Source organism: Pseudonocardia sp. ICBG1293 (genome assembly GCF_020131355.1).
GTDB lineage: Bacteria > Actinomycetota > Actinomycetes > Mycobacteriales > Pseudonocardiaceae > Pseudonocardia.
Genome location: NZ_JAHLEL010000038.1, coordinates 281,138 through 338,137 on the forward strand (window position 1 = coordinate 281,138; position 57,000 = coordinate 338,137).

Below are 57,000 nucleotides of genomic sequence, written 5' to 3' on the forward strand. Positions count from 1 at the left end.
GTCGAGGTGCTCGGTGAGGCGGGCCGCGACCTGCTCGGGGGTGCCGTGGGCGACGAGCGCGTCGATCAGGGCGTCGCTGCCGCCGTCGTCGAGATCGGACTCCGCCCAGCCGAGCCGCTTCAGGGTGTTCCGGTAGTTGACCAGGCTCAGGTAGGGCTTCTCGACGGCCGGGCGACCGAGGGTGCGCGCAGCGGCCGGGTCGTCGTCGAGCACGACCTTGTGTTCCGGCGCGATCAGCGCCCCGGCGCCGTAGCGTTCGCGCGTGGAGCGGGTGTGCTCGGGCGTGGTCAGGTACGGGTGGGTCCCGGCGGACCGCTCGCGGGCCAGGTCGAGCATCTTCGGGCCCAGTGCGGCGACCGCGCGGCCGTCGGTGGGGACCTCGAGCTCGTCGAGCCGGTCGAGGTAGGCGACGAGTGCGGCGTACGGCCGGGTGTAGTCGCTGGTGGCCTCCGGGTGCCCGACGCCGATCCCCAGCAGGAAGCGTCCCGGGTGCCGCGCCTCGATGCGGTGGAACGACTCCGCGACCTCGTCGGCGGGGGTGGCCCAGATGTTCACGATGCCGGTCGCCACCGCCAGCGAGGTCGTCGCGTCGAGCAGCGACTCGGCCAGCGCGAGGTCGCCGGGCGGTGAGCCGCCGACCCACACCGCACCGAACCCGAGCTTCTCGATCTCCGCGGCGAGATCGGGGGACAGCCCCGTCTCGTGCCGCCAGACGCCGTACCGGCCGAGGGAAACACTCATGGTGGTGACTACCACCGCGCGGGTCCGATCATTCCCGGTCCTACGATGGCCCCTCCACTACGCGAGAGGCTGGAACAGCAGTGATCGACCTCAAGGCGGCCCGACAGGACCCGGACACCTTCCGCACGGCGCTGTCCCGTCGCGGCGCGTCCGCGGACTTCGACGCCCTGCTGGAGGTCGACGCCCGCTGGCGAGAGGCCACCGACCGCGTCGGCAGCCTGCGCGCCGCGGCCAAGCAGCGGCCCAAGGGCAGGCCCACCCCGGAGCAGGTGGAGCAGTTCAAGCAGGAGAAGGAGGAGCTGCGCGCGGCCGAGGACGCCCTCGCGGTGGCCGACACCGAACGGTCCGAGATCCTCGCCCGCATCCCGAACCTGCCCGACCCGACCGCCGCCGACGGCATGGCGGAGGAGGACGCGGTCACCGTCCGCACCTGGGGCACCCCGCCTGCCTTCGACTTCCCCCCGCGCGACCACCTTGACCTGGCGTCGTCGACGGGCCGGGTCGACATGGCCCGGGGTGCGCGGCTGTCCGGGTCGCGGTTCGCCTACCGCTTCGGCGACGTCGCGCGGCTGGAGATGGCGCTGTTCCGCTACGTCATGGACAAGCTCGCCGGCGAGGGCTTCGTCCCGGTGCTCGGCCCGGTCCTGGCGAACGAGCGGGCGATGTACGGCACCGGCTTCCTGCCGACCGAGGCGTCGAACCTCTACGAGCTGGAGAAGGACGGCCTCTACCTCACCGGCACCTCCGAGGTCGCGCTCGCCGGGATCCACATGGACGAGATCGTCGACCTCGACGCGCTGCCCGCGCGCTACGTCGCGTTCTCGACGAACTTCCGGCGCGAGGCCGGTGCGGCGGGCAAGGACACCAAGGGCATGTTCCGGGTGCACCAGTTCGACAAGGTCGAGATGTTCGTCTATTGCCTGCCGGAGAACTCCCGGGACGTGCACGAGGAGCTGCTCGCCCACGAGGAGTCGATCGTGCAGGAGCTGGGGCTGCCCTACCGCGTGCAGAACATCGCCGTCGGCGACCTCGGCAACCCGGCCGCGAAGAAGTACGACATCGAGGCCTGGTTCCCGATGCAGGAGCGCTACCGGGAGATCACCTCGTGCTCCAACACCACCGACTACCAGGCGCGCCGCCTCAACGTCCGGTTCCGCCGCGAGGCCGGGGCGCCCACCGAGAACGTGCACACGCTCAACGGGACCGGAGCCACCGCCCGCGCGATGCTCGCGATCATGGAGAACTTCCAGGACGCGCACGGGACGGTCACGGTGCCGGAGGTGCTGCGGTCCTACGGCGCACCCGCGACCGTCGGGGCCCCGCCGGCCTGAGCCGCGGGGGCCGGTGGACGGGGTGGTGACGTGCGCGACCCCGGGCCTGGGCAACCGGGCGCGCCCCCGGACGTCCACGCTTGCGTGGAGAAACCGGTGAGCGGCGAGTCGCGGCGTGGGGAGCGCCCCGACACGTCGCGGCACGCCGCCGTGGGTGGTGCGCGCCCCGACGACCGCCGTCCCGGCTCCTCCCGCTCCGGGGCGGTCCGGCCGGACGCCGCGGACCCCGGTCGGCACCGCTCGCCCGGAACGGCCGTCGGCGGTCGGCAGCCCGCACCGTGGCCGACCGGACGGCGGGCCCCGCACCCCGCACCCCGGACCGCCCCGGCCGCCCGGTCCGAACCCGTCCGGCCCGAACCCGTCCGGCCTGAGCCCGTCCGGTCCGAGCCCGCACGGTCCGAACCCGCTCCGCCCGGGCGCGCCGGGTCCGAGCCTGTCCGGCCCGCCGCCCGCGGACCTGTGGCCCGTCCCGAGGACATCGTGGCGTCGACCGTGGCCCTGCCCGGCGCGGACCGCGCCGTCGCACGCCGTGCTGCCGTGGATCGCGCTGCCGTGGATCGCGCTGCCGTGGAGCCGGTCCCGGCCCCGGCACCCTCCGTCCGCGGACGGGTGGCTCCCGTGCCCCCGCACTCCGCCCCGGACCCCGTCCGCGGCCCGCGCAGACCCCCGGTTCCAGGTGGCCGACCTGCGGGCGGCGGTGCTGGTCCCGGTGGCGGCGGTCGCGGTGCTGGAGCTGTTCCCCACCCCCCGGCGCTCCAGCCCCCCCGCCATGCCGTCACCCGTCGCGTCGACCTCGGTCGCGTCGACGCCTGCTGCGCCGGCCCCCGCAGCGCCGCCCCTCGCAGCGCCGCCCCCCGTGGCGCCGGTCCGCGCGGGGCGTCCTCCCGCGGCGCCGGTACCGGTCGCCACGACCGCGCGCGTCGGCCCCGGCGCACCCGGAGCCCGGGACACCGTCGTCCGTGCCGAGCGCCCGGACCGTGCCGTCACCGGCCTGCGGCGCCGCGTCGCGCACGGCGCCGGGGTGCTGGCGCTGGTGCTCGTCGCCGTCGCCGGGCTGACCTGGACCGTGCTGGTCCCGCCGGACGGCACGGCCGTCGCCGCCGACCCGTCGACGTCCGCACTGGACAACCAGCTGCCGCCCCCGCCGCCACCGCCCCCGCCGCAGCAGTGGCGCCAGGTCGGCGGCGACGAGTTCGACGGCTCCCGTGTCGACCGCTCCACCTGGACCGTCTACGACTCACCCGGCGGTTTCGGCAACGGTCTGCGCCGCCCGTCGGCGGTCGGTGTCGGTGACGGCCTGCTCACCGTCGCCGCCCGTCCGCGGGCTGCGGGCGGCGGCGTCTCGGGCGGCGTCGCGATGCACGACGGGCAGCTCTACGGCCGCTGGGAGTTCCGCGCCCGCACCGACGTCGGCACCGGCTACAGCCCGGCGATCCTGCTCTGGCCGGACTCCGAGCGTTTCCCCGACGACGGGGAGCTGGACATGATGGAGATCCCGTTCGGCGACCGGCACGCGGCCACCGCATTCGTCCACTACGGCGCGCAGAACCACATCCTGTCCACCGCCGCGCCCGGCGACTTCACCCGCTGGCACACCTTCGCCCTGGACTGGCTGCCCGACCGGATCACCTGGTACGTCGACGGGGCGAAGAGGTGGGAGACCACCGACCGCCGCGCGATCCCGACCTCCCCGATGCACCTGGCGGTCCAGCTCGACCAGGGGCCGGCCGCCGGCTGGATCCCGGCCCCGGACGCGGGCACCCCGGACGAGGTGCGGCTGCAGGTCGACTGGGCCCGCGTGTTCGCACCGGTCGACGACGCCGGGTAGCGACGCCGGGTGCCGGCAGCGCTGTCGGTGGTGCCGGGTAGAACGGTCCGCGTGGACCCCACTCCCGCCGAGCTGGCACACGCGCTCGGCCTGCACCCGCCGACCGAGGAGCAGGCCGCGGTCATCGCCGCGCCCGCCGGGCCCGCGCTCGTCGTCGCCGGTGCGGGGGCCGGGAAGACCGAGACGATGGCGGCGCGCGTCGTGTGGCTCGTCGCGACGGGCCGGGTGCTGCCCGAACAGGTCCTCGGGCTCACCTTCACCCGCAAGGCCGCCCAGCAGCTGGGGACCCGCGTCCGGTCCCGGTTGCGCCGGCTCGCCGGGGCCCGGCTGCTCGACGACCTGGACCCGTCCGGGGCCCGGCGCGCCGCACTGCTGGCGGGCGAGCCCACCGTCGCGACGTACCACGCCTACGCCGGGCGCCTGGTCGGCGAGCACGCGTTGCGGCTGCCCGCCGAACCCGCCGCGCGGCTGCTCGGCCCGACCGCGGCCTGGCAGCTGGCCCACCGCGTCGTGTCGACCTGGGCGGCGGACCTGGAGATCGACCGGGTCCCCGCGACCGTCACCGGCTACCTGCTGTCGCTGGCCGGGGAGCTGGGCGAACACCTCGTCGACCCGGAGCAGGTGCGGCGCCTCGCCGAGCGGATGCTGCCGGTGCTGGAACACGCCCCGCCGGGCAAGCGGCAGCGCGCGGAGCCCTCGGCCGGGTACAAGGCCCGGATCGCCGGTCAGCGGATGCGCTGCGAGCTGCTGCCGCTGGTCGAGGAGTTCGCCCGCCGCAAGCAGGCCGAGCAGGCCATGGACTTCGCCGACCAGATGGCCCTCGCGGCCCGGGTCGCCGAGGCCGATCCGGAGGTGGGGCGGATCGAGCGCACGCAGTACCGGGCCGTGCTGCTCGACGAGTACCAGGACACCGGGCACGCCCAGCGGGTCCTGCTCCGCGCGCTGTTCGGCGTGCCGCCGGGGCTCGCCCCGGAGCCGGAGGACGGCCCGGAGTACCGGTCGGTCACCGCGGTGGGCGACCCCTGCCAGTCGATCTACGGCTGGCGCGGTGCGAGCGCCGGGAACCTGGCGCGGTTCCGCACCGACTTCCCCGCCGCAGGCGGTGACCCCGCCCCGGTCCACGGCCTGCTCACCAGCTTCCGCAACCCCGCGGAGGTGCTGGTCCTGGCCAACCGGGTCTCCGAACCGTTGCGGACCGCGCCCGGCACCGTCCGGGTGGGCGAGCTGCGCCCGCTCGACGGCGCCGGCCCCGGCGACGTCCGGGCCGCCCTGCTGCCCGACGTGGCGACGGAGGTGGGCTGGGTCGCCGACGGCATCGCGGGACGCTGGCACGCCGGTTTCGACGAGGGCCGCCCGCCCACGGCGGCCGTCCTGGTCCGGCGCCGCTCCGACATGGACGCGCTCGCCGCCGCCCTGCGCGACCGGCGGGTCCCGGTCGAGGTCGTGGGGCTCGGCGGGCTGCTGTCCACCCCCGAGGTCCGCGACCTCGTGTCCGCCCTGCGGGTGGTGTCCGACCCGCTCGCCGGGCCGGCGGCCGTGCGGCTGCTGACCGGCCCGCGGTGGCGGCTCGGCATCGCCGACCTCGCTGCGCTGTGGGAACGCGCCCGCGAGCTCGTCCCGCGCCGACCCGCCCGTCCCGGGCCGCTCTCGGCCGCCGACCTGGCCCTCGGCGCGCTCCCCGGCGAGCAGGCCGAGCAGGCCGGGCTCGTCGACGCCCTCGACGACCCGGGCGGCCCGGAGCGCTACTCCCCGGCCGGTTTCGACCGGATCCGCCGGATCGGTCGCGAGCTCGCCCAGCTGCGTGCCCGCACCGCGGCCCCGCTGACCGACCTGGTCGCCGACGTCGAGCGGACCCTGCTGCTCGACGTCGAGACCACGGCCCGCCCCGGCCCCACCGGGCGGGCGCACCTCGATGCGTTCGCCGACGTCGTCGCCGACTTCGCCGCCGGTGCGGACGTGCCGTCGCTGCCGGGCCTGCTCGACTACCTGGAGACCGCCGAGCAGGCGGAGGAGGGCCTGACCCCCGGCGAGGTGGAGGTCGCCCCGGACCGGGTGCAGATCCTGACCGTGCACGCGGCGAAGGGCCTGGAGTGGGAGGTGGTCGCCGTCCCGCACCTGGTCGCGCAGGTCTTCCCCGGCCGCAAGATGTCCGGCTCCTGGCTGAAGGACCCGGCTGCGCTGCCCGTCCCGCTGCGCGGTGACGCCGACGACCTCCCCGGCCTGCACCTTCCCCCGCCCGGCGCCGACCGCAAGCAGGTCGAGACCGCGCTCGACGACCACGACGACGCCCTCGACGAGCGTCGTCTCGCCGAGGAACGCCGGCTGTTCTACGTCGCGCTCACCCGGTCCGAGCGGGTGCTGCTGGTGTCGGGGCACCGCTGGCCCGCCACGGGGGAGCGGCCGAAGGAGCCGTCGGTGTTCCTCACCGAGCTCGCCGAGATCCTGGAGGGGCCCGGCGGCTCCGAGGTCGGTGTGCTGGAACGGTGGGCGCCGCCGCCCGAGGTGGACACCGGCAACCCGGCGCTCGGCGTCGAACGGACCGCGCAGTGGCCGCCGGACCCGTTCGGTGACCGCACCGACGACGTCCGCGCCGGGGCCGACCTGGTCCGCGTCGCACTGCGGGCCCGGCGCCCGAGACGCCCGCGCCGCGCCGCGCCGCCCGACCAGCTCTCCCTCGAGCTCCCCGCGGCCCCGGAGCCCGTGCCCGACGTGGCCGAGGCCGAGGGCGACCCGGAGGGCTGGGCCGCGGACGTCGACGTGCTGCTCGCCGAGCGCGCGGCCGCCGCGCAGCGGCCCACCGTGGCACTGCCGGGGAGGCTGTCGGTGAGCCGGCTCGTGGAGCTCGCCGACGACCCGGACGCGCTCGCCGTCCGGCTGCGCCGCCCGGTCCCGATGCCGCCCAACCCGCACGCCCGCCGCGGCACCGCGTTCCACGCCTGGCTGGAGCAGCGCTTCGGCGCGGAGCGCCTGCTGGACATCGACGAGCTGCCCGGCGCCGCCGACGAGTCGGTGTCCTCGGAGGCCGACGCGACCGAGCTCGCCGAGCTGCAGGCCGCGTTCGAGGCGTCGGAGTGGGCGGACCGCATGCCGGTCGACGTCGAGGTGTCCTTCGAGACGGTCCTGGCCGGGGTGGCGGTCCGCGGACGGATGGACGCCGTGTTCGCCGACCCGGACGGCGGCTGGACCGTCGTCGACTGGAAGACCGGCGGTCTGCCCGCGCAGGAGCGCAGGCACGCGGTCGGGGTGCAGCTCGCCGCCTACCGGCTGGCGTGGGCGGCGCTGCAGGAGGTGGCGCCGGAGCGGGTGCGCGCGGCGTTCCACTACGTCCGCGAGGGCGTCACGTTGCGCCCCGCGGACCTGCTCGACGCCCGTGCCCTGCACGACCTGGTCGCCGGGGTGCCCTCGGTCACCGCCCAGGCCTGAGCGTTGCCGCAGCCCCTCGATCCGTCGAGGGCGACACCTGCGACGCACGGAGCCCGCGCCCCCGGTGACGGGGACGCGGGCTCCACGCATGCGGACGGCCGGGGGTCAGTGCGCCTCGGCCTTGGCGATGCCGGCACCGGTCAGGGACCGGACCTCCATCTCGGCGTACTTGATGCCGTCGTGGCGCTTCTGCCCGACGTAGGTACCGATCACGCCCAGCAGGAACGACAGCGGGATCGACACCAGGCCCGGGTTGGCCAGCGGGAACCAGGCGAAGTCCGCGTTCGCGAAGATCGAGGTCTCGGCACCCGACACGACCGGCGAGAAGATGATCAGCACCAGGGTGCTGGCCAGACCGCCGTAGATCGAGAACAGACCGCCGGTGGTGTTGAACCGCTTCCAGAACAGCGAGTACAGGATGGTCGGCAGGTTCGCCGACGCCGCCACCGCGAAGGCCAGCGCCACGAGGAACGCGACGTTCTGGTCCTTGGCCAGGATGCCGCCGACGATCGCGACCACACCGATCACGATCGCGGTCCGCCGGGCCACCCGGACCTGGGTTGCCTCGGTGTCGGCGACCTCGCCCCGCTTGATCACGTTGATGTAGACGTCGTGCGCGAACGACGCCGACGCGGTGATCGTCAGGCCGGCGACGACCGCCAGGATCGTCGCGAACGCGATCGCGGCGATGATGCCGAGCAGCACCGGTCCGCCGAGCGCGGCGGCGAGCAACGGCGCCGCGGAGTTCACCTTGCCCGGCGCGGCCTGGATGGCCTCCGGCCCGACGATCGCACCGGCCGCGAAGCCGATGACCAGGGTGAACAGGTAGAACAGGCCGATCAGCCAGATCGCGACCTCGACCGACTTCCGGGCCTCCTTGGCCGTCGGCACCGTGTAGAAGCGCATCAGCACGTGCGGCAGACCCGCGGTGCCCAGCACCAGCGCGATGCCGAGGGAGATGAAGTCGATCTGCGAGGTGAACGACGCGCCGTACTGCTGGCCGGGGGCGAACAGCCCCTCGCCCTTCGGCGAGCCGTCGGCCGCGGCCTGCATGATCGCCGAGAAGTTGAAGCCGAACAGCGCCAGCGCCCAGATCGTCATGACCAGCGCGCCCGCGATGAGCAGCACAGCCTTGATCATCTGGACCCAGGTCGTGCCGCGCATGCCGCCGATGAGGACGTAGGCGATCATCACGACGCCGACGACCGCGATCACGACGCCCTGGGCGAAGCCGCCCGAGATGCCGAGCAGCAGCGACACCAGCGCACCGGCACCGGCCATCTGCGCGAGCAGGTAGAAGAACGACACCGCCAGCGTGGAGGTGGCCGCAGCGGCGCGGATCGGGCGCTGCTTCATCCGGAACGCCAGGACGTCGCCCATGGTGAAGCGGCCGGTGTTGCGCAGCAGCTCCGCCACCAGCAGCAGCGCGACCAGCCACGCGACCAGGAAGCCGATCGAGTAGAGGAAGCCGTCGTAGCCGTTGATCGCGATGGCGCCGGCGATGCCCAGGAACGAGGCCGCCGAGAGGTAGTCGCCCGCGATCGCGAAGCCGTTCTGGGTGCCGGAGAACCCGCCACCCGCGGTGTAGAAGTCCGCGGCGGTCTTCTTCGCGTGCCGGCTGTTGACGTAGAACACGATCCCCAGCGTCACGATGACGAACGCCAGGAAGATCGAGATGTTGAGCGCCGGGTTGCTGTCCGCGGTCGCCGCCAGGACGGTGGTGCTCATCGGGTGCCCTCGATCTCTCCGCGGAGCTTCGACGACAGCGGGTCGAGCACACGGTCGGCGTAGCGGATGTAGACCACGGTGATCGCGAAGGTCGACACGAACTGCAGCAGCCCGAGGATCAGACCCAGGTTGATGTTGCCGAGCACCGGGGTGGCCATGAAGTCCGTCGCGAAGGTCGCGAGCAGCACGTACAGCAGGTACCAGGCCAGGAACCCGGCGGTCACCGGGAACACGAACCCGCGCAGCCGCCTGCGCAGCTCCTGGAAGTCGGGGCTCGCCTGTGCGGCGGCCCAGTCGGGAGTGCCCGGCGTCGAACCGCCGGGCTGCTCGTCGGACTCGGTCGTACTCACGTATGCCTCCTTGCACAAGCCACGCACGGCCACGGAACCGGACCCAGGAAAGGGCCTTCGGGCCGTGTGCGGAACCCCACACGCTCGCTCCGGGCGACCCAAGATGCGAGCGGCCGACGACCGGACGATCGAGCGCGTCGCGGAACGACGAGCGGTCTTGACGCTGACGCCGCCGCTACGCTATTGCGCTCACTCCCGATCGGCCAGATGGAGCCGCAGCATCGTAGCTTCCGCGTCCGACGGAACGTGATCGCCCAGTGACACAGCGATCATGACGACGAAGGCGCACGGCACCGACCACAGTGCGGGCTGGGCGAGCAGCATGCCTGCCGTCCCGCCGAGCCCGAGGCCGGCGCCCAGCGCCATCGCCCCGACCGTCGTGAGCAGCCCGGTGGCCATCCCGGCGTAGGCGCCGCGCGCGGTCAGCCCCTTCCACCACAGCCCCAGCACCAGCAGCGGGCAGAACGTCGATGCCGCGACGGTGAACGCCGAGGTCACGGCCGCGCTGACGTCCACACGCACCATCAGCAACGCGGCCGGTACGACGGCGGCGGGCGCGGCCAGCGCGGTCCACCGCAGCCGGCGCAGCCCCGAGGGCATGAGGTCGTGCGCGAGCGCTCCGGACAGCGCCAGCAGCAGCCCGAGCGAGGTGGCCAGGAACGCGGCGAACGCCCCCGCGGTGAGCATCGCGGTCAACACCGCCGCGGTGCCGCCGCCGGTGACCCGCCCCGGCAGCGTGACGATCGCGGTGTCGGGGCCCTGGGACAGGTAGAGCTCGGGGGTGAGCACCGTCCCGAGCAGCCCGTAGACGATCGGGAACAGGTAGAAGGCGCCGAGCATCGCCACCGTGATCGCCGCGGTGCGCCGGGCACCGCGCCCGTCCGGGCTGGTGTGGAACCGCACGATGATGTGCGGCAGTCCCATCGTCCCCAGAGCCGTCGCGACCAGTACCGACCAGGTCGTCAGCAGCGGCGAGGTGTCGGCGGTGCCGAGCAGCGGCAGCGCCCACTCGGCGCTGCCGGGTACCGGCAGCCCGGTCCGGTCACCCCCCCAGCTCGGGCACCGCGGCGCCGTCGGGGAAGACCCAGACGGCGTCGGCGGTGGCGTGGTGCGGACCGGGGGCGAGCGCGACCGGCGCGCCGTCGACGACCACGACGGTCGGCTCGGTCAGCACCAGGTCGGTGCCGAGCCGGAAGTCGACCGGGGTCTCGGCGGCGAACCGGGTGAACTGCGGGGGCGCGGCCATGTCGGCACGCAGCTGCGGCCCGGCGAGCAGCAGCAGCCAGATCGCGGGCCCGGCGAACAGCAGCAGCTTGAGCGCGAACTGGAAGGCCTGCACGTAGGTCGCGGCGCGCATCCCGCCCAGGGCCAGCGTGAGCCCGACGGCGAGCCCGGACACCACCACCCCGACCCAGTAGTCGACACCCGACACCAGCGTGAGCAGCTGCCCGGCCGCGACGATCTGCGGCACCAGGTAGAGCACCGCGATCACCACGACGACCACCGCGCAGAACCGGCGCAGCGACCGCGACCCGAGGCGGGCCTCGGCGAACCCGGGCACGGTCAGCGCACCGGACCGGCGCATCGGGGCGGCGACCAGCGCGAGCATCAGCAGGTAGCCGGCGGCGAACCCGACCGGGTACCAGAGCGCCCCGGTGCCCTCCTTGATCACGAGCCCGGCGACACCGAGGAACGACGCCGCCGACAGGTACTCCCCGGAGACCGCTGCCGCGTTGAGCATCGGCGAGGTCCGCCGGGAGGCGACGAGGAAGTCCGAGGTGGTGCGCATCGCCGCCACGCCGCGCGCTCCGATCAGCACCGTGACCAGCAGCAGGGCGACGACCGCGGCGGCCGTCACGGGCGTTCCGCACCCTCCGCGCGGCGCAGGTGCCACCACGCCAGCACGCCGAGCAGCGGGTAGGGCAGCCAGGCGACCGCGATCCAGCCCAGCGGCAGCCCGCCGACCCTCCACTGGGCCAGCCCCGGCGCGACCCGCAACAGCACCGGGAGCCCGAACAGCAGCACCGCGGCGTAGGTCAGGGTGATCACCGCGCGGCGCAGCTGTGCCCGGCGCAGCCCGCGGGCGCGCCCGGCCAGCTGCGGGTCGAGCACCGCGGCGGGCTGCGGGCGTGCGGCGGCGCCGCCCCGCTCGGGGGGTGCGGTGACCGCGACCCGGCGCGGGCGGGGGGGTGTCTCTATGGGTTCGTCAAGCGGCGGCGAGTTCTGGATCGGGGTTGTTGACCGTGGGCGGGTTGTAGGGGCGGCGGTCGCGGAGCATGGCGTAGATGACGTCGGTGCGGCGTCGGGCGAGGCAGATCAGGGCGGCGTTGTGTCGTTTGCCGGCGGCTCGTTTGCGGTCGTAGTAGGCGCGGCTGGCGGGGTCGGCCAGGGCGGCGAATGCGGACAGGAACAGCGCGGATTTCAGGGCGTGGTTGCCGCGCTGGGATCGGGTTTCGCCTTTGATCGAGGTGCCGGAGCGGCGGGTGACTGGGGCGAGGCCGGCGTAAGCGGCGAGGTGCCCGGCGGTGGGGAACCCGGAGCCGTCGCCGACGATGGTGAGGATCTTGATGGCGGTCCTGACCCCGAGTCCGGGCATCGAGGTCAGGACCGGTCCAAGAGGGTGGGCCTCCAGGCGGGCTTCGAGCTCGTCGGCGAGCTGGTCGCGTTCGGTGTGGACCTGGCGCAGCTGCCCGGCGACGCCGGTGATGACACGGGCGAACGCGGCCGTGCCGGGAACGGTCAGGCTCTGGGCGTCGAGCGAGGTCAGGATCTGGGCGGGAAGGGTGCGGGCCAGTCGAGGCGACCGGGCCCGCATCGTCTCGGCGATCCCGTCAGCGCCGAGCTCTCGCAGGGCTTGCGGGGTGGGCGCGGCCGCGAGCAGGTCGAGCACGCCACCGCGGTCCAGGCGTGGCCCGAGCAGGCGTTCCAGGGCGGGATGAACATGCAGCAGGGCGTCGCGCAGCCGGTTCGTCAGCCGGGTGCTCTGCCCAGCCAGGTCATCGTCGTAACCGGCGAGCACAGTGAGTTCGGCGAGGGTCTCGTCGTCGGTGCCGACCCGGCGCAGGGTGTGCGGCATCGTCCGGGCGGCCTCGGCGATCACGTGGGCGTCGCGGGCGTCGGTCTTGGCCTGCCCGGGATGCAGGTCGGCGATGCGGCGCATCGCCAGCCCGGGCAGGTAGGCCACCGTGATCCCCAGATCACGAGCGACGGCGATGGCCAGCGCTCCGATCGAGGCGGGCTGGTCGATGACCATCAGCACCGCGCCGTGCTCGGCCAGCCCGGACAGCACGGTGCGCAGCGCCGATTCGTCGTTGGGCAGGGCCTTGTCGTGCACCCGCTTCCCGTTGGTGTCGACCGCGCAGGCGTGGTGTTCGGACTTGCCCACGTCCAGGCCGCAGAACACCGCGAACCCGGTCGGGTGCTGGTCAGGATCGGGCAACCGCCGCTCCCTTCTCGTCGCGGCAGGCCGACCACGAGCACCCGCGCCGGCAGCCACGTTGCGAGCAGACCACACGGGTCAGGTCTCTATCAGCGGTCGTTGGCGCCCTCCGGCCACGGCGACAACACCCCCCAGATCATCGGGCGACAGGGGCAGTCAGTCATACCGCGGCCGGCGGCCTGCAAGCCCTCAGCGGGCTTGATCAAGAAGGTAACGGGGGCACGCCCGCCCCCGGCCGCTTCCCGGCCCGGCGCCGTCCGGTGCGCGGTGGCCGTCGAGTGCGCCGGCGGTGGCCGCGGCGAGCAGCTGGTCGCGCAGGTCCCGGGCGTGCCGACGGCTGACCGGTACGTCACCGGCGTCGGTGTGGGCGAGCAGGCCGCCGCCGGCGTCGCTGCGCAGCTCGCGGACCGCGGGCAGGTGCAGCAGGAAGCTGCGGTGCACCCGGACGAAGCGGTGCGGGTCCCAGTGCTCCTCCAGCCGGGACAGCGGGATGCGCACCAGGTGCGAGCCGCCGGGCAGGTGCAGCCGCACGTAGTCGCCGTGGGCTTCGACGAAGCGGACGTCCTCGCGGCGGACGTAGCGGGTGCGCCCGGCGGCCTCGACCGGCAGCACGGCGAGTTCGTCGACCCGGGGGAGCGCGGGCCCGGCCGGCTCCGGCGCGGTCACGCCGCGGGTGTCCGGCCCGGCGGCGGACCGGCCCGCCCGGGCCCGGTGCACCCGGCCCAGCGCGTCGGCGAGCCGGTCCGCACCGACCGGTTTGAGCAGGTAGTCGACGGCGCCGAGGCCGTACGCCGCGACGGCGTGCTCCTCGAACGCCGTCACGAAGACGATCTCCGGCGGGGCGGCCATCGCGGCCAGCACGCCCCCGAGCTCCAGGCCGTCCATCCCGGGCATGGTGATGTCGAGGAAGACGGCGTCGAACCGGCCGGTGGGGATCGCGCGCAGCGCCTCGACCGCGCCGCCGGCCCTGGCGACCTCGCCGACGTCGGGCGCGTCGGCCAGCAGCGCGCAGATCTCGTCGAGGGCGGGGGCGACGTCGTCGACGGCCAGCACCCGCAACGGCTCCGCGGAGGCGGCCATCTCAGATCACCACCCCGGGCTGGAACCGCGGGATCCGCAGCACGATCCGGGTGCCCGCACCGGGCGCGGTCTCGATGACCAGGCCGTGGCCCGGGCCGTAGACCGCCCGCAGCCTGCGGTCCACGTTGACCAGCGCCAGCCCGGCGCCCTCGGCGGTGCCGGCCAGCACGGCACGGGCGTGCTCGGGGCTCATCCCCGGCCCGTCGTCGTCGACGGTGATCACGCAGACGTCCCCCTCGGCCTCGCCGCTGACCTGCACCAGCCCGCCGTCGGGGGAGCGCTCGACCCCGTGCTGCACCGCGTTCTCCACCAGCGGCTGCAGGGCCAGCACCGGGACCGGCACCGGCAGGACCTCGGGCGCCACGCGCACCTGCACCCGGAGCCGGTCGCCCAGCACCGCGCGGGCGAGGGTCAGGTAGGCCTCGACCGAGCGGAACTCCCCGGCCAGCGGCACGTAGTCGCCGCGTGCGGCGAGCGAGTGCCGGATGAACTCGGCGAAGGTCTCCAGCAGGTCGCGGGCGCGGGCCGGGTCCGAGCGGACGAACGACGCGATCGTGGTGAGCGCGTTGTAGACGAAGTGCGGGGAGATCTGTGCGCGCAGAGCGCGTAGGCGGGCGGCCTCGGCCTCGGTCTCGCCGTCGGCCAGGCGGGCGCGTTCGAGGGCGTCGGCGACGAACGCGGCGGCCCGGCGCGCGGCCGCCGACCCGACCCCACCGGCGAGGACCAGCACCGGGCCGTCGCCGAGGGGCAACGCGGTGCGGCCGCCCTCGGTGAGCCGCCGCCCGCGGGCCCGCCCGGCGAGTGCGAGGCCGTCGGCGCGGCCGGGACCCCACCAGGAGTCGGGCAGGCCGGGCCGGACCAGCCCCGCCGCCTCGGCGCCGCAGAGCACGGCGAGCCGGCGCAACGCCTCGGTCACGGCCGCGGACCCGGCGGGTTCGCGCAGCCCCGCGGCCACGGCGACCCCGGTCTCCAGCGCCTCGGTCGGGTCCGGGCCGGGCGCGGAGGCGCCCCGGAACCGACGCGTGCCCAACCGGGGCCGCAGCGAGGTGCGCGCAGCCCGCGTCGCACGTTCGTGGTCCCCCTCGGCCGACACCTGAGTCAGGATAGGGCCCGCGCGGTCGGTGCGGCGCCACCTGGGCGCTAGCCTGCGCAGGTGATCGGCTCCACCCGGCTCAGCGCACTCGATCCCCAGGTCGAGGGTGCGCTGCGGATGCCGGACACGCGGTCGGGCCCGGTGCGCTCGCTGATGACCCGTCTGGTGATCGCGGTGTTCGCGCTCGGCGCGACGACGCTGATCGTGTTCTTCGGCCGGGACGGCTACCTCGACAACAACGGCGCGGGCGACATCTCGCTGCTCGACGCGCTCTACTACGCGACGGTGTCGTTGTCGACGACCGGCTACGGCGACATCGTCCCGGTCAGCCCGATGGCCCGCGGCATCAACATCGCGGTGATCACCCCGCTGCGGGTGCTGTTCCTGATCGTCCTCGTCGGTACGACCGTCGAGCTGCTCACCGAGCGCTCGCGGCAGTCGTTCCGGATCCAGCGCTGGAGGTCGCGCGTGCGCGAGCACATCGTCGTCGTCGGCTACGGCACCAAGGGGCGGGCGGCGGTGGAGACGCTACTGGGCGACGACGTCGACCCCGGCAAGATCGTCGTCGTGGACACCGACCGGGCGCGTCTGGACGTGGCCTCGGGGCTGGGCCTGGTCACCGTGTCCGGCAACGCGACCCGCTCGGCGGTGCTGCGCATCGCCGGCGTGCAGCTGGCGACGACGCTGGTCGTCGCCCTGGACCGCGACGACACCGCGGTGCTGGTCACCCTCACCGCCCGCGAGCTGTCCAAGTCGATCTCGATCGTCGCCGCGGTGCGCGAGGCGGAGAACGTGCACCTGCTCCGCCAGTCCGGTGCCAGCTCGGTCATCGTCTCCGACGAGACGGCCGGTCGGCTGCTGGGTGTCGCGACCCGCTCGCCCGCCGTCGTCGAGGTGGTGGAGGACCTGCTCACCCCGGACGCCGGCTTCGCGATCTCCCAGCGCCAGGTCGAGCCGACCGAGGTCGGCGGCTCCCCGCGGCACCTGCCCGACATCGTGCTCGGCGTGGTCCGCGGCGAGCAGCTCCACCGGGTGGACTCCGCCGCCGTCGACGCGCTGGAGCGGGGTGACCAGCTGCTCTACGTCCGGAAGGCGAGTCCGCCGGACGAGGAGTAGTCCGCCCTTGACCTGAACCGGACTCCAGGTCGCACGGTGGTGACCATGCGATCACCGACCGGCTACGCCGACCTCGCCGGGCTGATGACCCGGATGACCGGCGACGAGAAGCACGAGCCCGCCGCGACCTCCACCCTCGACGTCCTGTGGGTCCTCTACGACCGCATCCTGCGCGTCGACCCGACGCGTCCCGACGACCCCGAACGGGACCGGTTCCTGGTCTCCAAGGGGCACGGCCCGATGGCGCTCTACGCCGTCCTCGTCGCCCGCGGGTTCCTCGACGAGCAGCTGCTCGACGGGTTCGCCGGGTACGGCTCGACGCTGGGACACCACCCCGACCGCACGCTCGTGCCCGGCGTGGAGATCTCCTCCGGCTCGCTCGGGCACGGTCTCGGTCTGGCCGTCGGCACCGCGTCGGGACTGCGGCTGCAGGGCCGCGGCGCGCGCACCGTCGTCCTCCTCGGCGACGCCGAGCTCGACGAGGGCTCCAACTTCGAGGCGATCCAGTACGCGGGCCGCGCCGGGCTGTCCGGGCTGTCCGCCGTCGTCGTCGACAACAGCTCGGCCTCGCACGGCTGGCCCGGCGGGATCGCCGGCCGCTTCGCCGCGGAGGGCTGGGCCGCCGTCGACGCCGACGGGCGTGACCACGACGCGCTGGAGCGCGCGTTCCGCACCGACCACACCGACCGGCCGCTCGCCGTCGTCGCGCACGTCGAACCGAAGGGGAACCACCGATGACCGGCTCCGCTCTGCTCACCGATACGCAGCAGCCCGCTCCTTCCGACCCCGTGAACGCTCCCGACCTGCGGGAACGCTTCTACGCCCTGCTGCCGGAGCTGATCGCGTCCGACCCGCGGGCCGTCGCGCTGCTGGCCGACATCGGTGCCGGCTACGTCGAGGTCCCGCCCGGGATCGCCGACCGCGTGATCAACGTCGGTATCCGGGAGCAGCTGCTCGTCTCCGCCGCGGGTGGGCTCGCGCTGACCGGGATGCGCCCCGTCGTCCACACGTTCGCGCCGTTCCTCGTCGAGCGCCCCTACGAGCAGCTCAAGCTCGACCTGGGACACCAGGGGGCCGGGGCGCTGCTGGTCTCGGCCGGTGGGTCCTACGACATGGCGGGCGCCGGCGAGACCCACTTCGGCCCGCGGGACGTGCCGCTGCTCGACACCCTCGAGGGCTGGACCGTGCACGTACCCGGACACGCCGACGAGGCCGAGGCGCAGCTGCGGGCCGCCCTGCCCGGCGACGACCGGGTCTACGTCCGGCTGTCGGCCGCGTCCAACGCGCGGCCGTACGGCACCGGGCCCTCGATGACCGTGCTGCGCCGCGGGGGCCGGGGGACGGTCGTCGCGGTCGGGCCGCTGGCGGACCGGACGCTCGCCGCGGTGGAGGGCCTCGACGTCACCGTGCTCTACGCGCCGACGGTCCGCCCGTTCGACGGGGCCACACTGCGCGCGACGCTGTCCGAGCCGGACGTCGTGCTCGTCGAGCCCTACCTCGCCGGGACCTCGGTCCGGCCGGCCGGCGACGCGCTCGCCGACGTCCGGCACCGGGTCCTCGGGCTCGGCGTCGGCGTGGCCGAACTGCGCCGCTACGGCAGTGCGGCCGACCACGACGCGGCGCACGGCCTGGACGTCGCGGGGATCCGGCGATCGGTGACGCGGTTCCTCTCGTAGGGTCGGGCCCGTGCGCCTGGCCACCTGGAACGTGAACTCCGCGAAGTCCCGGCTGCCCCGGCTGCTGCCGTGGCTCGACGAACGCGCGCCTGACGTCGTCTGCCTGCAGGAGACCAAGCTCTCCGACGACGACTTCGCGGCGACCTTCGACGAGGCGCTGGCCGAGCGCGGCTACGCGAGCGCGCACCACGGGCAGGGCCGGTGGAACGGCGTCGCCGTGCTGTCGCGGGTGGGGCTCGACGACGTCGTCCGCGGTCTGCCCGACGAGCCGGTCTTCTCCGAGGGCGGGCTGGCCGAGCCGGACGCGCGTGCGGTGACCGCCACCTGCGGGGGCCTGCGGGTCACCTCGGTGTACGTGCCGAACGGCCGCAGCCCGGAGGACCCGCACTACGCCTACAAGCTCCGGTGGCTCGCCGCGCTGCGCGACCAGGTCGCGGCGGGGGACCCGGGGTCGACGGTGGTGGCCGGGGACGTGAACATCGCCCCCACCGACGACGACGTCTGGGACCGGTCCCTGTTCGACGGGGCGACCCACGTCACCCCCGACGAGCGCGCCGCGCTCGCCGCGCTGCTCGGCACCGGGCTGCGCGACGTGCTGCGCGAACGCTGGCCCGACGAGCGGGTGTTCAGCTACTGGGACTACCGGGCGGGCCGGTTCCACCAGGACCAGGGGATGCGGATCGACCTCGTGCTGGCGGGGGCGGGACCGGCCGACCGCCGCGCGGCGGTGTGGGTGGACCGCAAGGCCCGCAAGGGGAAGTCGCCCAGCGACCACGCCCCGGTCGTGCTGGACCTCGACGAGGCTCCCGACGGCGACGTCGGTCCGGTCGTCCCGCCGCCGTCCGCTCCCGCACCGCTCAGCCGTCGGCGATAACCACTCGACGACGACCGCGAGACCCGTCGTGTGGTTCGAGTTGCAACGTTCGGGGTAGGGCGATAGCCCATCAGGCGTACACCGCTACCCCCGGGGGATGACTCGCATGACGCGTACGACCACGAACAGCCCGCGCCGGATCAGCCGGACCGTCGGCGCCGCCGTCGCCGCAACCGCCCTCGTCGGGCTGACCGCCTGCGGCGGCGAGACGCCGCAGGTCCCGAACCTGCCCGACAACCTGCCCCAGGTCCCGGGCGTCGGCGACCCGCGCCAGGCCTTCGGCGACGCGCACCAGAAGGCGCTCGGTCTCGCCGCGCTCGGCGGGATCGGCCTGGAGCAGGGTGTCGGCGACAAGGTCAAGGAGCTCGCGCCGCAGGTGCAGGGCGAGGGCCAGCAGCTCAACGACAGGCTGCGGGGACTGGCGTCCTCGGTCGGCGTCTCGCTGCCCGACCAGGTGTCGCCGGAGATCCAGTCCCAGGTCGACGACCTCAAGGCCCGTACCGGTGAGCAGTTCGACCAGGGCTGGCTGCAGGCCGCGCAGGAGCAGGTCGGGCAGCTGAACGACCAGGCCCAGCAGCTGCTGAACGTGCCCGGTCTGCCGCCGGAGCAGCTCGACCAGGCGCGTGCGCAGCTGACGAACCTGGGTGAGCTGAAGAACCAGCTGGACCAGGCGGCGGCCGAGGCCGGCGCCGCGACCCCGGGTGCGGACACCCCCGGCGCCGCCGACGGCACCGCCGGCGCCGGTGACGGGACCGCCCCCGGCGCGGGCGACGGCAACGGCACGGGCAATGGCGCGGGCAATGGCAACGGCGCAGGCAACGGCGCGGGCAATGGCAACGGCGCGGGTGGCGCCGCGGGCCAGGGCGGCTCCGGCGCGCCCGCCGTCGACGCCGGCACCGGCGGACAGGCCGCGTCGGCGTCCGACGCCGCACTGCCCGTCGCGCTCGGCGGTGCCGGGCTGGCGCTCCTGGTCGCCGGCGCGGTCCGGCTGCGCCGCGCCCGCGCGTGACCCCGCGGCGCCGGCGCCCGGCCGGGGGCGTCCGGGGAGCGGCCGCGCTGCTGCTCCTCGGCGCCGTCCTGCTGGGCACCGGCGCCGGTCTCGCGCTCGGTGACGACGCCCGCGTCGAGGCGAGCGACCTGGGTTCCGTGCCCGCGGGACCCGCCGCGACGCGTGCGGTGCCGGTGGCCCGGGCGCTCCCGGTCCTGGCGCCGCCCGACCCGGTTATGCCGCAGGGGATGCCGGACGCCGCGTCACTGCCGGGGGACCTCGCGCCCGGCCCGCCCCAGCCCGGCCTGCTCGCGCGCCCGCCCGCGCCCGGTGCGGGCGTCGTTCCGGCGGCACCGCCCGCGCCCGAGGGGGTGTCGGCCGGGCCTCCGGGAGCGCCGCCCGGGCCTCCGGGGCTGCCCGCCGGGCCTCCGGGGGTGTCCGCCGTGTCCCCGGGTGCGCCCGCCGCGTCGTCGCCCCTGCCGCCCGTCCCGCCGGCGTCGCCTCCCGTACCTCCGGCGGGTTCCCTGCCCGGTCCCGGCGACCGCACCGGCCCGGTGGCCCGCTCCACCGGCCCGGCGCCGATCGCGCCGCGGGAGCCGTGGACCGTCTCGGCGGTCTACCCGCTCCCCGCGACCGGCCCCACCGCCGCCCCGCAACCGGTCGTCCCGGCCACCCTCGAGCTCCCCGCCCGCGGCCTGTCCGCCCCCGTCGACGCGGTCGTCACCGCCCCGGACGGCGGGATGGTCGTCCCGGACCAGGTGCGCACGGTCGGCTGGTGGGCACCCGGTGTGCTGCCGGGTGGCGGGGCCGGGAGCGCGGTCATCGCCGGCCACGTCGACTCCCGCACCCAGGGCATCGGGTTCCTGTCGGTGCTGCCGCAGCTCGTGGCGGGCGAGCCGGTCGTCGTCCGCGGCGCCGACGGTCGCGCCGCGGAGTACCGGGTCGTCGCCCGCCGCGAGTACGGCAAGCACGACCTGCCGCGCGAGGTGTTCCGCCGGGACGGTGACCCGCAGCTGGTCCTGGTCACCTGCGGCGGGGTGTTCGACCCGGCCGCGGGGAGCTACGAGTCGAACATCGTCGTCTACGCCGTGCCGGCGGACCGGCCCTGAGCGCCGTCCCCGCGGGCCCCGGTCGCGGGCGTCGTCCGCCGCCGGATCACGCGGGGCGACCCGCCGGGACGCGGCCCGGCGGGCGGTGGGGACCGACGACGCCGGCTGAGCGGCCACGGCCGGGCCGCCCCCGCCGGGAGGCGGCGCGGGGTCCCCACGACGCCCGGCGACGGCCCCGGGCCGCGTCCCGGCGCACGGGCAGGTCCGGTGTCCGGACGAGCGGCCGGTCCCTGCTGCGCAGCGGTGAGCAGAGCGGAGCAGGGCCTCCCCGGGCACCCACTCGGGGCCGCGACGGCGACCGCCTACCCTGACCTGCGTGAGCAGCACCGTGACGACCCCGCCGGAGACGACCGAGGCACCGGAGTTCGCCGCCGTCCGTGAGGCCGGGCAGCGCGCCCGGGCCGCCGCCCCGGCCGTCCGCGCCGCGGGCGAGGGCCGGATCGACGACGCCCTGCGCGCCGCCGCCTCGCTGATCCGGGACCGCGCGCACGAGCTGCTCGAGGTCAACGCCGCCGACGTCGCCGCCGCCGAGCGGAACGGCACGGCCGCGGGCCTGCTGGACCGGCTCCGGCTGGACCCCGAGCGGCTGGCCGGGATCGCGACCCAGCTCGAGGTGCTCGCCGCGACCCCCGAGCCGCCCACCGAGTGGCCGGTCCGCACCCTGGAGACCGGCGAGCGGGTGTTCGAGCGCCGCATCCCCGTCGGGGTCATCGGCGCCGTGTTCGAGGCCCGTCCCAACGTGACCGTCGACGTCGCCTCCCAGGTGCTCAAGGCCCGCAGCGCCGCCGTCCTGCGGACCGGCTCGGCGGCCCTGGGCAGCGCGACCGCGCTCGTCGACCAGGTGCTGCGCCCCGCGCTGGCCGATGCCGGCCTGCCCGAGGCCGCCGTGCAGCTCGTCCCACTGCCCGGGCACGCCGGCGCCGAGGCCCTCGTCGGGCTGCCCGACCTGGTGCCGCTGGTCGTCGTCCGCGGATCCGGGGAGGTCACCCGCAAGCTGTCGGTGCTCGGTGCGACCGCGGGCACCCGGGTGCTCGCCCACGCCGACGGCGGCGGGGTGCTCTACCTCGACGCCAGCGCCACCGAGGCCGACGTCACCCGGCTGGTCACCGACTCGACCGACCGGCTCGGCGTCTGCAACCGGCTCAACCTGCTGCTCGTCGACCGGCCCGTCTACGACACCCTGCTGCCGGTCGCGAAGGCCGCCCTCGACGCCCGCGGCATCGCGCTGTCGCTGCCCCCGCATGCTCACCCGCTCGGTCACGAGTGGGCACTGGACTCCGGCGCCGAGGCGCACGTGACGGTCGCCGTCGTCGACGGCCCGGACGACGCCGCCGACACCGCCGCCCGGGAGACCTCCGGCCTGGCCGCGACGATCTGCGCCGCCGACGAGCAGGTCGCGCGGCGCTTCATCGACCGCTACACCGGAACCGGCGTGTTCTGGAACGCCCCGTCCCGGCTGCTCGACGGCTACAAGCTGCTCGGCCTGCCCGAGACCGGCATCAACGTGGACCACACCCCCGGCCCGCGCGGCCCGGTGACCTACCGCGACCTCGGACTGCGCCAGTTCGTGGTCCTGCCGCCCGAGCACGCCTGAGCGGGCAGGCTGTCGGGGGTGGGGGATAGCCTCGCTCCCGTGTCCGTGATCGCCGACAAACCCGCTCTCGAGCTGCACCGGGCCACGCTGGCCAACGGGCTGCGCGTGCTCGTCGTCCCGGACCCGGCCACCCCGGTGGTCGGGGTCTCGGTGCACGTCGACGTGGGCTTCCGTTCCGAGCCGGAGGGCCGCACCGGCTTCGCGCACCTGTTCGAGCACCTGATGTTCCAGGGCAGCGAGAGCCTGGAGAAGCTGGAGCACTTCCGGCAGGTCCAGTCCGCGGGCGGGGTCTTCAACGGCTCGACCCACCAGGACTACACCGACTACTTCCAGGTGCTGCCGGGCGCGGCCCTGGAACGGGCGCTGTTCCTGGAGTCCGACCGGCTGCGCGCCCCCACGCTCAGCGTCGAGAACCTGCGCAACCAGGTCGACGTGGTGAAGGAGGAGATCCGGCTCAACGTCCACAACCGCCCCTACGGCGGGTTCCCGTGGATCCTGCTGCCGCCGGTCCTCTACGACACCTTCCCGAACGCGCACAACGGCTACGGCGACTTCTCCGAGCTGGAGCAGGCGAGCCTGGACGACGCGGCCGCGTTCTTCGACACCTTCTACGCACCGGGCAACGCGCTGGTCACCGTGCACGGAGACCTGTCCGAGCACGGGGTCGACGGCACCCTCGCGCTGGTCGAGCGGCACTTCGGGGACATCCCGGCCCGGCCCGTCCCGGCGCGTCCGTCGTTCGCCGAGCCCGCTCCCGGCGCCGAGCGTCGGCAGACCGTGGCCGACACCCACGCCCCGCTGCCCGCGCTCGCGCTCGGCTACCGCGTGCCCGACCCGGCCGCCGAGCCCGACGCGTACCTCGCGCACGCCATGCTCGCCACGGTCCTGGCCGACGGCGAGGCGGCCCGGCTGCAGCGGCGCCTGGTGCACAGCGACGGGCTGGTCACCGACGTGTCGGCGTCCAACGGCCTGATGGGCGGCCCGTTCGACGCCCGTGACCCCGACACCTTCACCATCACCGCGGTGCACCCGGCCGAGGTCCCGGCGGACCGGGTCACCGCCGCCGTCGACGAGGAGCTGGACCGTCTCGCCGAGCAGGGACCCGGCGCCGAGGAGCTGGAGCGCCAGACCGCCCGCTGGGTGGCCGCGCTGCACCGCGAGGACGACCGCGTGATGTTCCGGATGCTCGGGCTGGGCGCCCGGGAGCTGCTCTACGGCCGCGCCGAGCTCGCCGTCGAGCTCCCCGGCAGGCTGGCCGCCCTGACCGGGGCCGACGTCGCCGCCGCGGCCGCCCGGCTCCGCTCGTCCGGGCGCGCCGTGCTGCTGGTCGAGCCGGCGGCCGGACCGACCGGGGACGGCGACGCGTGACCGACCCGACCCGACCCGGCACCGCGAACCACACCGAAGGGGGCTCCGCGTGAGCGCCGCCCGCACCCACCGCAGCGCGGAGGAGATCGGCCGCACCGACCGCGGCCCGCGCCCGTTGCCCGCACTCGGCCGCACCAAGGAGGTGCCGCTGCTGGACGTGCTCACCGAGACCCTGCCGAACGGGCTGACCGTCCTGGCCGCCCGCCGTCCGGGTGTCCCGCTGGTGGAGACCGTCCTGCGCATCCCGGCTGGCTCGCCCGAGCCGGTCGCCGACGCCGCCCGCGCCGCGGGCACCGAGGTGCTCGCCGAGACCATCCTGACCGGCGCCGCGGACCGTGACCGGATCGGCATCGACGACGCGCTGGCCTCGGTCGGCGGGGAGCTCGGCGTCGCCGTGGACCCGGAGTACCTGCAGGCGGGTGGTTCCGCGTTGGCCTCCGGGCTGCCGACGGTGCTCGAGGTCCTCGCCGACGTCCTCACCGCCGCCACCCACTCCGACGCCGAGGTCGCCCGCGAGCGGTCCCGGCTGGCCGAACGGATCGCCCTCGCCCGCGCGCAGCCGCGCACGGTCGCCCGCGAGGCGCTGATGCGCCGCCGCTTCGGTGACCACCCGATCGTCTCGGAGATGCCGACCGCCGAGGCCGTCGCCGCCGTGACCCCGGAACAGGTGCGGGAGCTGCACGCCGACGTCGTCGTCCCGGACGGGGCGAGCCTGGTCCTCGTCGGCGACATCGACCCCGAGGCCGCGATCGCGCAGGTCGCCGGCCGGCTGGGCGGGTGGTCCGGCGGCCACCCCGCGCGACGGCTGTCCGCCCCGCCGGCGCCGCGGGCGGGTGACCTGGAGCTGGTCCACCGGCCCGGCTCGGTGCAGTCCCAGCTGCGGCTCACCGCGCCCGGCCTGGACCGCACCGACGAGCGCTACACCGCCTTCCAGCTCGCGAACCTCGTGTTCGGCGGCTACTTCTCCTCCCGCTGGATGGAGAACGTCCGCGAGGACAAGGGCTACACCTACGGCGCGCACTCCGGGCAGGAGTTCGTGCCCGGTGGCGCGGTGCTCGGCCTGGATGCCGACGTCGCCTCCGACGTCACCGCCGCCGCGCTGCTGGAGACCCGCTACGAGCTCGGCCGGATGGTGGCCGTCCCCCCGACCGAGCAGGAGGTCACCTCGGCCCGCCGCTACGCGATCGGCTCCCTGCTGATCTCGCTGGACAGCCAGTCCGCGCTGGCCGGCACCCTGTCCGCGCTGCACGCGACCGGGCTCGACGTCGACTGGCTCCGGGAGCGGCCGCGGCGGCTGGAGCAGGTCACCGTCGACGAGGTCGTCGCGGCCGCCGCCGCGCTGTTCGCACCGACCCGGTTCACCGGGGTGGTCGTCGGCGACGCGGACGTGATCGGCGCACCGCTGGCCGCGCTCGGCGGCGTGGTCCGGGGGGACGGCCGATGAGCCCCGGGGACTTCTCCCTCGCCGAGGAGCCGGTGCTGTCGCGCAACGCGCTCTCCCGTGACGAGAACCGCCGCCTGGACCCGGACTACGTGCTCCGGACGTGGGCGGAGGCCCGCGTGGTCGTCGTGGACGAGTCCGGCCGTACCCCGGTGGACTGGGAGGTCGGGCCGGACCGGGAGTTCCGGGAGACCGACGCCGCGGCCTGGGACGACGCGGCGGGCCGCGGTGGGCACGTCCGCACCCGCGCGGGCACCGACCTCGCCCCGGAGCCGCCCGCCGAGGCGGTGCTGCTCGGCGAGCGCGAGGGCGTCCCGTACTGGGCGGTGCGGGTCGGGACCGAACGCACCGCCGACAGCGACATCTTCACCGGCGAGGGGGAGTGGGCCGACCTGCGCGCCGCGGGCGCGTTCCTCGACCCGCTCGGCTCCGGGCTGCTCACCGGTGCGGTCGCCACGCTCAACTGGCACGACCGCGCCCGGTTCTGCGCGATCGACGGCACCCGCACCCGCCCGCACAACGCGGGCTGGGCCCGGGTCTGCGACAACGGGCACGAGGAGTACCCGCGCACCGACCCGGCGATCATCTGCCTGGTGCACGACGGCGCCGACCGCGTGCTGCTCGCCCGCCAGCCGATGTGGCCGGCCGGGCGCTACTCGGTGCTCGCCGGGTTCGCCGGGTTCGTCGAGTCCGGCGAGTCCGGCGAGTCGCTGGAGGCGTGCGTGCACCGGGAGATCTCCGAGGAGGTCGGCATCGCGGTGTCCGACGTGCGCTACCTCGGCAGCCAGGCGTGGCCGTTCCCGCGGTCGCTGATGGTCGGGTTCCACGCGATCGGCGACCCGGACGTGCCGCTGACCCCGCAGGACGGCGAGATCGCCGACGCACTGTGGATCACCCGGGACACGCTCCGGGCCGCGCTGGCCCGCGGCGACTGGGGCACCCGGGACGAGCCCGGCCCCGACGACGGCCCGGTGGTCATGCTGCCGGGGAAGGTCTCGATCGCGCGCACCATGCTCGAGTCCTGGGCGGCCGCCGGGGGCTGAACCCGCACACGAAGCGGCGGCCCGCCCCCGGTGAGGTACCGGGTGACGGGCCGCCGCGCTCCGTGGTGGGAGATCCGGGAGGTGTCAGACCCCGAGGCGGGTCTTCACCTCGGAGAAGCTGGGGTTCGTCGCGACCGACTCGTCCGGGAAGACGACCGTCGGGACCGTCCGGTTGCCGCCGTTGGCCTGCTCGACGAACGCCACGGCGTCCGGCTCACGCTCGATGTCGATCTCGCGGTAGCCGATGCCGGCCTGGTCGAGCTGCAGATTCAGACGACGGCAGAAGCCGCACCAGCTGGTCGTGTACATCGTCAGGTCCGCCATACCCCGTACAACGGGGCCGTCCGCGGGATTCTTCCCGGCCCGGCGACCCGCCGGTACCCGGCCGGGTGGGGCGGGCGGCCCGGTTCCGTCGGGGGTGGGTGTCAGGATGTGTGGGTGCCGTCCCGATCCACCGCCCGCCCTGCCCGTGCGACCCGCGCCGTGCCGGACCCGGCGGCCCCGATCGGCGCGGACGGTCTGGACCCCGAGCAGCGGGCCGCGGTGCACGCACCGCGCGGCCCGGTGTGCGTCCTGGCGGGGGCGGGCACCGGCAAGACCCGCACGATCACCCGGCGGATCGCGCACCTGGTGACCTCGGGCCACGTCGCCGCCACCCAGGTCCTCGCCGTCACCTTCACCGCCCGCGCCGCGGGGGAGCTGCGCACCCGGCTCCGCGCGCTCGACGCCTCCGGGGTGCAGGCCCGCACCTTCCACGCGGCCGCGCTGCGCCAGCTGCGCTACTTCTGGCCGCAGACGGTCGGGGGCAGCCCGTGGCCGCTGCTCGACGGCAAGCTGCGGCTCGTCGGCCAGGCGGCCGCCCGCGCCCGGGCCGGTACCGACTCCGATGCGCTGCGCGACCTCGCCTCCGAGATCGAGTGGGCGAAGTCGACACTGGTCGCCCCGTCGGACTATGCGGCCGAGGCCGCCCGCCGCCGCCGTGACACGCCCGGCCCGGCCGAGCAGGTCGCCGCCGTCTACGCCGCGTACGAGGAGCTGAAGAACGCGAGCGAGCAGCTCGACTTCGACGACCTGCTCCTGCACACCGCGATCGCGCTGGAGGAGCACGGCGGCGTCGCCGAGGAGTTCCGGTCCCGCTACCGCTGCTTCGTCGTCGACGAGTACCAGGACGTGACCCCGCTCCAGCAGCGTCTGCTCGACGCCTGGCTCGGCGACCGCGACGACCTGACCGTCGTCGGCGACGCGAACCAGACGATCTACACCTTCGCCGGCGCCTCGCCCCGGTACCTGCTGGAGTTCCCGCGCCGCTTCCCCGACGCCGCGGTCGTGCGCCTGCAGCGGGACTACCGGTCCACCCCGCAGATCGTCGGCTGTGCCAACCAGCTGATCGGCGCCGCGCGCAACCGGCCCGCCGGGTCCCGGCTGCAGCTCGTCGGGCAGCTGCCGCCCGGTCCCGATCCGGACTTCTCCGAGCACGACGACGAGGCAGGCGAGGCCGCCGCCGTCGCGGGCCGGATCCTGACCCTGATCAACGACGGCACCGAGCCGTCCGAGATCGCGGTCCTGTTCCGGATCAACGCCCAGTCCGAGGCGTTCGAGCAGGCCCTCTCCGACGCCGGTGTGCCCTATCAGATCCGCGGCGGCGAGCGGTTCTTCAACCGGCCCGAGATCCGCCGGGCGATGATCGCGCTGCGTACCGCGGCCCCGGACCAGCGGCCGGGTACCGACCTCGTCGACGTCACGCGCGCGGTGCTCACCGCGCGGGCCGGTCTGACCGACGAGCCCCCCAAGGGCGCCACCCTACGCGCGCAGTGGGAGTCGCTGCTGGCGCTGGTCGGCGTCGCGGAGGAGCTGGCCGCCGTCGAGCCGCAGGCCGATCTGCAGCGGCTGTGCGGGGAGCTGGACACCCGCGCCGACCACGCGCAGGCACCCGTGGTCAACGGCGTCACGCTGGCCTCGCTGCACGCCGCGAAGGGCCTGGAGTGGGACGCGGTCTTCCTCGTCGGCCTCGCCGACGGCACCCTCCCCATCGGCCACGCGGGTGACGACGAGGCCGCCGTCGAGGAGGAACGCCGGCTGTTCTACGTCGGCGTCACCCGCGCCCGGCGGGTGCTGTCGATGTCGTGGTCGCTGTCCCGGGCCTCCGGTCGCGGACCGAAGCGACGCCGCTCCCGGTTCCTGTACGGACTGATCCCGGACTCGCACCCGGCGTCCCGGGTGGCCGGTGAGCGTCGGCCCGGGGGAGCCCGTCCCAAGTGCCGCGTCTGCGGCACCCCGCTGTTCGGCACCACCGCGACCAAGCTCCTGCGCTGCGACGACTGTCCCTCCGATGTCGACCTGGAGCTGCTGGACCGGCTCAAGCAGTGGCGGTCGGCCGCGGCGAAGGCGCAGGACGTGCCCGGCTTCGTCGTGCTCACCGACGCCACGCTCACCGCGATCGCCGAGCAGCGGCCGGCCGGCCCGTCGGCCCTGGTCGGCATCCCGGGGATCGGCGCGGCCAAACTGGACCGCTACGGCGACGACGTGCTCCGGGTGCTCGCCGAGCACGAGGCCGAGGGGGCCCGACCCCCTCTTCGGTAGGGATCTGCGTGAACTTCCGGCGAGACTTCGAATAATCGGTTGCCGTGCCGTGTGCAGCACTTCTAGTGTCGTCGGCACCAGGTGGAGCGCCACGCTCCCGACACAGACGCGTCGCGCGGGAGACCGCGGGCGGAACCGGAGGAGGTGACGAGATGGGCACGATCGACACGACCGACCTGATCGGCACCGCCCCGTCCGTCCCGGCCCCGGTGTGCGTCCCGGAGCAGACCGTCGTCGCCCACGCGGGCATCGCGGTCACCGCGGAGTCCGGCGTCCGTCGTCGCCACCAGGGGGTGGCGCTGCTCGCGCCGTCGATGCTCCGCGCCACGGGTGAGGTGTACCCGCTGGGCGACATGCCGGTCGCGGTCACCGGCGCGATCTTCGATGACAAGTGCACAGCTGCGTTCGTTCCCGGGCGCCGAGGGGGTACCTGACCCCCTCAGCACTCAGCGAGTCCCATCGGGGCCGCGGAACCCACGCACACGGGTTCCGCGGCCCCGATTTTTTTGTCCCTGATTCCGTCCCGAAGAGATGACCCACTCTGACCAGACCGGTCCTGACCAGTAGCAGAGAAGTTCGATCGAGGAGGTCGATCGTGTACGTGCGATCCGTTCCGTGTGACGGCGGGATGATCACCGAACAGTCCGGCGGCGGCGCCGGACCCGACGAGGTGCGGCTGCGGTCGGTGCCGAGCGGGCCGTCCGGCCGTGGCTCGGCCCTGCCCTGCCGCAACGGCGACGCCGACCTGTGGTTCGCCGAGGCCCCGGCCGAGCTGGAGGAGGCGAAGTCCCGCTGTGGGGGCTGTCCGTTCCGGCAGGCCTGCCTGGACGGTGCGCTGGAGCGCGCCGAGCCGTGGGGCGTGTGGGGAGGCGAGATCTTCGACCACGGCCGGGTGATCCCGCGCAAGCGTCCGAGGGGGCGCCCCCGCAAGGCCGACCTGGAGCGCGACCGGGCACTCGCCCTGGCCGCGAGCCGCTGAACACAGCCGTACCGGCGCGACCCGCGCCGCGGCACCGTCCGACCACCAGACCCGAGGAGACCGAGACATGAACGACCTGAAGCCGGCACCGGCCGTGCGACCGATCCCCCGCACCGACCGCTCGTCCCACCTCGTGAACCAGGAGAACGTGATGACGCTCATCCAGGAAGCGCTGGCGAGATCCCATCAGCAGGAGGCGCAACGGGTGGCGGCCGAGCACCGGCTCGCCCGCCGGTACACCGCGGGCCGCGGCTGGACCCGGCTCGCGTCCTGGGCCGCCTCCCGCGCCGAACGGGCGCGGCTGCGCGCCGGCTGATCCCGTCCCGGACCCGGTCGGCCCGGCTGCCGAGCAGCCGGTCCGGCCGGCCCGGACCGTGCCCCGTCCGGACCTCGTCCGGGCGGGGCACCGTCGCGTCCGGGGCCTGCGGACCCGCCGGCGGGGAGGGGCCGCACCCCGCTCCTGCTCTGCTCACCGTCGCGCAACACCCCCGGGTCAGGGCGCCGCGGTGCCGGCGAAGGCGGTGGCGAAGTCGGCCGACGGTGCGATCTCGGTGATCACGTCGACCAGCACCCCGTCCGGCCCCGCGACGACGAAGTGCCGCTGCCCGAAGTCCTCGTCGCGCACCGGCAGCAGGGCCTCCAGGCCGCCGTGGACCACGAGGCGGTCCCACTCGGCGTCGACGTCGTCGACCTCCAGGTTCACCAGCATCCCGCCGGCCGACCGGCCGCGGTACGCCGCGGGGATCGTCGGATGGTCCCGGTCGAGGACGGCCAGCTCGAAGCGCCCGCGGCGCAGGCTGACGTACCAGTCGGTGTCGAAGACGATCTCGAAGTCCATCGGGCCGGTCCAGAACGCGCGGGCGGCCGGGACGTCGGCCGTCGCGAGGACCGGGTAGCAGCTGTGGAGCACGGCACCCTCCCATTTCGCATACCGTCAGTACGCGAAACGTACTGACGTACCATCGGTACGTCAACGACGGAGGTGTGTGTGGGAGTCCGGTCGGACCAGCGTCAGCGGACCCGGCAGGCGTTGCTGGACGAGGCGGAGCGTCTGTTCACCCGCGACGGGTACGGAGCCGTCGGGCTGCCGGCGGTCGTCACCGGGGCCGGGGTGACCAAGGGGGCGCTCTATCACCAGTTCGACGGCAAGGCGGCGCTCTTCGCCGCCGTCCTGGAGCGGGTGGCGGGCCGGGTCGCGGACCGCGTGGTGGACGCGGCCGAGGCGGTACCCGACCCGTGGGGGCGGCTCGTCGCCGGGTGCCGGGCGTTCCTCGACGCCAGTACGGAGCCGTCGGCGGCCCGCATCATGCTGGTCGACGGGCCCGCCGTCCTGGGCTGGGCGCGCTGGCGCGAGCTCGACGCCGACGCGTCCGGGCGACACCTCGCCGAGGCGCTGACCGACCTGGTCGAGCGCGGGGAGCTGGCGGTCCAGCCGGTGGAGCCGCTGGCCCGGCTGTTGTCGGGGGCGATGAACGAGCTCGCGATGTGGCTCGCGGAGCCCGGCCCCGCCGAGCGGGAGTGCTCCGGGACCGGGGCCGGCCCGTCCGGGGCCGCCCCCGCGGCCGGCGGGTGGGACCGCGATCGGAGCGGCGCCCGGGAGGCCGACCGGACCGCGGCCCGGGCTGCGCTCGACCGGATGCTCGACGGGCTCCGCGTCCGTTCCTGACCCGCGGGCCCCGGGGCGGTCGCGGCGCGGGCCGGCTGCTGCGCAGCGGTGAGCGGAGCACAGCCACGAGAGGACACCCCGCCCGGAGGACGGGGGTGACGGGCACGGGTCAGCCGGTCGGGGCGTCCGGCTCGAACATCTCCGGCTGCCACTCGGCGACGATCTCCCGCAGTTGCACGTGGGAGTCCAGCTGGCACAGGATGCCGACGGTCCCCATCGTCACCCGGTGCACGAGCAGGAACCGCGGCGGCAGGTTCAGCGACCGTCCGATCGCCGCCTCGGGGCTGCGCAGGTCACCGACCCGCTCGGCCTGCTTCTGGATCCACCGGCGGCTGAAATGGAACGACTCGGTCCCCAACGGCTCGGTGAACGGTGCGAGGTAACCGAGGATCTGCTCGGAGTCGATCCGGGCGCCGTCACGGACGAACCCGGCCGAGCGCATCAGGGCCATCAGGTCACCGCTGCGCCCGTGGAGCGCGTACTTGGTCATCGTGACGAGCTCGGGGGGCATGCCGTCGGGCATCCGCGCGACGGCGCCGAAGTCGAGGACGAGCAGGCGACCGTCGTCGAGGATCCCGAAGTTGCCGGGGTGCGGGTCGGCGTGCAGCAGGTGCGCGCGGTCCGGCGCCGAGTAGTGGAACCGGGCGAGCTGGTTGCCCGCGTGGTCGCGCTCCTCGCGGCTGCCCTCGCGGATGACCGACGCCAGCGGACGGCCCTGTACCCACTCGGTGATGACGGCCTTCGGTGCCGATCCGACCACGCGCGGGATCTTCACGTCCGGGTCGTCCTCGTAGAACGCGGCGAACTCGCGCTGGTAGGCGGCCTCGTCCCGGTAGTCGAGCTCCTCCTCCATGCGGTCCTTGAGCTCCGCGACCAGCGGCTTGATCTCCATGCCGGGGACCAGCGGCTGCAGGATCCGGCTCATCCGCCCGAGCTGGCGCAGGTCCGAGCGCAACGCCTCCTCGGCCCCGGGGTACTGCACCTTGACCGCGACCTCGCGGCCGTCGCGCTTCCAGACCGCGCGGTGCACCTGGCCGATGCTCGCCGAGGCGGCCGGGGTCTCGTCGAAGTCGGAGAACCGGGACCGCCAGGACCGCCCGAACTGCTGGGTGAGCATGTAGTCGACGTCGGTCATGGGCATGGGCGGCGCCGCCGACTGCAGCTTGGTGAGCGCCTCGCGGTAGGGCTCGGCGTACTCGTCGGGCACGGCCGCCTCGAACACGCTCAGCGCCTGCCCGAACTTCATCGCGCCGCCCTTGAGCTCGCCGAGCACCTCGAACAGCTGCTCGGCGCTCTTGGCCGCGAGCTGGGCCGCGATCTCGTCGCGGTCGCCACCGGTGAGGCGGCGCCCGAACCCCGCTGCGGCACGTCCGGCGACGCCGAGCGGGAGGCCGGCGAGCTTGGCGGTGCGCGAGGCGGTTCGTCGGGGAATGTCGCTCACACCGTGATTGTCCACCCCGGCGGGGGAGTCGCGCACGGCGCGGTGGACCCCGGTGCGCCGTCCGGTACCCCCGCAGTCGCTGTGCCGCAGGGACAACCGGGCCGTACGAAGCCCGGCCGGGTGACGACCGTCGCGGCCTCCGGATCGAGCTCCAGCGCCGCTCCCCACGACGCGGGCGGCCGGCCACCGCGGACCGGCCCGTCGACGGCGGCGAGCACCTGGCCGACCGCGACGGCGGCCGTCGCGACCAGGACGTGCGGCGCCGCCGACGACCTTCCGCGGGCCGCGCCGGGCACCCCGGCGCAGGCGGCGCACGGCCCGCGTCCCGGCAGGACCAGCGGCCCGACCACGCCGCAGCCGTCGCGCAGGGTCACGAACAGATGCTCCACCGGGCCCTCCGGCGGGACCGGCCCGTCGCCGACGAGCACCACCAGGTCCGCGGGCACCCGCCGGGGCGGATCGGTGTCGACGCCGCCGTCGCGCAGGAACGCCCGCAGCCGGGCACCGCGGTCCCGGCCCGGTCCCACCGGCAGCCCTGCCGGGATGTCGTCGGCACCCGTCACCCCGCTCACCTGCGGAGACAGCTGACCGATCCCGGCCATCGCCAGCCCGGTGACGACCCCCACGGCGAGCGCGTCGTCACCGCGCACCTCCACCAGCGTGCTCTGCCTGCGCCGCCGCACCCGGTCCTCGACGTCCGCGTCGGCGAGCAGCCCGCCCCGCCACAGCACGGCGAGCAGCACCGCGACCTCGTCGTCGCCGTGGGTGAGCGCGTCGGTCGGGCACGGACCGGCGGCGAGCCGGTCCACCGCGGCGACCGCGGCCGCGGACAGGTCCTCCAGCAGCCGGGCCCGGGGCGGCGCCGACCCGATCCGGCGGCCGCGCGGCCCGGCCGCGGACACGGAGAGGTGGGCGGCGAGCACGAGGCGAGGGGGCAGTCCGGTCACCGGCGCCACGGTGCCCGCACCGCCCGGCGACGGGAGCCGAACGCGTCCGCGCCGTTCGCACGCGCGAACCGGGGCGGCCTACCCTGGACCCATGGCGAGTCCCCCGGTAGAGGTCCGACGCAGCGCCCGCCGGAAGCGCATGGTCAGTGCCCGGCGGGAGGGGGAACGGCTCGTCGTGTTCATCCCCGGCTGGATGTCGGCCGAGCAGGAACGCGACTGGGTCGCGGAGATGGTCAAGCGGGTCGAGGCGAGCGAGGCCCGCCGCCGCTCGCCGGGCCGCAACAACGACGAGGCCCTGATGCGCCGCGGCCAGGAGCTCTCGACCCGCTGGCTGGAGGGGCGCGCGCGGCCCTCGTCGATCCGGTGGGTGCCGGTCATGCGCACACGCTGGGCGTCCTGCACCCCCGACGACGCCACGATCCGGATCAGCGAGCGGCTGCGGGACGCGCCGGGCTGGGTCGTCGACTACGTGCTGGTCCACGAGCTGGCCCACCTGCTGTCCGCCGCGCACGACGAGGTCTTCTGGTCCTGGGTGCACCGCTATCCGCGCACCGAGCGGGCCATCGGCTACCTCGAGGGCCTCAACGCCGCCGCCGAACTCGGCATCACCGGGGTCGACGGCGACCCCGACACCGCCGACGGGACCGACGGGCCCGTGGGCGAGCGGGAGGTCGGCGGGTTCGGCGGGACCGGCCCCGGGATGGAGCCGGTCCGCGCGACCGGGACCTGAGCCGCGCTCAGGAGGTCTTCCCGTCCTCGCCGTCGGGGTCCTCGGCCGGCGGGTCCTCCGGCGACTCGGCCCGCTCCTTCTCCGCGTCGGCCGCCATCTGGCGCTCCAGCTCGGCGATCGGGTCGTCCGGGACGGCACCGCCGGACGCGTCGCCGCGCACGAACGCGGCCGGGTCGTCCAGGTCCTCGGCCGAGGGGATCAGGTCCGGGTGGGCCCAGACCGCGTCGCGGCCCTCGATGCCCCGCTCGGTGCCCAGCAGCTTCCACAGGTCGGCGGCCGCCCGCAGCTTCCGCGGCCGCAGCTCCAGCCCGACGATCGTCGCGAACGCCTGCTCCGCGGGCCCGCCGGAGGCACGGCGGCGGCGCATCGTCTCGCGCATCGCCTCGGCGCCGGGCAGCCGTTCGGTCAGCGCCTCGGCGACGACGGTGTCCACCCAGCCCTCGATGAGGGCAAGCAGGGTCTCCAGCCGCGCCAGTGCCGCCTTCTGGGCCGGGGTGTCCTCCGGCTCGAACATGCCCGACTGCATGGCCTCCTGGATCGACTCCGGGTTCGACGGGTCGATCCCACGGGCGAGCTCCTCGATCCGCGAGGTGTCCACCGTGATGCCGCGGGCGTACTCCTCGACCGCGCCGAGCAGCCGCTCGCGCAGCCAGTGCACGTGGGTGAACAGCCGCTGGTGGGCGGCCTCCCGCGCGGCGAGGAAGAGCGTGACCTCGCCGGCCGGGCGGTCCAGCCCCTCGGTGAACCGGGCGACGGCCTCCGGCAGCAGCGCGGACGCCCGCTCCGGGCCGACCGGGATGCCGAGCTCGGTCGAGGTCAGCACCTCCTTGCCGAGCTGGGCCAGGCCCTGGCCCAGCTGGCTGCCGAACGCCATCCCGCCCATCTTGCCCAGCATGCCGAGCATCGGGCCCGCCGCGCCGCGGACCTCCTCGGGCAGCCCCTCGACCCAGGCCGAGGACAGCCGCGTCGCCACCGGGTCGCAGAGCCGCTTCCAGGTCGGCATGCCCGCCCGCACCCAGTCCGAGGGCGTCCAGGCCTTCACCTCGCCGCCGGAGGAGGGGAACGACGTCGCCGGGTCGAGCCACAGCTCCGCCAGCTTCACGGCCTCGGAGACCCCGCTGCGCTGGGCGTCGGTGAGCGACGACGTCGACTGCGCGAGCTGCTGGGTGGCGATCCGGGCGGCGAGCTCGTAGTCGACGGGGCCGCCGTCGCCGGAGCCGCTGCCGGACAGCATCTGACCGAGCTGGGACAGCATCTGCCCGAGCTGGCTCATGTCGAACTGGCCCCCGCCGGGCATCCCCGGCATGCCGGGGATGCCGCCCATGCCGAACGCGGCGAACGGGTTCTGGGCGCCGCCGCCGGACGCCCCCGAGGGGTCGTCGGACTGCGGGTGCGGCCCGAAACCGAACGGGTCCTTCGGGCCCTCGTGCTCGCCCTTGCCGTCCCTGCCCGACGTACCCCCGTCCTTGCCGGAGGCGTCGCCGGAACCCGAGTCGGGCTGGTCGCCGGGCTCGCGGTCGCGGTCACGGTCGGCGGGGCCGAAGCCGAAGGGGACGTCGCTCATGGCGTCCACCGTACGCGGGGCCGGGGGGGCGTCGCCGCCCCGACTGCAGGTGGATCGGGCCTGGTGGGGCCGTGTTCGCTCCGAGCGGATCGGGGAACTACGAGCAGCCGGCGGGCGTACCGCCGGTGTCGAGGGTGGTCAGCGCGCCGACCGCCTCGTCGAGCGTCCCGACCCGTACCAGCTGCAGCCCGTCGGGAGCGTCCGCGGCGGCCTCGGTGCAGTTCGCGGCGGGCACCAGGAACGTCCCGGCGCCGACCTCGCGCGCCTTGAGCATCTTGAACCGGATGCCGCTGATCGGCCCGACCCGGCCCTCGGCGTCGATCGTGCCGGTACCGGCGACGAACCGGCCGCCGGTCAGCGGGCCGGGCGTCAGCTTGTCGACCAGCGCCAGGCTGAACATCAGCCCGGCCGAGGGGCCGCCGACGTCGCCCAGGGTGATCGTCAGCCGCTGCCCCTCGGCCGGGGACGTGGCGGGGGTGACGCCCAGGAAGGCGCGTTCCGGGTCGTCCGGGTGGCCCGCCGGGGTCACGGTGACCTCGCGCGGCGCGCTGTCCCCGCGGCGGATCGTGAGGGTGACCGGCCGGCCGGGGCGTGCGGCCCCCATCGCGTCGAGCAGACCCTGGACCGAGGTCACCGGGGTCCCGCCGACCGACCGGATCTCGTCGCCGGGTTCCAGGACCCCCGCCGACGGGGAGCCTGCGGTCAGCGCACCGACGGTGACCCGGGTCGGCAGGCGCAGGTGGTTCAGTGCCGCGGCCTCGGCGTTCGCGATCGACCCGTCGAACTCCTGCTGGTTGGCCTGCGTCACCTGCTCGGTGGACTCGCCCGGCGGGTACAGCGACCAGTGCATCGCCAGCCGGTAGGTCCCCGAGGCCCACAGGCCCAGCGCCCGCAGCGTGGAGATCCCGTCGGTCACCCCGACGGTGGTCATGTTCAGGTGACCCGTGGTCGGGTAGGTCGGCAGTCCCTCCGCGGACACGACGGGCGTGCCCTCCACCTCGCCGAGGGTGTCGAAGGTGGGGCCGGGCCCGAGGGCGACGACCGGCGCGGGGACCACGGTCCCGACGGCCGTGAGGGCCAGCAGCACGAGGACCGCGGTCACCCACGTCGAAGATCGAACGCCCACGGCACGGAACCCTACGATCGTGCGACGGCGGCGGCGCGCCCGACCCCGGTCCGTCCTGCGACGATGCGGTCCGGAGCACCGGCGCGGAGCCGTCCGATGTGTCGTTTTCGTCCCGACACGCCGGGACCCGACCGCGACTTCACCGAACCTCCGTACAGTTGCCCACGGAGAACCGTGCCGTCGCCCCAGCCGGCCGCGCTCTCCACGTGTCGTACCCGAACTGTGGAGTGTGCCCGTGTCGTCCATGCGGCCCCCTGTGGGAGCGCCGTCGCTGACCCGCCGAACCCGGATCCTGCTGGTCGCCGCGGGCGTCCTCGTAGTGCTTCTGCTCGGTGGCTCGCGGCTGTTGAACGTCTACGTCGACTACCTGTGGTTCGGCGAGGTCGGCTTCCGGAACGTGCAGCTCACGCGGCTGTTCACCCAGATCGTGCTCTTCGGGGTCGTGGCCCTGGTGGTGGGCGGTCTGGTCGCGCTGACACTGTGGCTGGCCTACCGCTACCGGCCGGTCTTCGTGCCGGTGTCCGGTCCCGAGGACCCGGTCGCGCGCTACCGGACCACCATCATCCAGCGGCTGCGCCTGTTCGCCGTCGGCGTGCCGGTGGCGATCGGCCTGATCGCCGGGCTCGCGGCGCCGACGCAGTGGCAGACCGTGCAGATGTTCCTGCACGGCACGCCCTTCGGTCGCGCCGATCCCGAGTTCGGCAACGACATCGGCTTCTACGCGTTCACGCTGCCGTTCCTGCGGATGAGCCTGAACTGGCTGTTCGTCGCCGTCGCGGTCTGCTTCGTGCTCGCGCTGGTGACCCACTACATCTTCGGCGGCATCCGGCTGTCGGGCCGTTCCGGCTTCGTCTCCACCGCCGCACGCGCCCAGCTGGCCGTGCTCGCCGGGGTGTTCGTGCTGCTCAAGGCCGTCGCCTACTGGTTCGACCGCTACGACCTGCTGTGGTCCAACCGCAACGCGCAGACGTTCTACGGCGCCACCTACACCGACCTCAACGCGGTCCTGCCGGCCAAGCTGATCCTGCTGGTCATCGCGGTGATCTGCGCGCTGGCGTTCTTCGTCGCGGCGTTCCGCCAGAACCTGCAGATCCCGGCCGTCGCCGTGGTGATGCTGGTGGTCTCCTCCATCCTGGTCGGCACCGCGTTCCCGCTGGTCCTGCAGCAGTTCGTCGTCGCGCCCAACGCGAACGTCAACGAGGCACCGTCGATCGAACGGAACATCGCGGCGACCCGGGACGCCTTCGGGATCGGCCCGGACAAGGTCGACATCACGCCGTACGCGGGCACCTCGGAGGCGACCCCGGCCCAGGTGCGGGCCGACACCGACACCATCCCCAACATCCGGCTGCTCGACCCGGGCAAGCTGAACCGCACGTTCACCCAGCTCCAGCAGCGGCGGAACTTCTACGGGTTCTCGCCGAACCTGGACATCGACCGCTACACCGTCGACGGGCAGACCCGCGACTACGTCGTCGCGGCGCGGGAGATGAACGCCAACGGCCTGGTCAACAACCAGCAGGACTGGATCAACCGGCACCTGGTCTACACCCACGGCAACGGGATCGTGGCCGCGCCGGCGAACCAGGTGAACGAGGCGCTGGAGGACGCGGGCGGCTCCGGCGGTCTGCCGAACTTCCAGGTCTCCGACACCCAGCAGCAGGGCTTCGTGCCGGTCGAGCAGCCCCGCATCTACTACGGCGAGCTCCTGGACAACCAGTACTCGATCGTCGGGGCCGAGCCGGGCACCGCGCCGCGGGAGTACGACTCCGACGAGGCACAGTACACCTACACCGGTGCCGGGGGCGTCCCGATCGGCGGGCTGTTCAACCGCTCGGTGTTCGCGCTGGCCTACGGCGAGCGGAACATCCTGTTCAACAACTCGATCAACGCCGACTCGAGGATCATGTACGTGCGGAACCCGCGGGACCGCGTGCAGGCGGTGGCCCCGTGGCTGACGCTGGACAACGACCCGTACCCGGCCGTCGTCGACGGGCGCGTGCAGTGGATCATCGACGGCTACACCACGCTGCAGAACTTCCCCTACGCCGAGCGCGTGGAGCTGGGCGACGCGACGTCGGACTCCCGGCTCGGACCGGGCGGCCAGCAGCTGCCCAACGACACGATCAGCTACCTGCGCAACTCGGTGAAGGCCACGGTCGACGCCTACGACGGCACGGTGAGGCTGTTCGCCTTCGACGAGTCCGACCCGGTGCTGCAGACCTGGGAGAAGGCGTTCCCGGGCACCGTCGAGCCGCGCTCGGCGATCACCCCGGACCTGCAGGCCCACCTGCGCTACCCGGAGGACCAGTTCAAGGTCCAGCGTGAGCTGCTGACCCGCTACCACGTCGACGACCCGAACGAGTTCTTCTCCACCGTGTCGTTCTGGGACGTCCCGTCCGACCCGACCGTGCAGGGCGGCAACGGCGGCAGCCAGGACGCGCAGCCGCCGTACTACATCTACGCGGGGCTGCCGGGGCAGGAGGGCGCGTCGTTCCAGCTCACCAGCGCGCTGGTGAGCCTGCGGCGGCAGTTCCTCGCCTCGTACGTCTCGGCCAGCTCGGACCCGGACACCTACGGCAAGCTCACGGTGCTGCAGCTGCCCAACGAGACCCAGACGCTCGGCCCGCAGCAGGTCCAGGCCCGGTTCCTCGGCTCGCCCGAGGTGTCGTCGGAGCTGAACCTGCTGCGGCAGAACCAGACCACGATCGACTACGGCAACCTGCTGACGCTGCCGGTGGCCGGTGGTCTGCTCTACGTCGAGCCGGTCTACATCGAGCGTGCCGGCGGGCAGGACAACTCGACCTACCCGCAGCTGGCCCGCGTCCTGGTGTTCTACGGCGACCGGCTCGGCTACGACGCGAGCCTGTCCCGTGCCCTCGACGAGGTGTTCGGTGCCGGTGCCGGTGCCGCCGCGGGCGGAGCCGCCCCGACGACCGGGCAGCCCGCCCAGCCGGCGACGCCTGCCACGCCGAACGGCCAGGGGGCCCAGACCCCCGCGGCGCCCAACGCGGCCCAGGCCACTGCGGCGCAGCAGATCCGCGCGGCGCTGACCGAGCTCAAGGCGGCCCAGCAGTCCGGTGACTTCGCCCGGCAGGGCGAGGCGCTGGCCGCGCTGGACCGCGCGGTCGCCGCGTTCCAGGGCGCCGGCGGCTGACGACCGCCGGGCCGGACCCCCCTGCGGGCGGGGTCCGGCCCGGTGTGTAAGGTTGTGCCTACAACACAGACGGAATGCACGCGGTTCCGTTCGGCGCGGGGTGGAGCAGCTCGGTAGCTCGCTGGGCTCATAACCCAGAGGTCGCAGGTTCGAATCCTGCCCCCGCTACCACCGACGACGGCCCCCGGGGACTCCCCGGGGGCCGTCGTGCTGTCACGGGGTGCGTGTGTACTCGGCGACGATGACGCCGGAGCGGTACGGCGTCGAGCGGACCAGCCGCAGCGACCGCGGATCGTGACCGCCGCCGTCGAACAGGGGCTTGCCCGCCCCGAGCACGATTCAGCACCATCCGGTCGATCTCCCCGGACAGCGCGGCCGCGATCCGCCCGCCCCCGCACAGCCAGATGTCCGCGCCGGGACGCTGCCTGAGCTCGCGGACGAGCTCGACCGGGTCGCGACCGGTCAGGGTGATCCCCGGCGGCACCGCGTCGGCACGGCGGCTGCGCGACAGCACGAACTGCTCCAGGTGCGGGTACGGGTCGGTGGTCACCGACAGGCCCGCGGCGTAGGTGTTCCAGCCCATCAGCACGGTGTCGAAGCGTGTGCGGGGCGCGGTGAGCCCGAGCATCCGCAGGCCCACCGCGGGGATCGTGTCGGTCCACTCGCGCAGGATCATGTCGATGTGGTCGCCGGTCTGCGGGAAGTCGTCGAAGGTGTCGTCGGGCGCCGCGATGCGGCCGTCGAGGGAGACGGCGACGTAGTAGACGAGCTCGCGCACGGGCAGACCTCCGGATCCGGGTGACCACGACGGCTGTCGTGGTCAACGGAAACTACAACAGACGTCGTGGTTCGTCTACGGTGTCCGCATGGCACGCAACGACGACCGCCGGCAGCGCCTGGCCGACGCCGGGCTGGCCGTCCTGGCCCGCGAGGGCGCCCGGGGGCTGACCCACCGGGCCCTCGACCGGGAGGCGGGTGTCCCGACCGGCACGGCGTCGAACTACTTCCGCAGCCGCGCGGAGCTGGTCCGCGCACTGGCCGACCGGATCGGGCAGCGCCTGGCACCGGACCCCGGCACCGTCGCCGGACTGCGCACGGGGGAGGCGGGACCGGCGATGTTCGCCGACCACATCCGGGACATCGTGCGCCGCCTGAGCGCCGAGCGGGACGTGACACTGGCCCTGTTCGAGCTGCGGCTGGAGGCCGCCCGGCGCCCGGAGGTCGCCGAGGTCGTGGGGGAGTGGCTGCGCACCGGGTTCACCGCCGACGTCGCCTACAACCGGTCGGCGGGGCTGCCCGGCGGGCCCGCCGAGATCGCCCTGTTCCACTACGCCGTCGACGGGCTGCTCCTGGACCGGCTCACCCTGTCGATCGACCCCGACACCCCGACCGAAGACGTGGTGGACGCGCTCGTCGAGGGCCTGCTCCCGCCCGCTCAGGGCGCCGCTGCGACCTCCAGCACCCGGTAGCCGCGTTCGGAGGCCAGCCGGGTCGTGGGGAAGCCCTGCTCGTCGCTCAGCCAGCGCTGGAGCGAGTCCGAGCCCAGGTTCTTCGCGACGACCAGGTAGGCCCGTCCGTCCGGGTCGAGCCGTGGCAGCCAGTGCCGCAGGAGCGCGTGCAGCGCGGCCTTGCCCGAGCGGATCGGCGGATTGGAGTAGATCCCGGCGAAGGTGAGGTCGTCGGGGACCTCCTCGGGCCGGCAGGCGGTGACGTTGCCCAGCCCGGCCGCCTCCGCGTTCTCCCGGGTCAGGCCGAGTGCCCGCTCGTTGAGGTCCACCGCCCAGACCGGCAGCCTGCGGCGCCGGGTGGCCAGGGTGAGTGCGATCGGGCCGTAGCCGCAGCCGACGTCGAGCAGCGGCCCGCGGACCGGCGGCATCGGCGCGGTGTCGAGCAGCACCTTCGTCCCCCGGTCGAGACGGCTGTGCGAGAAGACGCCGGTGTCGGTCACCAGCGACAGGTCCACGCCGGACGTGTGCAGGCGGACCGACCCGCGGTGGCTCGCGACGGACGGCGTGGCGCTGAAGTAGTGGTCACCCACGCCGGGTGATGCTACGGCGGGGACACTGGGGCCATGACGACCCCGCAGGACGTGCCCATCCGCGAGGAGCCGATCCGGATCGGCCAGTTCCTCAAGCTCGCCGGTCTGGCCGAGGACGGCGCGGCCGCCCGCGAGATCCTGGAGGCGGGCGAGGTCACCGTCAACGGCGCGCCGGAGCACCGCCGGGGCGCCCAGCTGCGCCGCGGCGACGTGGTCTCGGTGGCCGGGCGGAGCGTGCGCCCGGCCTGAGGGTCACCAGCCGAGGTGGTCGAACGCCGTCGCCAGCGTCGGGGCGAGGGTCTCGGCGTAGGTCGCGGTGAGGTGGTTGTCGTCCATGTAGACGAGCACGTTGCCCACCTCGCTGGGGCACACCGCCGGGTCGCAGATGCCGTCGGACACGTCGGCGAACACCACGTTCGGCGGGATGCCACCGATCACCGACCAGGGCGGCTGCGGCGGGTACAGGGTGTGCCGGTCCACCCCGCAGTCCGGTGCGCCGCGGCCCTGTGTGGCGACGCAGTCCACCACGTTGAACTCGAACCGCGGGTTGTCACGGACCGCGACGACCGGGATCCCGGCCGCGTCGAGGCGCTGCCAGGCCTGCACGAACCCCTCGGGGGTCTGCTCGTGGAGGCCGGGCCGCACGTCACGGCTGGCCAGGGTCAGCACCGCGTCGGGGTGGATCTCGACCAGCTCGTCGTGCACCGCGGCGTTCCAGTCGGTGCAGCCCTGGTCGTCGGCGACGGTCTCCGAGCGCACCGACATCGGGCAGGCCCCGCGGAACATGCCCACCATCGACCAGTTGCGCTGCTCGGCGATCACCGCGAGCGTCGCGGCGTACTGCTGGGCGTGGGAGTCGCCGACGACCGCGACCGTCCGCTGCGAGGTCCCCGGGTCCGGCGCGGGCACGGAGCACACCTCGAGCTCGGTGCGGTGCTCCGAGGGCCCGCAGTCCCAGGTGGTCCGGTGGTAGCTCCAGTCGTCGGGCGCCTGCACCAGCGACGGGGTCAGCTCGGCGTCGGCGGGGTCCATCGAGGCGAGGTCGAACTGCGGGGACAGCGCCCCCGCGCCCGGGTGCGACGGCGAGCCCGCGAGCACCGTCGTCGACGACCGCGCGGCCGCCAGCCCGTACCAGGAGCCGGCCGCGACGAGCACCGCGAGCGCGAGCACCCCGCCGGTGCGCAGCGCGCGGCGCACGTCGAGCGCGGCGACCCGCTGCTCGACGAACCGGTGGGTCAGCCAGGCGAGCACGAACGACGCCGCGATGACCGCGGCACCCTGCTCCAGGTCCAGCCGTTCCTGCCCGGTGCGCACGAGCGTGAGCGTCAGGATCGGCCAGTGCCACAGGTACAGCGGGAAGGAGAGGTCGCCGATGGTGCGCAGCACCCGGCCCGACAGCAGGCGGTCGACGCCGAACCGGTGCCCGGACCGCCCGGCGACCAGCACCATCGAGGCGGCGAGGGTGGGCCAGAGCGCGGCCCAGCCGGGGAACGCCCGCTCGACCTGCAGCAGGATCCCGCAGGACACCAGCGCGACGACCCCGCCCCAGCCGAGCGCCGCACGGGTGCCGGGGGTCAGCTCCGGCCTGTCCTCGATCCGGGAGATCCACAGCGCCAGCAGGCCGCCGAGTGCGAACTCCCAGACCCGGGTCGCGGAGTGGAAGTAGGCCAGCGGCTGGTTCACCAGCGTCAGGTACACCGACCAGACGAACGAGACTCCGCCGACGGCGAGCAGCGTGCCGGTGAGCCGGCGGTGCAGGTCCGCCCCGTCCCGCCGGGTCGCGATCGCGACTCCGGCGACCACGAGCGGCGCGAGCAGGTAGAACTGGCCCTGGATGGACAGCGACCAGAAGTGCTGCACGATGCTGGCCGCGTCGTCCCGGGCCGCGTAGTCGACCGAGTTGTGCGCCAGCTCCCAGTTCTGCAGGAACAGCAGCGACGCCACCGTCTCCCGGACGGTCGGCATCCACCGGTTCTCCGGCAGCAGCACGAACCCGGCGACCACACCGGCCGCGAGCACGACCGTGACCGCCGGGAGCAGTCGGGAGAACTGGCGCCGCCACGTGGCGAGCACGTCGATCCCGCCCCGCGCCGCCGCCCGGTACAGACCACCGGTGATCAGGAACCCGGTGATCAGGAAGAACACGTCGACGCCGCCGGAGACCCGGCCGACCCAGACGTGGTAGACGACCACCAGCACCACGGCCAGGGCGCGCAGCCCCTGCAGCTCCGGACGGAACCGGGAGGGCGCGGCGCCCCCGGCCGTCGTTCCGGTGCGGGGGGCGGGTGCTCCACCGGGGGACGTCACGAGCGGCAGCTCCTCGTTCGGGCACGGTCGGGTAAGAGGTCGCGCGGATTGGTCACAGCTTGGCCGCGGTCGAGTGTCTGGGGGCGAGGGCGGGTACGGGCCTGCCGATCATGAAGTTATCTACGCTTCGTGATCGTCTGGAGGCCGCGTGCCCACCCTGCCATCATGGCTGACCGAGCCGTTGTGGGACCAGTTCACCGCGCTGCTGCCTCATCGAGACGAGTTCGATCCCACCCATCCGCTGGGCTGCCATCGCCGCCGGATCGCGGATCGGATCGTGTTCGACAAGCTCCTGCAGGTACTGCGGTTCGGCTGCTCGTATGAGGGCATCGCTGACAGCACCTGCTCGGCGACCACCATCCGCGATCGTCGTGACGAGTGGATCAGGCTCGGGGTCTTCGCCCAGCTGCGTCGGATCGTCCTGGACGCCTACGACCGCATCGTCGGTCTGCTGCTGCACGACATCGCCGTCGATGGCGCCATCACCAAGGCCCCCGGCGGCGGCGAGGTCGCCGGTCCGTCGCCGGTGGACCGGCGCAAACAGGGTATGAAACGTTCGGTGCTCGTCGAGGGATACGGCATCCCGCTGGGCCGAGTCCTGGCCGGAGCCAACCGGCACGACTCCCCGCTACTGGGCCCCACCCTCGACCGCCTCGATGCTCTCGGCCCGCTGCCCGACGACATCACCGTGCACCTCGACGCCGGCTATGACTCCGGCAAGACCCGCGACACGCTGGCCGAACGAGGCCTGCACGGCGAGATCGCGCACAAGGGTGAGAAAGCGCCGATCCAGGCCACCCGCCGCTGGCACGTCGAGCGGACCAACGCTTGGCACAACAGCTTCAACCGGCTGCAGCGCTGCTACGAACGACGAGAAATCGTCGTCGACGCGTTCTTCGACCTCGCCGACACGATCGTCACACTCCGTAGCTTGATTCGGCAGGCCTGGACCACACACCGCTGGAACGCCCGACCTGCACGACGTCCATGATCACCAACCAATCCGCGCGACCTCTAAGAGGTCGTTTCAGAACGACTTGTCGAGTTTCCATTGACCCCTCGACGACAGATCAAACGGCAGGTCAGATAGCCGCTTGTCGTCTACAACAGACACGTCGACCTCGTTCTGAAATGACCTCTAAAGACAAGTTTACGATTCGCCCCGACAACGACGGCGGCGGCCACCGGGTTCCCGGTGGCCGCCGCTCCTGACGTCAGGACGTCGCTCAGTATCCGATGTATCCGCCGTGGCTGCCGATCCGGCCGCCGGCGTCGAGGGTGTCGACGCCGTAGCGGTCGATCATGTAGCGGACGCCCGCGGTGATGTTCGCGATCGGGTCGGTGATGGCCCGGTCCGCGAAGTCGGGGTGCACGTAGGCCGCGAACGTCGAGGGGATGACCTGCATGAGGCCCTCGGACGGGTTGCCGGCCGCGGCGTTGGAGTCCCAGTTGTTGATGGCGTGCGGGTTGCCGTTGGACTCCTTCAGGATGATCCGCTTGAGCCCGGACGCGTAGGACTGCGACAGCCCCATGTGGTCCAGCGCCTCGGCGATCCAGCCGTCGAGCCCGCCCTGGGCGACGATCGCGTCGATCCGGGCCTTCTCGGCCTTGCGCGCCTGCTCGGCGGCGGCGGCCTTGGCGTGCTCGGCCGCGATCTTCGTCGCGATCTCGTGGGCCTTGCCCATGGACGCGAGGTCGGCGTCCTGGGCGGGGGCCGCGGACTGCAGCGTGCCGGAGGCGGCGGAGGGCTGGGCGAACGAGACCGGGCTGAAGAAGCCACTGGTCGAGCCGTCGGTGGCCGTGGTGGCCGAGGGGATGTCCGCGGTGTAGGCGGCCAGCGCCGTGGCGGCGGTGGTGCCGCCCTCCTCGGCGTCGGCCTGCGTCGAGGTCCCGTCCAGCGTGGTCGGGACGATCGCGGCGAACGCGCCGGAGGCGAGCACGCCGAACGCGGCGCCGGTGGCGGCCGTGCGGGTTCCGGCACGACGCGCGGCGTGCGCGGGGCCGCCGTGCCGGGGCGCACGGAAGGACGGAGCAGCGGCCGAGGCTGCGGGTGTGGACGCCACGGGTCGGGGGAACCCGTGGTGGCCACCGGGGGAGCGGTGTCCGGGCAAGGAAACGCCTTTCAGATCACGGACGGCGCCGCGCACGAACGGCCGGGTCGGGGGTCCCGGGTGAGCCGGTCGGGGAGTCCGGCTCCAGCCCGCTCGTGATCGGGCCGTGATGACTGGGAATCACCGTAGAGGGCCCCGTCGCGGGGGTCCAGCCCCGGGGGTGTCGGTCGTCGCGTGACAGGCACCGTTCACCTGTTCCGTGATCTTGAGGGCGGGGGTGACGCAACCCGGTGGACGGTGTGCCCCGCCCGACGGACGGCGGTCCCCGCAGGTGGCGGACGCACGACGAACGGCGCAATACTGGAGTGGACTCGAGGTCTGGACGGGATGTGCCGGTGCGCGGAACGGTGGCGGGAACGGCGACGAGGGGGCGGGACGGGATGGACACGGGCGACCTGTTGACCATCGGGGAGATCGTCGAGCGCAGCGGGTTCCCGCACTCGGCACTGCGCTACTACGAGCGCGAGGGGCTGATCACGGCCACCCGCACCTCGGGCAACCAGCGCCGCTACCGGCGCAGCGTGCTGCGCAGGCTCGCGTTCGTCCGGGCGGCCCGGTCCATCGGGATCGGGCTGGAGGAGGTCCGCGCCGCCCTCGACGCGCTGCCCGCGGACCGCACGCCGACCCGGTCGGACTGGGCCCGGCTGTCGCGGTCCTGGCGCAATCGGCTCGACGAGCGGATCGACGCGCTGACCGCGCTGCGCGACGGCCTCGACGGCTGCATCGGCTGCGGCTGCCTGTCCATGACGACCTGCCGGCTGGTCAACCCCGACGACGCCGCCGCCGCCCACGGCGACGGCGCCCGGGCGCTGCCCCCCGCACTGCGACGCCCGCCGGTGCCCGGCCGGTGACCCCTGCGTCGTGACCCGTGCGCCGGGCCTCCCGCACCGGGTCCGCGCGGCGCCCCGTCGTGGTGCCGATGGGCGGTGACCGCTGCACCGACGGCCCCGCGCTGCCTACCCTGGAGCCGTGACCGATCTCGTGCCGGACCGCTGGTTGACCGTCGACGGCCTCGCCAACGCCCGCGACGTCGGCGGACTCCCGCTCGAGGGTGGCGGTCGTGTCCGCACCGGCGTCCTGCTGCGCACCGAGTCCCTCGAGGGACTGGGCCCGGCGGCCGTGGCCCTGCTCACCGAGGAGCTCGGTGTGGCCCAGGTGCTGGACCTGCGCACCGACCACGAGCGCACGACCTACGGCCTGGGCGCCCTCGCCGACGCCGGGGTCCCGGTGCACCGGCTCAGCTTCATCCCCGAGACCGGCATCGCGCTCCCCGAGGGCGGCGAGGCCCACGCCGCGGCCGATCCCATGCTCGGCCACTACCTCGCCTACCTGGAGGGGCGTGGCGAGTACGTCGTCGACGGCGTGCGCCGGATCGCGGGACAGGACTCCGGGGCGACCGTCGTGCACTGCGCCGCGGGCAAGGACCGCACCGGCGTGCTCGTCGCGCTGGTCTGCGCCGCGGTCGGGGTGCCCCGGGACGAGATCACCGCCGACTACGCGCTGTCCGCGACCCGGATCGACGCCCTGTTCGAGAAGTGGACGACCGCCGCCGGGGAGCCGATGCCGCCCGCCGAGGAGCTCGACCGGCACCGCCCGCGGGCCGAGGTCATGGCCGAGTTCCTGCGCCTGCTCGACGAGCGCCACGGCGGCCCGGTCGGCTGGCTGCGCGAGAACGGGCTCACCGAGGACGAGCTGGCGCGCCTGCGGGCCCGGCTGCGCGACGAGAGCGCCTGAGCGGGCTCAGGGCAGCTCCTCGATCGGCACCATCGGGTCGAGCTTGCGCAGCGCCCCGGGGTCGCCGGTCACGGCGGGCCAGCCGCGCCGTCGCGCGGCGGTGACGACCTGGCCGGTCACGATGTCGTCGAGCCCCTGGGAGGCGAGCAGCAGCCCGGCCTCCTGGGCGCTCTCGGGGGACAGCTCGTGGATCACGGTGTTCGGCAGGCCCAGCAGGACCTGCAGTGCCGCGTGGTGCTCGGCGTCCACCATCGACCACGCGCGCCCGAGTGCGGCGCTCGGCACCGCGAGCACGATGTTCTCCTCCACCGCGGCCCACACCAGGGCGCGCATGTAGACGGGGCGACCGGTCGCGAAGGCCGCCAGAGCCGAGGAGTCGAGGACGCGCCCGCCGATCATCGCGGGCTCAGCCGACGGCCACGGGCGGGACCGGGCGCAGCGAACGGCGCGCGGCATCCAGCTCGTCGGCCGGCGGGGGACCGCCGTAGAGGTCGGCCAGGGTCGCCAGGGAGCGGTCCCGGTCCTGGCGTGCCTGCACGGCCTCCGCCACGTAGGCGGACAGGCTCGCCGCGGATCCGCGGGACACCGCATCCCTCGCTTCTGCCACCAGCTCCGCCGGCAGCGTGACCGTCACCCGCTCGCTGCGCATACCGGAAGGCTACTCCCTGCATACCGTCCGGGCCACGGACACGCCGCGGGAGGCAGGTTACCGGCGGGTATGGAAGGCTCCGGGGCGGGACAGTGCCGACCTCACACGCAGAACGGGTGCTCATCGATGGACCTGACCTTCACCCCGGCCGAGGAGGAGTTCCGCGCGGAGCTGCGCTCCTGGCTCGGCGCCCACATCCCGCAGGAGTGGACCCGCCCCGGCTTCTGGGAGTCCCTCGAGGACTCCGAGAGCTTCCGGTTGCGCCGCGACTGGGAGCGCGACAAGGCCGACGCCGGCTTCGCCGGCATCCAGTGGCCCGTCGAGTACGGCGGCCGGGGCGGCACCCCCGGGATGAAGGCGATCTACGACGAGGAGACCGTCCGCGCCCAGGCGCCGCGCACGGTCAACCCGCTCGGGCTGACGTTCCTCGCGCCGACGGTCATGGCGATCGGCACCGACGCGCAGAAGAAGGAGATCATCGGCCCGCTGCTGCGCAACGAGGTCGTGTGGTGCCAGGGCTTCTCCGAGCCGGGTGCCGGGTCCGACCTCGCGGCACTGTCGACGAAGGGTGTGCGCGCCGGCGACGACTTCGTCGTCAACGGGCAGAAGGTGTGGACCACCAACGCCGTGCACGGCGACAAGATCTTCACGCTGGTCCGCACCGAGGACGGGTCGGAGAAGCACCGGGGCATCTCGATGCTGCTGATCGACATGGACCAGCCCGGCGTCACCGCGCGCCCGCTGCGCCAGATGAGCGGGGCCAGCGAGTTCGGCGAGGTCTTCTTCGACGACGCCCGCGTCCCCGCCGCGGACTGCCTCGGCGAGATCGGCGACGGCTGGCGCACCGCGATGCTGCTGCTGTCCTTCGAGCGCGGTGCGTCGGGGATCTCGCAGTACACCGAGTTCCGTCGTCAGTACGACGAGATCGCGGCGGTCGCCCGGAGGCTGGGCCGCGCGGACGACCCGGTGATCCGGGACGACCTCGCCCGCGTCCTGACCGAGCTGGAGTGCCTGCGTCTGCACTCGATGCACGTGCTCACCCAGGTCGAGCAGGGTCGCGACCTCGGATTCGAGGCGTCGATGACCAAGCTGCAGTGGTCCGAGGCGTTCCAGGACCTGTGGGAGGTCTACGACCGGATCCTCGGCGAGGACGCCACGCTCGACGCCCTGCCCGACGGCACCGACCTGCGGCCGCTGCACGCCCAGGCGATGTGGTCGCGTTCGGTCACCATCTGGGGCGGCTCGTCCCAGGTGCAGCGCAACGTCACCGCCGAGCGCGTGCTCGGCCTGCCCCGCTGATCCGCAGGAGGAGTCACCGATGTTCTTCGCACTCACCCAGGACCAGCAGGAGTTCGGCGCCGCGGTGCGCGACTACCTGGCCGAGCGGTTCGACCTCGCCGCCGTGCGGACGGTCGTCGAGAACCCGTCCGACGACGGCAACCCGGAGTCGCTGTGGCGCGCCGCCGGCGAGCAGGGCTGGACCGCGGTCACCGTCGACGAGGACCACGAGGGACTGGGGCTCGGGCTGGTCGAGGCCCAGGTGATCGCCCGCGCGCTCGGGGCGGGCGTCGCCCCCGGGCCGTGGCGGGGCACCGTCCTGGCCGCCGACGCGATCCGGCTCGCCGGCTCCGACGAGCAGAAGGCGGCCTGGCTGCCGAAGCTCGCCGCCGGGGAGGCGGTCGGTGCGTTCACCGCCCGGGGCAGCGCCGCGACCGGCCTGCCGGTGGTGGAGTACGGCGCGCTCGCCGACGTCGTCGTCGCCCCGGCCGCGGACGGCCTGCCCGGGCTGGCCCTGGTCACCGGCGCCGCCGCGTCGCCGGTCGGGAGCTACGACGGCACCACCCGGCTCGCCTCGCTGAGCGGCGGCACGGCCGACGCGCTGCCCGGCACCACCGTCGAGCTCCAGCGGCTGCTGACCGACCGGGCGACCGTGCTGGTCGCCGCGGACCTGATCGGCATCGCCCGCGAGGCGCTGACCCGCACGGTCGCCTACGACCGCGAGCGCACCCAGTTCGGCGTGCCGGTCGGGTCGTTCCAGGCGCTCAAGCACGCACTGGCCGACCTGCACGTCGGGGTCACGATGGCCGAGCACGCGGTGCTCTACGCCGCGCACGCCGTCGACACCGGGCTCGACAGCGCCGAGCTGGCCGTGGCCGTCGCCAAGGCCAAGAGCAGCGACGTGGCGCTGCAGGCCACCGCGGCGATGATCCAGTTCCACGGCGGTATCGGCTACACCTGGGAGCACGAGGCGCACTTCTTCTACAAGCGCGCCAAGCGGCTCGCCGGCCAGTACGGCGACGTCGCCGTGTCCCGCGAGCGGATCGCCTCGCTCACGGTCGCCTGATCCGCACCCGCCGGCCGCGCGAGGCCACAGTGCACCCCGTCTGCTCAGGGCGGATGTGCGCTGTGGACTCGCGCGCCCGGCGCGGACGTGGGACCGTCGGACGATGGCACCCGTCACACCGGTCAACGCCACCGCCGCAGCGCTCCTCGGCCTGCTCCACGGCGGCCCGATGACGGGCGGACAGTTGGTGGCGGCGGCCGGTGAGCGGTTCGGGCTCTTCTTCTCCGTCACCCGCAGCCAGGTCTACCGCGAGCTGCCCGCGCTGACCGAGGAGGCGCTGCTGCGCCTGGGCAAGCAGGGGCCGCGGGCCAGCCAGCAGTACGTGATCACCGCGGCCGGCAAGCGCTCGTTCAAGTACTGGCTCGCCGGCGGCGGCGACGCCGACGCCGTGCGCAGCCCGCTCGTGCTGCGGCTCCTGCACGCGGGGACGTTGACGGTCAAGCAGCGCACCGAGCTCGTCGCCGCCGCCCGGGAGGCCTACGCCGAGCGCCTCGCCGTGGCCCGGGCCGCGGCCCGCGCGACCGACGACCCCTACGGCCGCCCGGTCGCGGCCTTCGCGGTCGCCCACACCCGCGCGATGATCAAGCTGATCGACGCGATCCCCCAGGACTGAGCCGGGTCCCGCCCCGCGTACCCTCGACCGTTGTGAACTCCGACGTCCAGGCCGACCTGAAGGACCTCGACACCACGCTGTCCAGCATCGAGGCCGTCGCCGACGTGCCCCGGCTGCGCCAGGAGATCGAGGAACTGTCCGAGCAGGCGGGCCGGCCGGACCTGTGGGACGACGTCGACGCCGCCCAGCAGATCACCAGCCGGCTGGCCTACGCCCAGGGCGACCTGCGCCGGCTCGACGACCTGCGCCGCCGGCTCGACGACCTGCCGGTGCTCTACGAGCTCGCCGAGGACGAGGGCGACGAGTCCGCGGTCGCCGACGCCGACGCCGAGCGCGCGAAGCTCCGCAGCGAGATCTCCTCGCTCGAGGTCCGCACCCTGCTCTCCGGCGAGTACGACGAGCGCGAGGCCCTGGTGACCATCCGGTCCGAGGCCGGGGGCATCGACGCCGCGGACTTCGCCGAGATGCTGCTGCGGATGTACCTGCGCTGGGCCGAGCGGCACGGCTACGGCACCGACGTCTACGAGACGTCCTACGCCGAGGAGGCCGGGATCAAGTCGGCCACCTTCGCCGTCCACACGCCGTACGCGTTCGGGACGCTGTCGGTCGAGGCCGGCACCCACCGCCTGGTGCGGATCTCGCCGTTCGACAACCAGGGGCGTCGGCAGACCTCGTTCGCCGGCGTCGAGGTGGCCCCGGTCGTCGAGACCTCCGACCACATCGAGATCGACGAGAAGGACCTGCGGGTCGACGTGTTCCGCGCGTCCGGGCCCGGCGGCCAGGGCGTCAACACCACCGACTCCGCGGTGCGGCTGACCCACATCCCGTCCGGGATCGTCGTCGCCTGCCAGAACGAGCGCTCCCAGCTGCAGAACAAGGCCTCGGCGATGGCGGTCCTGCAGGCCAAGCTGCTGGAGCGGCGCCGTCAGGAGGAGCGCGAGCTGCGCGACTCGTTCAAGGAGGCCGGCTCGTCCTGGGGCAACCAGATGCGCAACTACGTGCTGCACCCCTACCAGCTGGTGAAGGACCTGCGGACCGAGCACGAGGAGGGCAACCCCTCGCAGGTGCTCGACGGCCAGATCGACGAGTTCATCGAGGCCGGCATCCGCTGGCGCAAGCAGACCGAATCGGCCTCGTGAGCCGGGGTCTCCGCGCCGGCGTCGCCTGCGGCGCGCTCCTCGTCCTCGCCCTGGCCGGGTGCACGCCCGGTGGGCAGCAGCCGTCCGGTGACGGTGCGCCGCCCGCGGCCGCCGCTCCGTCGGCGCAGGACGCCGTGGCCGCCGCGGGTACCGCGCTCGCCGACGCCGGGTCGGCCCGGGTCGACGTCGAGCTGGACTCGGTCACCGGCCCGGTGCGGGCCTCCGGGCCCGCCCGGTTCACCCCGTTCGCGGCGGACCTCACCGTCGCCCTCGGCACGCGCGGCGCCCAGGTCCGGGTGGTCGACGACCGGGCCTGGGTGCGCTTCGGCGGGAGCGACCGCTGGCAGCCGCTGTCCACGGGGCTCCTCCCGGTCGGGGCCGTCGGCGGGATGCTGCACGCGGCGCCCGGACTGCGCGACGTCGTGGCCGCGCCGGGGACGACCGACGTCGACGGCGTCCCGGCGACGACCCACTCCGGGACGGTCGACCTCGCCGCCGCCCGGGCCGCGGCCCCGGAACCCGCCGTCGCGACCCACCTCGACGAGCTCGCCGGGCTGGTCTCGCCGACCCCCCGCTTCACCGCCTGGCTCGGCGCCCCCGACGCCGCCCCCGCCGACCGCGGGCGGCTGCTGCGGCTCCGCCTGGAGCCGCAGGCCCCGGCCACCGGGACGCAGAACGCCGGCGCCGGGGTGCCGGGCGCGGTGACCGTCTCCTTCAGCGACCCCGGGGTACCGGTGGAGATCACCGCCCCCTGACGACGGCCGCTCGCGGCTCGCGCCTCGCCCCGACCCGGCCGCGGTACGTCGAGATGCAGCTCAGCGGGTCGCGGAGATCGACAACTCCCGCTGAGGTGCATCTCGGCGTCGCGGACGGTCGGGCTCGCGCTGGTGGCGATGCAGCCGAGGGTCGTGGGCGGGGGCGACGGGCAGCTCTGGTCTGGATCTCGACGGGCGCGAGCCGGGGCGGGCCGGACGGCGGTGCCGGGCTCAGCGCGGTGCGGTCGCGCCGCGGGTCAGGGCGGCGAGCGACACGGCGGAGAGCGTGGCGGCGGTCAGCATGGTCACGGCCATCGCCGTCGCGCTCGCCCCGACCAGCGGGGAGACCAGGGCCCCCAGGCCGAACTGGGTGGCTCCCAGCAGGGCCGAGCCGGCCCCGGCGCGGTCGCGGACCTCGCCGGTCGCCAGCGCCGCGCTGTTGCCCATCACGAAACCGAGGGTGGCCAGGGTCGAGAACAACAGGACCAGCACCGGCCAGCGCGCGGCACCGAGCAGCACCACGACGAGCAGCGCCGCGCACAGCACGACCAGCCCGCCGACGGCCACGACGAGCTGGCGGCGCGGCGCGATCCGTGCGGCGAGCCGGCTGCTGACCACGTTGCCCAGCACCAGCCCGGCCGCGTTCGCCCCGAAGGCGAGGGCGTACTGCGTCGTCGAGAGCCCGAGGGTCTGCTGCAGCACGAACGGCGACCCGGAGATGTAGGCGAACATCATCGAGAACGACGTGGCGAAGGCGAGCACGTAGCCGACGTAGCGGCGCCGCCGCAGGAGCGTGCCGACGTCGGAGACGGTCCGCCGCACCCCGCCGGTCGTGCGGGCCGAGGCCGGCAGCGTCTCGTGCACCGCGAGCAGCGACGAGACGAGCATCAGCAGCGCCAATCCGGCGAGCACCACGAAGATGCCCCGCCAGCCGACGACCCCGCCGACCGAGCTTCCGATCACCGGTGCGACCACCGGCGCGATGCCGTTGATCGCCATCATCAGCGAGAACAGCTGCGCGGTGCGGGCGCCGGTGGTGCGGTCGGAGATCATCGCGCGGCTCAGCACCAGGCCGGCCGCCCCGCCGAAGCCCTGCAGGAAGCGGGCGACGACGAGCACCGCGACCGACGGCGCGACCGCGGCGGCCAGGCACGCGACGAACAGCAGGACCGTGCCGGCCAGGACCAGGCGCCGACGTCCCCAGCGGTCCGAGAGCGGTCCGATCACCAGCTGCCCGACCGCCAGTCCCGCCAGGAACGCGGTCAGCGTCAGCTGCGCCGCCGACGCCGACGCGCCCAGCTCGGTGGCCACCGTCGGCAGCACCGGCAGGTACATGTCGGTGGCCAGCGGGGCCACGGCCGTCAGCAGCGCGAGGACGCTGATCCACACGCCGTCCGGCACGGTGCGGCCGCGCGCGGTCCTCGGCGCGGCCTGCTCGGTACCCACGGTCATGACGGTCCTCTCCGGCGACGATCAGATCAGCTATGAAAATATATATGAACCGTCGAGTAGTATCGGGGCTGTGACCGGGATCAAGGGGCGCGACGACTGGGCGGCGCTGGTGGCGGCCGTCCACGACCTGTCGCGGGTGCTGCGGGCCTCGGGCGAACGCGCGGTGGGCCTCGACGCGATCACCGGATCCGAGCACGAGGTGCTCCGGTGGGTCTCGGCGCGCCCCGGGCACCCGGTCTCGGCGGTGGCCCGCGGCCTCGGGCTGCAGTCCAGCAACGTCAGCACGACCGTCCGGTCGCTGTTCGAGCGCGACCTGGTCGAGCGCCGTGCCGACCCGGCCGACGGCCGGCGTGCGCTGCTGGACCCCACGGCCCGGGCGGCCCGGCACCGCGCGCTCCTCGACGCCGCCTGGACGCGGCAGATCCGGCGCGCCCTCGACGACCTGGACGGCGCCGACGCGGCCGCCCTGCGCGCCGCGGTCCCCGTGCTCGACCGGCTCGTGGGCGCGCTGGACCCGTCACGGGACCCGGTCACCGCCGGACCGGCCTGACGGGCGTGTCGTCACGGCCCGTGTACTCCGGGCGGCGGTACCGTCCCGCTCCGTGATCGAGCTGCGGGACGTCACCAAGCGCTACCCGGCGTCCGGGCGGCCGGCGCTGGACCGGGTCTCCGCGACGGTCGGGGCGGGCGAGTTCGTGTTCCTGATCGGGCCGTCCGGGTCGGGCAAGTCGACGCTGCTGCGGCTGCTGCTGCGCGAGGACGTGCCCACCTCCGGTTCGATCCTCATCGACGGCATGGACGTCGCCGGGCTGCCCCGGCGCAAGGTGCCGAAGCTGCGCCAGCGGATCGGCTGCGTGTTCCAGGACTTCCGGCTGCTGCCCAAGCGGACCGTCGCCGGCAACGTCGCGTTCGCGCTCGAGGTGCTGGGCCGCAGGCCTTCGGAGATCCGGGTCGCCGTGCCCGAGCTGCTGGAGATGGTGGGGCTGCAGGGCAAGGCCGAGCGGCTGCCGCACGAGCTGTCCGGCGGCGAGCAGCAGCGCGTCGCCATCGCCAGGGCGTCGGTGAACCGGCCCCCGTTGCTGCTGGCCGACGAGCCCACCGGCAACCTCGACCCCGAGACCGGGCGGGAGATCATGCAGGTCCTGGAGCGCATCAACCGCGCGGGCACCACGGTGCTCATGGCCACGCACGACTCGTCGATCGTGGACGCGATGCGGCGCCGGGTGATCGAGCTGTCCGACGGCGGCGTGCTGCGTGACGAGGCCCGCGCGGTCTACGGGGCGGGCCGGTAGATGCGCCCCGCCCTGCTCACCCGCGAGGTCTCCTCCGGTCTGCGCCGCAACGTCACGATGACCGTCGCGATGGTGCTGACCACGGCGGTCACCCTGATGTCGGTCGGCGCGGGCCTGCTCGTGCTGCGCACGATCGACGACATCTCCGCGCTCT

Annotated in this window: 54 protein-coding genes, 1 tRNA gene and 1 pseudogene (2 of these 56 only partly in view); 35 read left to right on the top strand and 21 right to left on the bottom strand. The window is 74.4% G+C overall.

Annotation, left to right across the window (positions count from 1 at the left end; genetic code table 11):
* A protein-coding gene (locus tag KPF47_RS15110; protein WP_224389423.1) for an LLM class F420-dependent oxidoreductase crosses the window boundary here: on the bottom strand, positions 1-741 show its 5' portion. The gene continues 108 nt to the left of window position 1, outside the view; 741 of the gene's 849 nt are visible here — the first part of the coding sequence; the start codon lies at positions 739-741; the stop codon falls past the left edge of the window.
* Between the two features lie 80 nt (positions 742-821).
* Here KPF47_RS15110 and serS point away from each other — a divergent pair, with 80 nt between their 5' ends.
* The 3 genes from serS to KPF47_RS15125 all read left to right on the top strand — a co-directional run bounded on the left by serS (position 822) and on the right by KPF47_RS15125 (position 7,323).
* Positions 822-2,072: a serine--tRNA ligase gene (gene serS, locus KPF47_RS15115; protein WP_224389424.1), complete on the top strand. Its 1,251-nt coding sequence runs from the start codon at positions 822-824 to the stop codon at positions 2,070-2,072.
* A gap of 529 nt (positions 2,073-2,601) precedes the next feature.
* Positions 2,602-3,900 (top strand): family 16 glycosylhydrolase, encoded by a 1,299-nt coding sequence (locus KPF47_RS15120; protein WP_224389425.1) that lies wholly within the window; start codon positions 2,602-2,604, stop codon positions 3,898-3,900.
* 51 nt (positions 3,901-3,951) lie between these two features.
* Positions 3,952-7,323 (top strand): ATP-dependent helicase, encoded by a 3,372-nt coding sequence (locus KPF47_RS15125; RefSeq protein WP_224389426.1) that lies wholly within the window; start codon positions 3,952-3,954, stop codon positions 7,321-7,323.
* 105 nt (positions 7,324-7,428) lie between these two features.
* On the opposite strand, the gene KPF47_RS15130 is transcribed toward KPF47_RS15125, so the two are convergent.
* From KPF47_RS15130 to KPF47_RS15160, 7 genes and pseudogenes are all read right to left on the bottom strand, one after another.
* On the bottom strand, positions 7,429-9,051 hold the full coding sequence (locus tag KPF47_RS15130) for a cation acetate symporter (protein WP_224389427.1): 1,623 nt from the start codon (positions 9,049-9,051) through the stop codon (positions 7,429-7,431).
* Positions 9,048-9,401 carry a DUF485 domain-containing protein gene (locus KPF47_RS15135; protein WP_224389428.1) on the bottom strand — a complete coding sequence of 118 codons (354 nt, stop codon included), beginning with the start codon at positions 9,399-9,401 and terminating at the stop codon, positions 9,048-9,050. The genes KPF47_RS15130 and KPF47_RS15135 overlap by 4 nt, the downstream gene beginning before the upstream one ends.
* A 189-nt stretch (positions 9,402-9,590) precedes the next feature.
* Positions 9,591-11,259, bottom strand: a pseudogene (locus tag KPF47_RS15140) (cation acetate symporter).
* Positions 11,256-11,513: a hypothetical protein gene (locus KPF47_RS15145; protein ID WP_224389429.1), complete on the bottom strand. Its 258-nt coding sequence runs from the start codon at positions 11,511-11,513 to the stop codon at positions 11,256-11,258. Before KPF47_RS15145 ends, KPF47_RS15140 begins: the two are co-directional and overlap by 4 nt.
* 94 nt (positions 11,514-11,607) lie before the next feature.
* On the bottom strand, positions 11,608-12,840 hold the full coding sequence (locus KPF47_RS15150) for an IS110 family transposase (protein ID WP_224386690.1): 1,233 nt from the start codon (positions 12,838-12,840) through the stop codon (positions 11,608-11,610).
* Positions 12,841-13,029: 189 nt separating this feature from the next.
* Positions 13,030-13,920: a LytTR family DNA-binding domain-containing protein gene (locus KPF47_RS15155; protein WP_224389430.1), complete on the bottom strand. Its 891-nt coding sequence runs from the start codon at positions 13,918-13,920 to the stop codon at positions 13,030-13,032.
* A 1-nt stretch (position 13,921) separates the two neighbouring features.
* Positions 13,922-14,950, bottom strand: a complete 1,029-nt coding sequence (locus tag KPF47_RS15160; RefSeq protein WP_224389431.1) for a sensor histidine kinase — start codon at positions 14,948-14,950, stop codon at positions 13,922-13,924.
* A 180-nt stretch (positions 14,951-15,130) separates the two neighbouring features.
* On the opposite strand from KPF47_RS15160, the gene KPF47_RS15165 reads away from it, so the two are divergent.
* The 10 genes from KPF47_RS15165 to nudC all read left to right on the top strand — a co-directional run bounded on the left by KPF47_RS15165 (position 15,131) and on the right by nudC (position 26,222).
* Positions 15,131-16,129, top strand: coding sequence for a TrkA family potassium uptake protein (locus KPF47_RS15165; RefSeq protein WP_224389928.1), 999 nt, complete (start codon positions 15,131-15,133; stop codon positions 16,127-16,129).
* A 45-nt stretch (positions 16,130-16,174) separates the two neighbouring features.
* A complete protein-coding gene (locus tag KPF47_RS15170) occupies positions 16,175-16,867 on the top strand; it encodes a transketolase (protein ID WP_224389432.1) in 693 nt (230 codons plus the stop codon).
* On the top strand, positions 16,864-17,805 hold the full coding sequence (locus KPF47_RS15175) for a transketolase family protein (RefSeq protein ID WP_224389433.1): 942 nt from the start codon (positions 16,864-16,866) through the stop codon (positions 17,803-17,805). The genes KPF47_RS15170 and KPF47_RS15175 overlap by 4 nt, the downstream gene beginning before the upstream one ends.
* 10 nt (positions 17,806-17,815) lie before the next feature.
* Positions 17,816-18,679: an exodeoxyribonuclease III gene (locus tag KPF47_RS15180; RefSeq protein WP_224389434.1), complete on the top strand. Its 864-nt coding sequence runs from the start codon at positions 17,816-17,818 to the stop codon at positions 18,677-18,679.
* Positions 18,680-18,785: 106 nt separating this feature from the next.
* A complete protein-coding gene (locus tag KPF47_RS15185) occupies positions 18,786-19,688 on the top strand; it encodes a DUF4142 domain-containing protein (RefSeq protein WP_224389435.1) in 903 nt (300 codons plus the stop codon).
* Positions 19,685-20,776, top strand: coding sequence for a class F sortase (locus KPF47_RS15190; protein WP_224389436.1), 1,092 nt, complete (start codon positions 19,685-19,687; stop codon positions 20,774-20,776). The genes KPF47_RS15185 and KPF47_RS15190 overlap by 4 nt, the downstream gene beginning before the upstream one ends.
* Before the next feature lie 316 nt (positions 20,777-21,092).
* Positions 21,093-22,370: an aldehyde dehydrogenase family protein gene (locus KPF47_RS15195; protein WP_224389437.1), complete on the top strand. Its 1,278-nt coding sequence runs from the start codon at positions 21,093-21,095 to the stop codon at positions 22,368-22,370.
* A 39-nt stretch (positions 22,371-22,409) separates the two neighbouring features.
* Positions 22,410-23,738: a pitrilysin family protein gene (locus KPF47_RS15200; protein WP_224389438.1), complete on the top strand. Its 1,329-nt coding sequence runs from the start codon at positions 22,410-22,412 to the stop codon at positions 23,736-23,738.
* A gap of 49 nt (positions 23,739-23,787) precedes the next feature.
* Complete coding sequence (locus tag KPF47_RS15205) at positions 23,788-25,182, top strand: pitrilysin family protein (protein WP_224389439.1); 1,395 nt, start codon at positions 23,788-23,790, stop codon at positions 25,180-25,182.
* On the top strand, positions 25,179-26,222 hold the full coding sequence (gene nudC / locus KPF47_RS15210) for an NAD(+) diphosphatase (protein ID WP_224389440.1): 1,044 nt from the start codon (positions 25,179-25,181) through the stop codon (positions 26,220-26,222). The genes KPF47_RS15205 and nudC overlap by 4 nt, the downstream gene beginning before the upstream one ends.
* An 84-nt stretch (positions 26,223-26,306) precedes the next feature.
* Here the strand turns inward: nudC and KPF47_RS15215 are convergent, their stop codons facing one another.
* Entirely contained in the window at positions 26,307-26,531 is a 225-nt protein-coding gene (locus KPF47_RS15215) for a glutaredoxin domain-containing protein (protein WP_305080434.1), read from the bottom strand.
* A gap of 174 nt (positions 26,532-26,705) precedes the next feature.
* Here KPF47_RS15215 and KPF47_RS15220 point away from each other — a divergent pair, with 174 nt between their 5' ends.
* The 4 genes from KPF47_RS15220 to KPF47_RS15235 all read left to right on the top strand — a co-directional run bounded on the left by KPF47_RS15220 (position 26,706) and on the right by KPF47_RS15235 (position 30,097).
* On the top strand, positions 26,706-28,802 hold the full coding sequence (locus tag KPF47_RS15220) for an ATP-dependent DNA helicase UvrD2 (RefSeq protein ID WP_308015417.1): 2,097 nt from the start codon (positions 26,706-26,708) through the stop codon (positions 28,800-28,802).
* A gap of 152 nt (positions 28,803-28,954) precedes the next feature.
* Positions 28,955-29,236, top strand: a complete 282-nt coding sequence (locus KPF47_RS15225) for a hypothetical protein (protein WP_224389442.1) — start codon at positions 28,955-28,957, stop codon at positions 29,234-29,236.
* A 161-nt stretch (positions 29,237-29,397) separates the two neighbouring features.
* Positions 29,398-29,781, top strand: coding sequence for a WhiB family transcriptional regulator (locus KPF47_RS15230; protein WP_308015403.1), 384 nt, complete (start codon positions 29,398-29,400; stop codon positions 29,779-29,781).
* A 67-nt stretch (positions 29,782-29,848) separates the two neighbouring features.
* The gene (locus KPF47_RS15235; protein WP_224389443.1) at positions 29,849-30,097 is read left to right on the top strand and encodes a hypothetical protein; all 249 of its coding nucleotides are present in this window, start codon (positions 29,849-29,851) and stop codon (positions 30,095-30,097) included.
* Between the two features lie 177 nt (positions 30,098-30,274).
* On the opposite strand, the gene KPF47_RS15240 is transcribed toward KPF47_RS15235, so the two are convergent.
* The gene (locus KPF47_RS15240; RefSeq protein WP_224389444.1) at positions 30,275-30,691 is read right to left on the bottom strand and encodes a VOC family protein; all 417 of its coding nucleotides are present in this window, start codon (positions 30,689-30,691) and stop codon (positions 30,275-30,277) included.
* A 78-nt stretch (positions 30,692-30,769) separates the two neighbouring features.
* Between KPF47_RS15240 and KPF47_RS39705 the strand changes: the two genes are divergently transcribed.
* Positions 30,770-31,447, top strand: a complete 678-nt coding sequence (locus KPF47_RS39705; RefSeq protein ID WP_308015404.1) for a TetR/AcrR family transcriptional regulator — start codon at positions 30,770-30,772, stop codon at positions 31,445-31,447.
* Positions 31,448-31,556: 109 nt separating this feature from the next.
* On the opposite strand, the gene KPF47_RS15250 is transcribed toward KPF47_RS39705, so the two are convergent.
* Entirely contained in the window at positions 31,557-32,888 is a 1,332-nt protein-coding gene (locus tag KPF47_RS15250) for an AarF/ABC1/UbiB kinase family protein (protein ID WP_224389445.1), read from the bottom strand.
* Entirely contained in the window at positions 32,885-33,835 is a 951-nt protein-coding gene (locus KPF47_RS15255; protein WP_224389446.1) for a hypothetical protein, read from the bottom strand. The genes KPF47_RS15250 and KPF47_RS15255 overlap by 4 nt, the downstream gene beginning before the upstream one ends.
* Before the next feature lie 91 nt (positions 33,836-33,926).
* Between KPF47_RS15255 and KPF47_RS15260 the strand changes: the two genes are divergently transcribed.
* Entirely contained in the window at positions 33,927-34,565 is a 639-nt protein-coding gene (locus KPF47_RS15260) for a M48 family metallopeptidase (RefSeq protein ID WP_224389447.1), read from the top strand.
* Between the two features lie 7 nt (positions 34,566-34,572).
* Here KPF47_RS15260 and KPF47_RS15265 read toward each other — a convergent pair whose 3' ends face one another.
* Together KPF47_RS15265 and KPF47_RS15270 are read right to left on the bottom strand one after the other, a co-directional pair.
* Positions 34,573-36,129 carry a zinc-dependent metalloprotease gene (locus KPF47_RS15265; RefSeq protein ID WP_224389448.1) on the bottom strand — a complete coding sequence of 519 codons (1,557 nt, stop codon included), beginning with the start codon at positions 36,127-36,129 and terminating at the stop codon, positions 34,573-34,575.
* A gap of 97 nt (positions 36,130-36,226) precedes the next feature.
* Complete coding sequence (locus tag KPF47_RS15270) at positions 36,227-37,231, bottom strand: PDZ domain-containing protein (RefSeq protein WP_224389449.1); 1,005 nt, start codon at positions 37,229-37,231, stop codon at positions 36,227-36,229.
* A 268-nt stretch (positions 37,232-37,499) separates the two neighbouring features.
* Between KPF47_RS15270 and KPF47_RS15275 the strand changes: the two genes are divergently transcribed.
* Entirely contained in the window at positions 37,500-40,412 is a 2,913-nt protein-coding gene (locus tag KPF47_RS15275; RefSeq protein WP_224389450.1) for a UPF0182 family protein, read from the top strand.
* 94 nt (positions 40,413-40,506) lie between these two features.
* Positions 40,507-40,583: transfer RNA gene (locus tag KPF47_RS15280), tRNA-Met, on the top strand.
* 42 nt (positions 40,584-40,625) lie between these two features.
* On the opposite strand, the gene KPF47_RS38765 is transcribed toward KPF47_RS15280, so the two are convergent.
* Positions 40,626-40,748, bottom strand: a complete 123-nt coding sequence (locus tag KPF47_RS38765; RefSeq protein WP_255659649.1) for a hypothetical protein — start codon at positions 40,746-40,748, stop codon at positions 40,626-40,628.
* A 278-nt stretch (positions 40,749-41,026) separates the two neighbouring features.
* Here KPF47_RS38765 and KPF47_RS15285 point away from each other — a divergent pair, with 278 nt between their 5' ends.
* Together KPF47_RS15285 and KPF47_RS15290 are read left to right on the top strand one after the other, a co-directional pair.
* On the top strand, positions 41,027-41,173 hold the full coding sequence (locus tag KPF47_RS15285; RefSeq protein ID WP_224389451.1) for a hypothetical protein: 147 nt from the start codon (positions 41,027-41,029) through the stop codon (positions 41,171-41,173).
* Positions 41,174-41,278: 105 nt separating this feature from the next.
* Entirely contained in the window at positions 41,279-41,881 is a 603-nt protein-coding gene (locus KPF47_RS15290) for a TetR/AcrR family transcriptional regulator (protein WP_224389452.1), read from the top strand.
* Here the strand turns inward: KPF47_RS15290 and KPF47_RS15295 are convergent.
* Positions 41,848-42,450 carry a class I SAM-dependent methyltransferase gene (locus KPF47_RS15295; protein WP_224389453.1) on the bottom strand — a complete coding sequence of 201 codons (603 nt, stop codon included), beginning with the start codon at positions 42,448-42,450 and terminating at the stop codon, positions 41,848-41,850. The genes KPF47_RS15290 and KPF47_RS15295 overlap by 34 nt on opposite strands.
* Before the next feature lie 33 nt (positions 42,451-42,483).
* On the opposite strand from KPF47_RS15295, the gene KPF47_RS15300 reads away from it, so the two are divergent.
* Positions 42,484-42,699: an RNA-binding S4 domain-containing protein gene (locus tag KPF47_RS15300; protein WP_224389454.1), complete on the top strand. Its 216-nt coding sequence runs from the start codon at positions 42,484-42,486 to the stop codon at positions 42,697-42,699.
* Positions 42,700-42,702: 3 nt separating this feature from the next.
* Here the strand turns inward: KPF47_RS15300 and KPF47_RS15305 are convergent, their stop codons facing one another.
* Positions 42,703-44,757 carry an acyltransferase family protein gene (locus tag KPF47_RS15305; protein WP_224389455.1) on the bottom strand — a complete coding sequence of 685 codons (2,055 nt, stop codon included), beginning with the start codon at positions 44,755-44,757 and terminating at the stop codon, positions 42,703-42,705.
* Positions 44,758-44,905: 148 nt separating this feature from the next.
* Between KPF47_RS15305 and KPF47_RS15310 the strand changes: the two genes are divergently transcribed.
* Positions 44,906-45,748 (top strand): IS5 family transposase, encoded by an 843-nt coding sequence (locus KPF47_RS15310; protein ID WP_224386276.1) that lies wholly within the window; start codon positions 44,906-44,908, stop codon positions 45,746-45,748.
* Between the two features lie 235 nt (positions 45,749-45,983).
* Here the strand turns inward: KPF47_RS15310 and KPF47_RS40135 are convergent, their stop codons facing one another.
* Positions 45,984-46,820, bottom strand: a complete 837-nt coding sequence (locus tag KPF47_RS40135; RefSeq protein WP_224389456.1) for a transglycosylase SLT domain-containing protein — start codon at positions 46,818-46,820, stop codon at positions 45,984-45,986.
* Positions 46,821-47,248: 428 nt separating this feature from the next.
* Between KPF47_RS40135 and soxR the strand changes: the two genes are divergently transcribed.
* Together soxR and KPF47_RS15325 are read left to right on the top strand one after the other, a co-directional pair.
* A complete protein-coding gene (gene soxR / locus KPF47_RS15320) occupies positions 47,249-47,719 on the top strand; it encodes a redox-sensitive transcriptional activator SoxR (RefSeq protein ID WP_224389457.1) in 471 nt (156 codons plus the stop codon).
* Between the two features lie 118 nt (positions 47,720-47,837).
* Complete coding sequence (locus KPF47_RS15325) at positions 47,838-48,602, top strand: tyrosine-protein phosphatase (protein WP_224389458.1); 765 nt, start codon at positions 47,838-47,840, stop codon at positions 48,600-48,602.
* A gap of 6 nt (positions 48,603-48,608) precedes the next feature.
* Here the strand turns inward: KPF47_RS15325 and KPF47_RS15330 are convergent, their stop codons facing one another.
* Together KPF47_RS15330 and KPF47_RS15335 are read right to left on the bottom strand one after the other, a co-directional pair.
* Positions 48,609-49,001, bottom strand: coding sequence for a hypothetical protein (locus KPF47_RS15330; protein ID WP_073578360.1), 393 nt, complete (start codon positions 48,999-49,001; stop codon positions 48,609-48,611).
* 7 nt (positions 49,002-49,008) lie between these two features.
* Positions 49,009-49,188: a hypothetical protein gene (locus KPF47_RS15335; RefSeq protein WP_224389459.1), complete on the bottom strand. Its 180-nt coding sequence runs from the start codon at positions 49,186-49,188 to the stop codon at positions 49,009-49,011.
* 189 nt (positions 49,189-49,377) lie between these two features.
* Between KPF47_RS15335 and KPF47_RS15340 the strand changes: the two genes are divergently transcribed.
* From KPF47_RS15340 to KPF47_RS15360, 5 genes are all read left to right on the top strand, one after another.
* Positions 49,378-50,550, top strand: a complete 1,173-nt coding sequence (locus KPF47_RS15340) for an acyl-CoA dehydrogenase family protein (RefSeq protein ID WP_224389460.1) — start codon at positions 49,378-49,380, stop codon at positions 50,548-50,550.
* A 19-nt stretch (positions 50,551-50,569) separates the two neighbouring features.
* Positions 50,570-51,595 carry an acyl-CoA dehydrogenase family protein gene (locus KPF47_RS15345; protein ID WP_224389461.1) on the top strand — a complete coding sequence of 342 codons (1,026 nt, stop codon included), beginning with the start codon at positions 50,570-50,572 and terminating at the stop codon, positions 51,593-51,595.
* Positions 51,596-51,698: 103 nt separating this feature from the next.
* Positions 51,699-52,208 carry a helix-turn-helix transcriptional regulator gene (locus KPF47_RS15350; RefSeq protein ID WP_224389462.1) on the top strand — a complete coding sequence of 170 codons (510 nt, stop codon included), beginning with the start codon at positions 51,699-51,701 and terminating at the stop codon, positions 52,206-52,208.
* Positions 52,209-52,240: 32 nt separating this feature from the next.
* A complete protein-coding gene (prfB, locus tag KPF47_RS15355; protein ID WP_224389463.1) occupies positions 52,241-53,347 on the top strand; it encodes a peptide chain release factor 2 in 1,107 nt (368 codons plus the stop codon).
* On the top strand, positions 53,344-54,102 hold the full coding sequence (locus tag KPF47_RS15360; RefSeq protein WP_224389464.1) for a hypothetical protein: 759 nt from the start codon (positions 53,344-53,346) through the stop codon (positions 54,100-54,102). The genes prfB and KPF47_RS15360 overlap by 4 nt, the downstream gene beginning before the upstream one ends.
* A gap of 231 nt (positions 54,103-54,333) precedes the next feature.
* On the opposite strand, the gene KPF47_RS15365 is transcribed toward KPF47_RS15360, so the two are convergent.
* The gene (locus KPF47_RS15365) at positions 54,334-55,554 is read right to left on the bottom strand and encodes a multidrug effflux MFS transporter (RefSeq protein WP_224389465.1); all 1,221 of its coding nucleotides are present in this window, start codon (positions 55,552-55,554) and stop codon (positions 54,334-54,336) included.
* On the opposite strand from KPF47_RS15365, the gene KPF47_RS15370 reads away from it, so the two are divergent.
* The 3 genes in view from KPF47_RS15370 to ftsX are tightly spaced (at most 52 nt apart) and all read left to right on the top strand, a layout consistent with a single transcriptional unit that may run on beyond the window.
* The gene (locus KPF47_RS15370) at positions 55,553-56,104 is read left to right on the top strand and encodes a MarR family winged helix-turn-helix transcriptional regulator (protein ID WP_224389466.1); all 552 of its coding nucleotides are present in this window, start codon (positions 55,553-55,555) and stop codon (positions 56,102-56,104) included. The genes KPF47_RS15365 and KPF47_RS15370 overlap by 2 nt on opposite strands.
* Positions 56,105-56,156: 52 nt before the next feature.
* Positions 56,157-56,846, top strand: a complete 690-nt coding sequence (ftsE, locus tag KPF47_RS15375) for a cell division ATP-binding protein FtsE (RefSeq protein ID WP_224389467.1) — start codon at positions 56,157-56,159, stop codon at positions 56,844-56,846.
* On the top strand, positions 56,847-57,000 hold the beginning of the coding sequence (gene ftsX, locus KPF47_RS15380; protein WP_224389468.1) for a permease-like cell division protein FtsX. The gene runs 749 nt beyond the window's last position; only the first 154 of its 903 coding nucleotides appear in the window; it begins with the start codon at positions 56,847-56,849; its stop codon lies off the right edge, out of view.

Bases quoted from the DNA above. Each gene is read 5' to 3' on its own strand.
- KPF47_RS15130 (WP_224389427.1), bottom strand. From the start codon at position 9,051: ATGAGCACCACCGTCCTGGCGGCGACCGCGGACAGCAACCCGGCGCTC.
- KPF47_RS15155 (WP_224389430.1), bottom strand. From the start codon at position 13,920: ATGGCCGCCTCCGCGGAGCCGTTGCGGGTGCTGGCCGTCGACGACGTC.
- KPF47_RS15165 (WP_224389928.1), top strand. From the start codon at position 15,131: ATGCCGGACACGCGGTCGGGCCCGGTGCGCTCGCTGATGACCCGTCTG.
- KPF47_RS15170 (WP_224389432.1), top strand. From the start codon at position 16,175: ATGCGATCACCGACCGGCTACGCCGACCTCGCCGGGCTGATGACCCGG.
- KPF47_RS15175 (WP_224389433.1), top strand. From the start codon at position 16,864: ATGACCGGCTCCGCTCTGCTCACCGATACGCAGCAGCCCGCTCCTTCC.
- KPF47_RS15185 (WP_224389435.1), top strand. From the start codon at position 18,786: ATGACGCGTACGACCACGAACAGCCCGCGCCGGATCAGCCGGACCGTC.
- nudC (WP_224389440.1), top strand. From the start codon at position 25,179: ATGAGCCCCGGGGACTTCTCCCTCGCCGAGGAGCCGGTGCTGTCGCGC.
- KPF47_RS15215 (WP_305080434.1), bottom strand. From the start codon at position 26,531: ATGTACACGACCAGCTGGTGCGGCTTCTGCCGTCGTCTGAATCTGCAG.
- KPF47_RS15225 (WP_224389442.1), top strand. From the start codon at position 28,955: ATGGGCACGATCGACACGACCGACCTGATCGGCACCGCCCCGTCCGTC.
- KPF47_RS15235 (WP_224389443.1), top strand. From the start codon at position 29,849: ATGAACGACCTGAAGCCGGCACCGGCCGTGCGACCGATCCCCCGCACC.
- KPF47_RS15260 (WP_224389447.1), top strand. From the start codon at position 33,927: ATGGCGAGTCCCCCGGTAGAGGTCCGACGCAGCGCCCGCCGGAAGCGC.
- KPF47_RS15265 (WP_224389448.1), bottom strand. From the start codon at position 36,129: ATGAGCGACGTCCCCTTCGGCTTCGGCCCCGCCGACCGTGACCGCGAC.
- KPF47_RS15275 (WP_224389450.1), top strand. From the start codon at position 37,500: ATGCGGCCCCCTGTGGGAGCGCCGTCGCTGACCCGCCGAACCCGGATC.
- KPF47_RS15290 (WP_224389452.1), top strand. From the start codon at position 41,279: ATGGCACGCAACGACGACCGCCGGCAGCGCCTGGCCGACGCCGGGCTG.
- KPF47_RS15300 (WP_224389454.1), top strand. From the start codon at position 42,484: ATGACGACCCCGCAGGACGTGCCCATCCGCGAGGAGCCGATCCGGATC.
- soxR (WP_224389457.1), top strand. From the start codon at position 47,249: ATGGACACGGGCGACCTGTTGACCATCGGGGAGATCGTCGAGCGCAGC.
- KPF47_RS15330 (WP_073578360.1), bottom strand. From the start codon at position 49,001: ATGATCGGCGGGCGCGTCCTCGACTCCTCGGCTCTGGCGGCCTTCGCG.
- KPF47_RS15340 (WP_224389460.1), top strand. From the start codon at position 49,378: ATGGACCTGACCTTCACCCCGGCCGAGGAGGAGTTCCGCGCGGAGCTG.
- KPF47_RS15345 (WP_224389461.1), top strand. From the start codon at position 50,570: ATGTTCTTCGCACTCACCCAGGACCAGCAGGAGTTCGGCGCCGCGGTG.
- KPF47_RS15350 (WP_224389462.1), top strand. From the start codon at position 51,699: ATGGCACCCGTCACACCGGTCAACGCCACCGCCGCAGCGCTCCTCGGC.
- KPF47_RS15370 (WP_224389466.1), top strand. From the start codon at position 55,553: ATGACGGTCCTCTCCGGCGACGATCAGATCAGCTATGAAAATATATAT.
- KPF47_RS15365 (WP_224389465.1), bottom strand. From the start codon at position 55,554: ATGACCGTGGGTACCGAGCAGGCCGCGCCGAGGACCGCGCGCGGCCGC.